The sequence below is a fragment of the Micromonospora sp. CMU55-4 genome (genome assembly GCF_011602315.1).
GTDB classification, from domain to species: Bacteria; Actinomycetota; Actinomycetes; order Mycobacteriales; family Micromonosporaceae; genus Micromonospora; species Micromonospora chalcea.
This window is the reverse complement of the sequence record NZ_JAAOLH010000016.1, coordinates 112,128-163,168: the sequence shown is the minus strand read 5'-3', so window position 1 is coordinate 163,168 and position 51,041 is coordinate 112,128. Positions and strand designations below refer to the sequence as shown.

Annotated in this window: 53 protein-coding genes (1 of these 53 only partly in view); 32 read left to right on the top strand and 21 right to left on the bottom strand. The window is 72.8% G+C overall.

Going from position 1 to position 51,041, the window contains the following annotated elements; translation table 11 throughout:
* Nucleotides 1-576 precede the first annotated feature (576 nt).
* Complete coding sequence (locus tag HA073_RS24860; RefSeq protein WP_166457392.1) at nucleotides 577-1,425, top strand: helix-turn-helix domain-containing protein; 849 nt, start codon at nucleotides 577-579, stop codon at nucleotides 1,423-1,425.
* Nucleotides 1,426-1,568: 143 nt separating this feature from the next.
* A complete protein-coding gene (locus tag HA073_RS24855) occupies nucleotides 1,569-2,465 on the top strand; it encodes an alpha/beta hydrolase (protein ID WP_205798520.1) in 897 nt (298 codons plus the stop codon).
* 17 nt (nucleotides 2,466-2,482) lie between these two features.
* On the opposite strand, the gene HA073_RS24850 is transcribed toward HA073_RS24855, so the two are convergent.
* Nucleotides 2,483-2,857, bottom strand: a complete 375-nt coding sequence (locus HA073_RS24850) for a hypothetical protein (protein ID WP_205798524.1) — start codon at nucleotides 2,855-2,857, stop codon at nucleotides 2,483-2,485.
* Nucleotides 2,858-2,968: 111 nt separating this feature from the next.
* On the opposite strand from HA073_RS24850, the gene HA073_RS24845 reads away from it, so the two are divergent.
* Entirely contained in the window at nucleotides 2,969-3,580 is a 612-nt protein-coding gene (locus HA073_RS24845; protein WP_166457390.1) for a dihydrofolate reductase family protein, read from the top strand.
* On the opposite strand, the gene HA073_RS24840 is transcribed toward HA073_RS24845, so the two are convergent.
* Both HA073_RS24840 and HA073_RS24835 read right to left on the bottom strand, forming a co-directional pair.
* Nucleotides 3,559-4,065 carry a GNAT family N-acetyltransferase gene (locus HA073_RS24840; protein ID WP_166457389.1) on the bottom strand — a complete coding sequence of 169 codons (507 nt, stop codon included), beginning with the start codon at nucleotides 4,063-4,065 and terminating at the stop codon, nucleotides 3,559-3,561. The two genes, HA073_RS24845 and HA073_RS24840, sit on opposite strands and share 22 nt — an antisense overlap.
* Nucleotides 4,066-4,074: 9 nt before the next feature.
* Nucleotides 4,075-4,470 (bottom strand): VOC family protein, encoded by a 396-nt coding sequence (locus tag HA073_RS24835; RefSeq protein WP_166457388.1) that lies wholly within the window; start codon nucleotides 4,468-4,470, stop codon nucleotides 4,075-4,077.
* 87 nt (nucleotides 4,471-4,557) lie between these two features.
* Between HA073_RS24835 and HA073_RS24830 the strand changes: the two genes are divergently transcribed.
* The 3 genes from HA073_RS24830 (at nucleotide 4,558) to HA073_RS24820 (ending at nucleotide 7,514) form a co-directional block, all read left to right on the top strand.
* Complete coding sequence (locus HA073_RS24830) at nucleotides 4,558-5,454, top strand: LysR family transcriptional regulator (RefSeq protein ID WP_166457387.1); 897 nt, start codon at nucleotides 4,558-4,560, stop codon at nucleotides 5,452-5,454.
* 76 nt (nucleotides 5,455-5,530) lie between these two features.
* A complete protein-coding gene (locus HA073_RS24825) occupies nucleotides 5,531-6,583 on the top strand; it encodes a MerR family transcriptional regulator (protein ID WP_166457386.1) in 1,053 nt (350 codons plus the stop codon).
* Nucleotides 6,584-6,632: 49 nt separating this feature from the next.
* Nucleotides 6,633-7,514, top strand: coding sequence for an LLM class flavin-dependent oxidoreductase (locus HA073_RS24820; protein WP_166457385.1), 882 nt, complete (start codon nucleotides 6,633-6,635; stop codon nucleotides 7,512-7,514).
* Here the strand turns inward: HA073_RS24820 and HA073_RS24815 are convergent.
* Nucleotides 7,511-7,924 (bottom strand): ASCH domain-containing protein, encoded by a 414-nt coding sequence (locus HA073_RS24815; protein ID WP_069089157.1) that lies wholly within the window; start codon nucleotides 7,922-7,924, stop codon nucleotides 7,511-7,513. The genes HA073_RS24820 and HA073_RS24815 overlap by 4 nt on opposite strands.
* A 39-nt stretch (nucleotides 7,925-7,963) precedes the next feature.
* A complete protein-coding gene (locus HA073_RS24810; protein WP_176722851.1) occupies nucleotides 7,964-8,512 on the bottom strand; it encodes a phosphoribosyltransferase family protein in 549 nt (182 codons plus the stop codon).
* A 160-nt stretch (nucleotides 8,513-8,672) separates the two neighbouring features.
* Between HA073_RS24810 and HA073_RS31210 the strand changes: the two genes are divergently transcribed.
* The 4 genes from HA073_RS31210 to HA073_RS24790 all read left to right on the top strand — a co-directional run bounded on the left by HA073_RS31210 (nucleotide 8,673) and on the right by HA073_RS24790 (nucleotide 12,929).
* Nucleotides 8,673-9,305 (top strand): septal ring lytic transglycosylase RlpA family protein, encoded by a 633-nt coding sequence (locus tag HA073_RS31210; RefSeq protein ID WP_069089158.1) that lies wholly within the window; start codon nucleotides 8,673-8,675, stop codon nucleotides 9,303-9,305.
* A gap of 68 nt (nucleotides 9,306-9,373) precedes the next feature.
* Nucleotides 9,374-10,501, top strand: coding sequence for a PP2C family protein-serine/threonine phosphatase (locus tag HA073_RS24800; protein ID WP_043327596.1), 1,128 nt, complete (start codon nucleotides 9,374-9,376; stop codon nucleotides 10,499-10,501).
* 116 nt (nucleotides 10,502-10,617) lie between these two features.
* Nucleotides 10,618-12,474 (top strand): acyl-CoA dehydrogenase, encoded by a 1,857-nt coding sequence (locus tag HA073_RS24795; protein WP_043327595.1) that lies wholly within the window; start codon nucleotides 10,618-10,620, stop codon nucleotides 12,472-12,474.
* A 185-nt stretch (nucleotides 12,475-12,659) separates the two neighbouring features.
* Entirely contained in the window at nucleotides 12,660-12,929 is a 270-nt protein-coding gene (locus HA073_RS24790) for a DUF6458 family protein (protein ID WP_013283345.1), read from the top strand.
* A gap of 9 nt (nucleotides 12,930-12,938) precedes the next feature.
* On the opposite strand, the gene HA073_RS24785 is transcribed toward HA073_RS24790, so the two are convergent.
* On the bottom strand, nucleotides 12,939-13,805 hold the full coding sequence (locus HA073_RS24785; RefSeq protein WP_166457384.1) for an aldo/keto reductase family oxidoreductase: 867 nt from the start codon (nucleotides 13,803-13,805) through the stop codon (nucleotides 12,939-12,941).
* Nucleotides 13,806-13,933: 128 nt separating this feature from the next.
* Here HA073_RS24785 and HA073_RS24780 point away from each other — a divergent pair, with 128 nt between their 5' ends.
* Nucleotides 13,934-14,344 carry a helix-turn-helix domain-containing protein gene (locus HA073_RS24780; protein WP_043327593.1) on the top strand — a complete coding sequence of 137 codons (411 nt, stop codon included), beginning with the start codon at nucleotides 13,934-13,936 and terminating at the stop codon, nucleotides 14,342-14,344.
* Between the two features lie 10 nt (nucleotides 14,345-14,354).
* On the opposite strand, the gene HA073_RS24775 is transcribed toward HA073_RS24780, so the two are convergent.
* On the bottom strand, nucleotides 14,355-14,891 hold the full coding sequence (locus tag HA073_RS24775) for a histidine phosphatase family protein (protein ID WP_043327592.1): 537 nt from the start codon (nucleotides 14,889-14,891) through the stop codon (nucleotides 14,355-14,357).
* 117 nt (nucleotides 14,892-15,008) lie between these two features.
* Between HA073_RS24775 and HA073_RS24770 the strand changes: the two genes are divergently transcribed.
* Nucleotides 15,009-15,299, top strand: coding sequence for a DUF6458 family protein (locus tag HA073_RS24770; protein WP_030500523.1), 291 nt, complete (start codon nucleotides 15,009-15,011; stop codon nucleotides 15,297-15,299).
* Between the two features lie 70 nt (nucleotides 15,300-15,369).
* Here HA073_RS24770 and HA073_RS24765 read toward each other — a convergent pair whose 3' ends face one another.
* A complete protein-coding gene (locus tag HA073_RS24765) occupies nucleotides 15,370-16,047 on the bottom strand; it encodes a hemolysin III family protein (RefSeq protein ID WP_030500524.1) in 678 nt (225 codons plus the stop codon).
* A 75-nt stretch (nucleotides 16,048-16,122) separates the two neighbouring features.
* Between HA073_RS24765 and HA073_RS24760 the strand changes: the two genes are divergently transcribed.
* Genes HA073_RS24760 through HA073_RS24750 form a run of 3 tightly spaced genes read left to right on the top strand, consistent with a single transcriptional unit; the run spans nucleotide 16,123 to nucleotide 18,330 of the window.
* Nucleotides 16,123-16,737 carry an allophanate hydrolase subunit 1 gene (locus HA073_RS24760; RefSeq protein WP_166457383.1) on the top strand — a complete coding sequence of 205 codons (615 nt, stop codon included), beginning with the start codon at nucleotides 16,123-16,125 and terminating at the stop codon, nucleotides 16,735-16,737.
* Nucleotides 16,734-17,597 (top strand): biotin-dependent carboxyltransferase family protein, encoded by an 864-nt coding sequence (locus HA073_RS24755; protein ID WP_166457382.1) that lies wholly within the window; start codon nucleotides 16,734-16,736, stop codon nucleotides 17,595-17,597. The genes HA073_RS24760 and HA073_RS24755 overlap by 4 nt, the downstream gene beginning before the upstream one ends.
* Nucleotides 17,581-18,330, top strand: coding sequence for a LamB/YcsF family protein (locus HA073_RS24750; protein WP_043327589.1), 750 nt, complete (start codon nucleotides 17,581-17,583; stop codon nucleotides 18,328-18,330). Before HA073_RS24755 ends, HA073_RS24750 begins: the two co-directional genes overlap by 17 nt.
* A gap of 60 nt (nucleotides 18,331-18,390) precedes the next feature.
* Here the strand turns inward: HA073_RS24750 and HA073_RS24745 are convergent, their stop codons facing one another.
* The 6 genes from HA073_RS24745 to pdhA all read right to left on the bottom strand — a co-directional run bounded on the left by HA073_RS24745 (nucleotide 18,391) and on the right by pdhA (nucleotide 27,456).
* Complete coding sequence (locus HA073_RS24745; RefSeq protein ID WP_166457381.1) at nucleotides 18,391-20,223, bottom strand: NHL domain-containing thioredoxin family protein; 1,833 nt, start codon at nucleotides 20,221-20,223, stop codon at nucleotides 18,391-18,393.
* Between the two features lie 118 nt (nucleotides 20,224-20,341).
* On the bottom strand, nucleotides 20,342-23,116 hold the full coding sequence (locus HA073_RS24740; protein ID WP_166457380.1) for a hypothetical protein: 2,775 nt from the start codon (nucleotides 23,114-23,116) through the stop codon (nucleotides 20,342-20,344).
* A 347-nt stretch (nucleotides 23,117-23,463) separates the two neighbouring features.
* On the bottom strand, nucleotides 23,464-23,601 hold the full coding sequence (locus HA073_RS24735) for a hypothetical protein (RefSeq protein ID WP_013283356.1): 138 nt from the start codon (nucleotides 23,599-23,601) through the stop codon (nucleotides 23,464-23,466).
* Between the two features lie 224 nt (nucleotides 23,602-23,825).
* Nucleotides 23,826-25,283 carry a dihydrolipoamide acetyltransferase family protein gene (locus tag HA073_RS24730; protein WP_043330772.1) on the bottom strand — a complete coding sequence of 486 codons (1,458 nt, stop codon included), beginning with the start codon at nucleotides 25,281-25,283 and terminating at the stop codon, nucleotides 23,826-23,828.
* Between the two features lie 5 nt (nucleotides 25,284-25,288).
* Nucleotides 25,289-26,278, bottom strand: a complete 990-nt coding sequence (locus HA073_RS24725; protein ID WP_030269708.1) for an alpha-ketoacid dehydrogenase subunit beta — start codon at nucleotides 26,276-26,278, stop codon at nucleotides 25,289-25,291.
* Nucleotides 26,278-27,456 carry a pyruvate dehydrogenase (acetyl-transferring) E1 component subunit alpha gene (gene pdhA, locus HA073_RS24720; protein ID WP_030500531.1) on the bottom strand — a complete coding sequence of 393 codons (1,179 nt, stop codon included), beginning with the start codon at nucleotides 27,454-27,456 and terminating at the stop codon, nucleotides 26,278-26,280. Before pdhA ends, HA073_RS24725 begins: the two co-directional genes overlap by 1 nt.
* 488 nt (nucleotides 27,457-27,944) lie before the next feature.
* Between pdhA and HA073_RS24715 the strand changes: the two genes are divergently transcribed.
* Complete coding sequence (locus tag HA073_RS24715) at nucleotides 27,945-28,742, top strand: hypothetical protein (RefSeq protein ID WP_166457379.1); 798 nt, start codon at nucleotides 27,945-27,947, stop codon at nucleotides 28,740-28,742.
* Nucleotides 28,743-29,412: 670 nt separating this feature from the next.
* Here HA073_RS24715 and HA073_RS24710 read toward each other — a convergent pair.
* From HA073_RS24710 to HA073_RS24700, 3 genes are read right to left on the bottom strand one after another with little or no spacing between them, the layout of a single operon-like run.
* Nucleotides 29,413-30,639, bottom strand: coding sequence for a hypothetical protein (locus HA073_RS24710; protein ID WP_064447966.1), 1,227 nt, complete (start codon nucleotides 30,637-30,639; stop codon nucleotides 29,413-29,415).
* Between the two features lie 52 nt (nucleotides 30,640-30,691).
* Entirely contained in the window at nucleotides 30,692-32,350 is a 1,659-nt protein-coding gene (locus HA073_RS24705; protein WP_166457394.1) for a GTPase, read from the bottom strand.
* A gap of 17 nt (nucleotides 32,351-32,367) precedes the next feature.
* On the bottom strand, nucleotides 32,368-34,185 hold the full coding sequence (locus tag HA073_RS24700) for an ABC transporter (protein WP_064447964.1): 1,818 nt from the start codon (nucleotides 34,183-34,185) through the stop codon (nucleotides 32,368-32,370).
* Nucleotides 34,186-34,396: 211 nt separating this feature from the next.
* Between HA073_RS24700 and dnaK the strand changes: the two genes are divergently transcribed.
* The 5 genes from dnaK (at nucleotide 34,397) to HA073_RS24675 (ending at nucleotide 39,170) form a co-directional block, all read left to right on the top strand.
* Nucleotides 34,397-36,268: a molecular chaperone DnaK gene (gene dnaK, locus HA073_RS24695; RefSeq protein ID WP_043327583.1), complete on the top strand. Its 1,872-nt coding sequence runs from the start codon at nucleotides 34,397-34,399 to the stop codon at nucleotides 36,266-36,268.
* 48 nt (nucleotides 36,269-36,316) lie between these two features.
* Nucleotides 36,317-37,051 (top strand): nucleotide exchange factor GrpE, encoded by a 735-nt coding sequence (gene grpE / locus HA073_RS24690; protein ID WP_043327582.1) that lies wholly within the window; start codon nucleotides 36,317-36,319, stop codon nucleotides 37,049-37,051.
* 79 nt (nucleotides 37,052-37,130) lie between these two features.
* A complete protein-coding gene (dnaJ, locus tag HA073_RS24685) occupies nucleotides 37,131-38,312 on the top strand; it encodes a molecular chaperone DnaJ (RefSeq protein WP_064447963.1) in 1,182 nt (393 codons plus the stop codon).
* Nucleotides 38,313-38,336: 24 nt separating this feature from the next.
* Nucleotides 38,337-38,777 carry a heat shock protein transcriptional repressor HspR gene (locus HA073_RS24680; protein ID WP_030500539.1) on the top strand — a complete coding sequence of 147 codons (441 nt, stop codon included), beginning with the start codon at nucleotides 38,337-38,339 and terminating at the stop codon, nucleotides 38,775-38,777.
* 186 nt (nucleotides 38,778-38,963) lie between these two features.
* Nucleotides 38,964-39,170 carry a hypothetical protein gene (locus HA073_RS24675; RefSeq protein ID WP_043327580.1) on the top strand — a complete coding sequence of 69 codons (207 nt, stop codon included), beginning with the start codon at nucleotides 38,964-38,966 and terminating at the stop codon, nucleotides 39,168-39,170.
* Nucleotides 39,171-39,240: 70 nt separating this feature from the next.
* Here HA073_RS24675 and HA073_RS24670 read toward each other — a convergent pair whose 3' ends face one another.
* The 4 genes from HA073_RS24670 to HA073_RS24655 form a co-directional block, all read right to left on the bottom strand.
* The gene (locus HA073_RS24670) at nucleotides 39,241-39,669 is read right to left on the bottom strand and encodes a hypothetical protein (protein WP_030500541.1); all 429 of its coding nucleotides are present in this window, start codon (nucleotides 39,667-39,669) and stop codon (nucleotides 39,241-39,243) included.
* Nucleotides 39,670-39,833: 164 nt separating this feature from the next.
* Entirely contained in the window at nucleotides 39,834-41,051 is a 1,218-nt protein-coding gene (locus HA073_RS24665) for a cation:proton antiporter (protein WP_043327579.1), read from the bottom strand.
* A gap of 5 nt (nucleotides 41,052-41,056) precedes the next feature.
* Nucleotides 41,057-41,557, bottom strand: coding sequence for a cation:proton antiporter regulatory subunit (locus tag HA073_RS24660; RefSeq protein ID WP_064447962.1), 501 nt, complete (start codon nucleotides 41,555-41,557; stop codon nucleotides 41,057-41,059).
* Between the two features lie 72 nt (nucleotides 41,558-41,629).
* Nucleotides 41,630-41,848, bottom strand: a complete 219-nt coding sequence (locus HA073_RS24655; protein WP_030500544.1) for a winged helix-turn-helix domain-containing protein — start codon at nucleotides 41,846-41,848, stop codon at nucleotides 41,630-41,632.
* A 205-nt stretch (nucleotides 41,849-42,053) separates the two neighbouring features.
* Between HA073_RS24655 and HA073_RS24650 the strand changes: the two genes are divergently transcribed.
* From HA073_RS24650 to HA073_RS24600, 11 genes are all read left to right on the top strand, one after another.
* Nucleotides 42,054-42,371 (top strand): DivIVA domain-containing protein, encoded by a 318-nt coding sequence (locus tag HA073_RS24650; RefSeq protein ID WP_082931099.1) that lies wholly within the window; start codon nucleotides 42,054-42,056, stop codon nucleotides 42,369-42,371.
* The gene (locus tag HA073_RS24645) at nucleotides 42,368-42,622 is read left to right on the top strand and encodes a hypothetical protein (protein ID WP_166457378.1); all 255 of its coding nucleotides are present in this window, start codon (nucleotides 42,368-42,370) and stop codon (nucleotides 42,620-42,622) included. The genes HA073_RS24650 and HA073_RS24645 overlap by 4 nt, the downstream gene beginning before the upstream one ends.
* A gap of 159 nt (nucleotides 42,623-42,781) precedes the next feature.
* Nucleotides 42,782-45,373, top strand: a complete 2,592-nt coding sequence (gene clpB / locus HA073_RS24640) for an ATP-dependent chaperone ClpB (RefSeq protein ID WP_043327575.1) — start codon at nucleotides 42,782-42,784, stop codon at nucleotides 45,371-45,373.
* Nucleotides 45,374-45,537: 164 nt separating this feature from the next.
* On the top strand, nucleotides 45,538-45,912 hold the full coding sequence (locus HA073_RS24635) for a hypothetical protein (protein ID WP_166457377.1): 375 nt from the start codon (nucleotides 45,538-45,540) through the stop codon (nucleotides 45,910-45,912).
* Nucleotides 45,913-45,997: 85 nt separating this feature from the next.
* Nucleotides 45,998-46,636, top strand: coding sequence for a DUF4178 domain-containing protein (locus HA073_RS24630; RefSeq protein ID WP_064447959.1), 639 nt, complete (start codon nucleotides 45,998-46,000; stop codon nucleotides 46,634-46,636).
* A 1-nt stretch (nucleotide 46,637) separates the two neighbouring features.
* Nucleotides 46,638-47,132, top strand: coding sequence for a DUF2617 family protein (locus tag HA073_RS24625; RefSeq protein ID WP_166457376.1), 495 nt, complete (start codon nucleotides 46,638-46,640; stop codon nucleotides 47,130-47,132).
* Nucleotides 47,129-47,554, top strand: coding sequence for a DUF4247 domain-containing protein (locus tag HA073_RS24620; protein ID WP_043327572.1), 426 nt, complete (start codon nucleotides 47,129-47,131; stop codon nucleotides 47,552-47,554). The genes HA073_RS24625 and HA073_RS24620 overlap by 4 nt, the downstream gene beginning before the upstream one ends.
* Before the next feature lie 31 nt (nucleotides 47,555-47,585).
* Nucleotides 47,586-48,008: a DUF350 domain-containing protein gene (locus HA073_RS24615; protein ID WP_043327571.1), complete on the top strand. Its 423-nt coding sequence runs from the start codon at nucleotides 47,586-47,588 to the stop codon at nucleotides 48,006-48,008.
* Entirely contained in the window at nucleotides 48,008-48,781 is a 774-nt protein-coding gene (locus HA073_RS24610; RefSeq protein WP_166457375.1) for a hypothetical protein, read from the top strand. The genes HA073_RS24615 and HA073_RS24610 overlap by 1 nt, the downstream gene beginning before the upstream one ends.
* Nucleotides 48,778-50,346, top strand: a complete 1,569-nt coding sequence (locus HA073_RS24605) for a polyamine aminopropyltransferase (RefSeq protein ID WP_166457374.1) — start codon at nucleotides 48,778-48,780, stop codon at nucleotides 50,344-50,346. The genes HA073_RS24610 and HA073_RS24605 overlap by 4 nt, the downstream gene beginning before the upstream one ends.
* A gap of 64 nt (nucleotides 50,347-50,410) precedes the next feature.
* A protein-coding gene (locus HA073_RS24600) for a hypothetical protein (protein ID WP_043330768.1) crosses the window boundary here: on the top strand, nucleotides 50,411-51,041 show its 5' portion. 368 nt of this gene lie beyond the right edge of the window; only the first 631 of its 999 coding nucleotides appear in the window; it begins with the start codon at nucleotides 50,411-50,413; its stop codon lies off the right edge, out of view.

Below are 51,041 nucleotides of genomic sequence, written 5' to 3'. Positions count from 1 at the left end.
AGTGCGGGTTCGATTCCCGTCACCCGCTCCAGCGTGAGGCCCCAGCTCAGGACAGGTTTCCTGGCTGGGGCTTCCTTGTCGGACGTTCACAACCGCTGTTCCCACCAAGGCGCGCGCGGGTCGGCCCACGGATTCGCCAGGGTTCGACCGAGGAATCGATCATCAGCCTCGTCGATGACGCGGCGCAGCTCCCGCGCCGCTCGCCCGGGTAGCGACCGCAGAGCGATGTCCAGCACTTCCCGATAGTCGAGGGTGCAGCCGCAGGGGCACCCGCCGAAGTCATCGAGCAGCTGACGCGCTGGACCTCGCGCTATGCCGATCCAACCTCGGAGGGCGTAGCCGATGTCACCCGGGCGCAGCCGATTGTCCCGGCGCTCGAGCCGGACGATGTCAGCGACGACCCTGCCGGAGACCCGCTGAATGTGCCTACGGGATCCGTGCACCTGTCGACGGCTGGGTTCAGCGGCGCGTAACGCCACAGGCCGCCTACGCGGCACGGTCCTTTCGACGTGAAGCCATGTGGGCAAGCATGACAGAGGGACCGGCGCCGTTCGAGGTGAGACGTACCATCGGCATGTGCGACCCACCGAACCGGTGCGTTCCGGTCCGCCCGCGTGGGACATCGCGGTCCCGGCGGTTCCCGGCCGATTGGCGGGGGTCACCATGGCGGGGTTCAGCGATCGGGCTGACGCCGCGGTCGAGGTTGAAGTCGTGCCGCATCCCGCTCTCATGGTGCTCTTCGACCTCGGTGACCAGCCGCTCGTCGTCGACGACGGCAGTGGGCAGCAACGGCGAGGCTCCGTCACCGCCGGGCTCGCGCCTCCCCATGGCGCTCGCGGACGAGGCCAGGCCGGAAGCTTCGAGTGCCTTCAGGTGCGGCTGTCGCCCGTGGTCGCGTACGCGGTCCTGAGCGGCGCGCCGGAGTTGAGCGGGGCCGTGACGACCCTCGACGACCTGTGGGGGCGTGACGCCGCGCGAGTCCAGGAGCAGCTGCGCGCCGCCCGGTCCTGGGACGACCGGTTCGCGATCGTCGAGGTGGCGCTGGTCCGACGTCACGACGCGGGCCGCGTGGTCGATGCGGAAGTGGCCTTCTGCTGGAGGCGGATGGTGGCGAGCCGGGGGCAGGTGCAGGTCGAGCGGCTGGCGGCTGAGGTCGGGTGGAGCCGCAAACGGCTGTGGGCCCGGTTCCGGTCCCAGATCGGTCTCACCCCTAAGCGGGCCGCGCAGCTCATCCGGTTCGATCGTGCGGCTCATCGCCTCGCCGCGGGTCACAGCGCCGCTGCGACGGCGGCGGACAGCGGCTACGCCGATCAGTCCCACCTTCATCGCGAGGTGATGACCTTCACCGGGGCGACGCCGGCGACAGTGGCGAGCGCACCGTTTCTGGCCGTCGACGAGGTCGCGTGGCCCGCCCGGGCCGGCTGACGTCCGTCCTGACATTCGTTCAATCCATCGGGACGCAACGGCTGTGACAGTGAGTGCACAGCGTCTGCATCCCGGAGGACACCATGAGAGGCAAGGCTCCACTGGGCACTCGGCTCCTGAGGGACAGCCTTGACTGGGAGGCTCTGACCGACGACCAGGTGATCGCCGCGCGCGAAAAGGCGAACCGCGTGGCGTCGTCGCGTGCCGCCCGGATCGTCACCGGCCGGCCGGACCGCGGCGCGCGCATCGAGGAGACCTCGATCGACCTTCCCGGTCGCCGCCTGACGCTGCGGGTACATCGCCCGAAGGGCGCCGGCCGGTGCCTGCCGCTGGTCGTCTCGTTCCACGGCGGAGGGTTCTTCGCGGGCACCGCTGCGCAGAACGACTGGCTGAACAGCCACCTCGCGGCCCGGTGCCCCGCGGTGGTCGTCTCGGTCGAATACCGCCTCGCTCCGGAGCATCCGTTGCCCCACCCGATCGACGACGGCTATGACAGCGTGGTCCGGCTCGTCGACGACGCGGCCCGGTGGGGCGTCGATCCCGCAGCCGTCGCGGTCATGGGCGAGAGCGCGGGCGGCACGATCGCCGGGCTCGTCGCCCTGCGTGCCCGTACGGACGGCCCACCGCTGCGCGCCCAGGCGCTGCTCTACCCCGGCACGGACTGGACGGAGGGCATGACCGACTACCCCTCGGTCAGGGAGAACGCCGACAACCCCACCCTGTCGTTGTCCCGGCTGCGCGCCGCCCGCAAGCTGAGCCTGCCGCCCACCCTCGACCCGCGCAGCGTGTCGCCCCTCAAGTTCGACAGGCTCGCCGGACTACCGCCGACGCTGGTTGTCACCGCCGCGCTGGATCCGCTGGCCGATCATGGCCGTCGCTACGTCCAACGGCTTCGCGAGGACGGCGCCGACGCCCGCCTGACCTGCTATCCGAGGGCCACCCACACGTTCCTGAGCACTCCTGGTCTGGTGCCGGCCGCCCGGCCGGCGCGCCGCGAGATCGTCGCCTTCCTGCGCGGCCACCTTCATCCGGCGTCGTGACGCCGACGCCCGGCGAGTCAGGGGTTCAGGCTCGCCCACTGCGCCTGGGTGGACAGCTCCCCGTGGTTGAGGCGGTCGACTATCGCCTGCTTCGCGGCCCGGTCCAGCGTCTCGGGCAGCCGGTCGAACGAAGCGGGCCAGACGTCGAGCAACGAGAAGATCTCCTGGCCGTCGCGCACTGTCAGCAGCAGCATGCACCGCCAGTGCGGATCGAGCTCCGGCCGCCGGCCCGCCCTGTGCAGCAGAAACGGGTGCAGGTAGTGCAGGGCGAGCGGGGCGGCGTGCTTGGCCAGCCAGCCCCGACCGTGATTGCGGCTGAACCCGTACTCGATCGCCTGGGTGTCGAGTTGGATGAGCGTGGCGGTGTCGACCGCCTTGACGGTCCGGGGCACGGGAGACGGCACCCCTGAAGCATTCCATCGATCGGGCGGGCGGAGCGATGAGTCGCGGGCCGCAGCCGGGTCTGACGGGGGGAAGGCAGCGAAAACCGGAGGAGCAGACCCATGGGTACGTTGATCGTGACCGAGTTCCTGACCCTCGACGGCGTGGCGCAGGCGCCCGGCGAGCCTGACGAGGACCGCGACGGCGGCTTCAGCCACGGCGGATGGCAGATGCCGCTGCTGGACGACGAGTCCGGCACGGTGATGTTCCAGCAGGCCAGCAGCATGGACGCGCTGCTGCTGGGCCGCAAGACGTACGACATCTTCGCCGGCTACTGGCCGAAGGCGCCGGAGGAGACCCCCTTCACCGGCCTGCTCAACGGCGTGCCCAAGTACGTGGCCAGCCGTACCCTCACCGAGCCGCTGACCTGGGCGAACTCGACGCTGGTCAACGGTGACCTCGCCGAGCGCGTCACCGAGATCAAGGCCCGCCACGACGAGGTGCACGTGATCGGCAGCCTCGACCTGGCGCAGTCGCTGCTGCGCGCCGGTCTCGTGAACCGGCTCAACCTGTGGGTGTACCCGGTGCTGCTCGGCACCGGCAAGCGGCTGTTCGGCGACGGCACGGTGCCGACCGCGCTGCGGCTCACCGAGTCGGTCACCCACGCCCACGGCACGCTCCAGCTCACGTACGAGCCGGCCGGCGCGCCCGCCTACGGCGACGCGGCCGCGTAGGGCACGTCGAGGTCGAGCGTGTGCCGCAGGCCGGGCTCCCCGTCCAGTTCCACCGGACCGTCCGGTACGAAGCCGGCACGCGTGAGCACCGCCAGTGAGGCCGGGTTCGCCAGCGTCGCCGAGGCGACGAGCCGGTGCAGCCCGTACTCGCCGCGGGCCAGCTCGCAGACGCGCCGTACGCCTTCGCCGGCGAGCCCGCGCCCGGCGGCGCGCTCGGCCACGCGGTAGCCCAGCTCGGCGCTGCCGCCTGCGACGTCGACCAGGTTGAAGCGCCCGAGTACGGCGCCGTAGTCGCCGACCAGCACGTGGAAGTGGCAGGTGCCGCGGTCCTGCTCGGCCAGCAGGGCCGCGTGCCGGGCGGCGTAGCCGGTGAAGAAGTCGTCGCCCCGGTCGGGGACGTACCGGGCGAAGTAGGCCCGGTTCTCCCGCTCGAACCGCAGCACGGCGGGCGCGTGGCGGGCGGCGAGTCGTTCCAGCTCCGGCATCGGGCCAGGTTAGGCGTCGGCCGGGTAGGAACGCAGTTCGATTGTGTTGCCGTCCGGGTCGCTGACGTAGATCGAGGTGCCGGTGCCCCGTGCGCCGAAGCGCTGGACCGGGCCGGTCAGCACGGTGAACACCCCGGAGTCGACCACCCGCTGCCAGTCGACCGGCTCCACGACGAGGCAGAAGTGGTCCACGTTGGACCCGGTCGGGTCGCCCGCGATCAGGTCGATGATGGTGCCGGCGTCGACCCGTACGGACGGGAACGGCACCTCGCCGGCCCGCCACCTGTCGACCCGCACCGGGGCCAGCCCGAGCGTGCCGCAGTAGAAGTCGAGGGAACGCTCGACGTCGCTCACCGAGAGCACGAGATGGTCGAACCCGGTCACCGTCACGAGATCGTTCAGCATGCGTCAACCCTGGCCCCGGCGCAGCGGCGGGACCAACCCCCGATCGCACTACGATCGTTGACTCACGGGCAACGACGGAGGCGCCTTGTGCTGGAGCGGTACGAGATCGAGACGTTTCTGACCCTGGCCGAGGAGCTGCACTTCGGGCGGACCGCCGAGCGGCTGCGGGTGAGCACCGGCCGGGTCAGTCACGTGGTGCGCAAGCTGGAACGCCGCATCGGCGCGCCGCTGTTCGAGCGCACCAGCCGGGTGGTCCGCCTCACCCCGATCGGTGCCCGCCTGGCCGAGGAGATGCGCCCGCTGGTGGCCGGCATCGAGGCGGCGGTGCAGCGGGCCGTGGACGCCGGCCGCGGGCTCACCGGCGAGCTGCGGGTGGCGTACGTCGGCGAGTCGACAGCGCCGGTGCTGCTGCGCGCGGTCGCGCTGTTCACCGAGCGCCACCCGGACTGCGAGGTGCACGTGCACGAGGCGCCGCTGGCCAGCACCCGGTCGAGCCTGCTGGACGGCACGATCGACGTCCTGATCGCCTCGTACCCCTTCGACGGCATGGCGAACGGCCCGGTGCTGCTGCGCGAGCGCCGGGTGCTCGCGGTGGCCGCGGGCCATCCGCTGGCGGCCGAGGAGTCGGTGTCGCTGGAGGTGCTCGGCGACCATCCGGTGGTGCAGTACCCGGCGGTGACGTCGACCGCGTTCAAGCAGGACCGCACGCCGGACCGCACCCCGTCCGGCCGTCCGGTGCCGAAGGGCCCGGTGGGTGGCAGCTTCTCCGAGATGCTGGCGCTCGTCGCGCTCGGGCGCGGGGTGCTGCCGGTGGGTGAGCAGGCCCGGCAGTTCTACGCCCGTCCGGACGTGGCCTACGTGCCGATCCACGACGCGCCGCCGATCTGTCGCGGTCCGGTGTGGCCGGCCGGGAACACCACATCCCGGGTACGCGAGTTCGTCCGCGCAGCGGCCGACGCCAACCCGCTCCCTGACGCGGCTTGACCCGTCCCCTGCGGCAAGGCCCAGCGTGATCGGTGCCGGTCGCGGTGACCGGCACGAGGAGCGCGAGGGAGGCACGGTGCGACTGCTGACCATCGGGGCGTTCGCCCGCGCGACCGGCCTGAGCGCCAAGGCGCTGCGCATCTACGACGACTGCGGGCTGCTGCCCCCGGCCGCGGTGGACCCGCACTCGGGCTACCGCTACTACGCGCCGGAGCAGGCGGACCGGGCGCGGCTGATCGCCGGGCTGCGCCGGGCGGGGATGCCGCTGGCCGAGATCCGTACCGTCTGCGGCCTGCCGCCCGCGGCCGCCGCGGAGGCGCTCGACGCCTGGTGGCGGCGGGTCAGCGCGGACACCGCGGCGCGCGGCCGGGCCGTCGCGCTCCTCGTCGACACGCTCAGCGAGAGGGGCACCACCATGTCCGAGACGATCTTCCGGTACGCGACGCGCTGCGAAACGGGAACGGTCCGCGACTCCAACGAGGACACCGCGTACGCGAGCGCGGCGCTGCTCGCTGTCGCCGACGGCGTACGCGGCCCGGCCGGGTCCACCGCGAGCGCGGAGGCGGTGGACGCGCTGCGGCCGCTGGAGCAGACGGACGAGTCGCAGGCCGATCTGCTCGCCGCGCTTGCCGACGCGGTGAGCCGGGCCGACCGGGCGGTACGCGGGCACGCCACCGACACCGATCAGCCTGCCACCACGCTCACCGCGCTCGTGCGACGTGGCACCCGGCTCGCGCTGGTGCACGTCGGGGACAGCCGGGCGTACCTGCTGCGCGGCGGTGAGTTGTCCCGGCTCACCCAGGACCACACGTACGTGCAGACGCTCGTCGACCAGGGCCGGCTCACCCCGGCCGAGGCGGGATCGCATCCGCAGCGGGCGCTGCTGGCCCGGGCGCTCGGCGCGGGCGCGGAGGTCGAGGCGGACCTGGCGCTGCGGACCGCGCTGCCCGGCGATCGCTACCTGCTCTGCTCCGACGGCCTCTCCGCCGTGGTGGAGCCGGGCGCGCTGCACGCCGCGCTGACGGAGGCGGACGATCCGGAGAGCGCCGTCGAGCGCCTGGTGGAGCTGGCGTACGCGGCCGGCGCACCGGACAACATCGCCTGCGTGGTCGCCGATCTGGCGGCGTGATCACCCGACCCGGGTCGGAGTGTCCGACCCGGGTCGTACCCTGGCGGGCATGCGAATCGGCATCGTGATCCTGCCTGACCAGCGTTGGTCGGAAGCACGCCGGCGGTGGGCCCAGGTGGACGAGTGGGGCTTCGACCACGCCTGGACCTACGACCACCTGGGCTGGCGTGACCTGGTCGACGGGCCGTGGTTCGACTCGTGGACGACGCTGACCGCGGCGGCCGGCGTGACGTCCCGGGTCAAGCTGGGGACGCTCGTGGCCTCGCCGAACTTCCGGCACCCGGTGGCGTTCGCCCGGCAGGTGACGGCGCTCGACGACGTGTCCGACGGCCGCGTGCTGCTCGGCCTGGGCGCGGGGGGCATCGGCTTCGACTCGGCGGTGCTCGGCGGCGAGACGCTGCCGCCCCGGCAGCGCGTGGACCGGTTCGCCGAGTTCATCGAGCTGCTCGACGCGATCCTGCGGGAGGACGGCACGACCTGGCGCGGGGACTGGTTCACCGCAGTCGACGCGCGCAACAACCCGGGGTGTGTCCAGCAGCCCCGGGTGCCGTTCGTGGTGGCCGCGAACGGTCCCCGCTCGATGCGGCTGGCCGCCCGGTTCGGGCAGGGCTGGGTGACCCTCGGGCAGGGCAGCGACGACGTGGAGAGCTGGTGGCGGACGGTCACGGAGCTGTCCGAGCGGATGGACCGCACGCTGGAGCAGGCCGGCCGTGACCCGGCGACGCTGGACCGCTACCTCTCGCTCGACTCCGCTCCGATGTTCTCGCTGACCAGCGCCGACTTCTTCGCCGAGCAGGTGGCCCGGGCGGCCCGGCTGGGCTTCACCGACGTGGTGACGCACTGGCCCCGGGCCAGCAGTTGGTACGCGGGCGACGAGGCGGTGCTGGTGGAGGCGGCGGCGCTGCTGCCGGAGCTGCGCCGGGCCGGTTAGGTGCCGACGCTGCCCTCGGTGGAGACCACCCGGAACCGGAGGCAGACGATCCGGGTGTCGTCGGTGACCGGCGTGCCCTGCCGGGCCCAGTAGGCGCCGTGGCCCTCGCGCCACTCCTCGATCGACCTGTCGCCCTCGCCCTCGGCGCGGGCGAAGTCCCACGGCACGTCGGCGAAGCGCACCACCTCGACGCCTGTGACCTCCACGACGGCGACGAACCGGTCGTTGTCGTCGACCAGGACCAGTCGCTCGCCGACGTGCTCCAGTTCCTCGTTCTCGTCGTCGTACTCCTGCATCAGGCCGGCGGTGGCGGTCTTCACGCCGGAGAGCACGAGGGTGTTGAGCCGGGTGCGCAGCTCACCGGGCGTGCCGAGGGCGAGTGCGCGCAATCCACCGATGCGGGGCCACATGCCGCCGACGCTACGGCACGCTCCGCCACCGCCGGCGGCTCACGGCAGGTCGGCGCCGGTGATCAGGGCGCGCAGCCTGAGCCGCGCGGCGACCTCGGGCGGGCAGGTCGCGACGAGCGCGGCGGCGCCGACCAGGTCGGCCCCGGCGTCCCGGACGACCCGGCACAGCGCGTCGAGTTGCGCGCCGGTGTCGACCCAGTCGTCGACGAGCAGCACCCGGTCGCCGGTGCCGAGCCGCCTGCTGTCCACGCCGACCCGCAGCCGCCGGCCCCGGTAGTCGGGGGGTGTCTGCGCCCAGCGCGTCGGCCCGGCCCGGCGTCGCTCGCCGCCGTCCTTGTACGCGGGCAGGAAACCGGCTCCGGCGGCGACCGCGACGAGCGGGCCGAGCAGCAGCCCGGTCACCTCGGGCGCGATCACGACGGTCGGGCGGGCGTCCGGAAAGAGCCCGGCCAGCGCCGGGCCGACCTGGGCGAGCACCTCGGGGTCACGCCACCAGCCGGAGGTGTCGCTGACCAGGTGGGTGCTGCCGGGGCCGGGGTCGATCCACCGGAACAGCTCGACCAGGCGACGGTTCAGCACGGTTTCCATCCTCGGGGATCGGTGGGCCGTTCGGCCGATCGAGCGTGGCGTGATCGGCTACACGTACCGGGGTAAATACGGGCATAGCACCATGATCACGTTGACTTCGGAAGTGCTTCTCTCGTTACGGTCCGGGCCGGTTTGTTCAGTTGACGAAAGGACCGGGCCGGTGGCTGCTAGGCACCTTCGTACCCGCAAGTTCTCCTCGCCCGCCGCCATCGCCGCGACCGCGGCGGTCGGCGTGGCGCTCGCGGTCGGCGGTACCGTCGGCGCCGTGCGGCTCACCTCCGCCGAGCCGCCCGCCGAGCCGGTCGCGGTCGCGACGCTGCCCAGCACGCCCGCCCCCACCTCGGCGGCCCCCTCGCCGAGCGCGTCGGCCTCGCCGAGCGCGAGCCTCAGCCCGTCGCCGAAGGCCACCGCGAGCCCGAAGTCGAGCCGGACCCAGGCGGCCTCCCGGAGCAAGGCCCGGACCGCCTCCCCGTCGCCGACGGCGAAGAAGACCAGCAGCCCGAAGGTCGTGGACAGCGGCTCCTGCGGCGCGTCCTTCTACGCCGAGGGTCAGATGACCGCGAACGGCGAGTCGTTCAACCCGAACGCGCTGACCGCCGCGCACAAGACACTGCCGTTCAACACGAAGGTCCGGGTCACCAACCCGGACAACGGCAAGTCGGTGGTGGTGCGGATCAACGACCGGGGCCCGTTCATCGAGGGCCGGTGCCTGGACCTGTCCCGCGCCGCGTTCGCGTCCATCGCCGCCACCGGTCTCGGGCACATCCAGGTCCGGTACGAGGTCCTCGGCTGACCGTCCACTCGGCCAGAACTTCCACGGCCGACGGGCCAGGTTCATTCTCCCGTTCACGTCCATCAGGCATGCTGTCCGATGTACGCACGCAACCCTTCCAGCCGGGCCGTCGCCCGCTGAGCCCCGGATCCCGCGCCGGCCTCGGCGCGGCCCTCGGGCTGCTCGCGATCGTCGCCGCGGCGGAACTGGCCGACGGCCGTCCGGCGCACTACCTCGCGCTGATGGTCATCGCGCCGTTCCTGGCGGCGGCGCTGGCCTCCTGGCGGGTGGTGCTCGCGATGGGCGGGCTGGCCACCGCCGTCGGTGTCGCCTTCGCCCTCGCCGAGCGGGGCACCACGCTGGTGACCGCCGTGAACGTGACAGCCATCGCGGTGGGGACTGTCGTCGCCGCGGCCACGGCGGCGGTACGCCAGCGGCAGGTGGACCGCATCGCGGAGCTGTCCCGGCTCGCCTCGGTGGCCCAGCAGGCGGTGCTGCGCCCGCTCGGACCGCAGGTCGGCACGCTCGCGGTGGCCGCCCGGTACATCTCCTCCACCGCGACCGCCGAGATCGGCGGCGACCTGTACGAGGCGATGGACACCCCGTACGGCGTCCGCATGATCATCGGTGACGTCCGGGGCAAGGGGCTGGACGCGGTCCGCCTGGCCAGCATCGTGCTCGGTTCCTACCGGCACGTCGCCTACGAGCGGGCCGACCTGCGCGCGGTGGTGACCGACCTGGACCGGGCGGTGGCCCGCAACGTCGGCGACGAGGACTTCGTCACCGCGGCGCTGGTCGAGGAGCGCGGCGGCACCCTCACGATCGTCAACTGCGGGCACCCGCCGCCGTTGCTGCTGCGCCGGGGCGCGGTGATCCCGCTGGAGCCGCCCGCGCCCGCGCCGCCGCTCGGCTTCATGCCGGTGGTCCGGCCGCGTGTGGAGCGGCTGGAGCCGGGCGACCGGCTGCTGCTGTTCACCGACGGGCTTGGCGAGGCGCGCCGGGACGGCGAGTTCTTCCCCACCGCCGACCGGGCCTGGCGGCTGCTCGGCCACGGCACCGTCGCCGACGGGCTGGCCTCGCTGGAGACCGCCCTGGTCGAGTGGGTGCACGGCCGGCTCGACGACGACATCGCGCTGGTCCTGATGGAGTACGCGGGCCCGTACAGCGCCACCGCGACGCCGGTGCCGAGCTGGGAGGTCGGCGCCGCCGACGGATGAACGGGAAGTGTGTAATCGCTGTCACTTCCGAGATCCGCTTGTCGTTGCCTACCGGTGAGTAATACAGTCTGGAGTTACTGATCGGTAACACCTGTCCGGAAGCGGGGCCAGCGAGCATGACCCACTACAAGAGCAACGTGCGGGACCTCGAGTTCAACCTGTTCGAGGTATTCGGGGCGGACCGGACGCTCGGCCAGGCCCCGTTCACGGACCTGGACGTCGACACCGCCCGCAGCTTCCTCGGCGAGGTCGACCGCCTCGCCCGCGAGGACCTGGCTGCCAGCTACACGGACAGCGACCGCAACCCGCCGGTCTTCGACCCGGCGACGTTCACCGCGCCGCTGCCGGAGTCGTTCAAGAAGTCGTACAAGGCGTTCATGGACTCCGAGTTCTGGCGCCTCGACCTGCCGGAGTCCCTGGGCGGCACCAACGCCCCGCGTGCCCTCTGGTGGTCGCTCGCCGAGCTGGTGCTCGGCGCCAACGCCCCGATCTGGATGTACGCCTCCGGCCCGTCCTTCGCCCACGTGCTGCACGTCGAGGGCACCGAGGAGCAGAAGAAGTGGGCCCGGCTGTTCATCGACAAGCAGTGGGGTTCGACCATGGTCCTCACCGAGCCGGACGCCGGCTCGGACGTGGGCGCCGGCCGTACCCGCGCGATCCAGCAGCCGGACGGCTCGTGGCACATCGAGGGCGTGAAGCGCTTCATCACCTCCGGTGAGCACGACCTGAGCGACAACATCGTCCACTACGTGCTGGCCCGCCCGGTCGGCGTCGAGGGCGTCGGTGGCCCGGGCACCAAGGGCCTGTCGCTGTTCGTCGTGCCGAAGTACCACTTCGACGCCGAGACCGGCGAGCTGGGCGAGCGCAACGGCGTCTACGCCACCAACGTCGAGCACAAGATGGGCCTGAAGGTCTCGAACACCTGCGAGGTGACCTTCGGCGAGCACGGCGTACCGGCCAAGGGCTGGCTGCTGGGTGAGAAGCACGACGGCATCCGCCAGATGTTCATGATCATCGAGTACGCCCGGATGCTGGTCGGCACCAAGGCGATCGCCACGCTCTCCACCGGCTACCTGAACGCGCTGGAGTACGCCAAGAACCGGGTGCAGGGCGCCGACCTCACCCAGATGGCCGACAAGACCGCGCCGCGGGTGACCATCACCAACCACCCGGACGTGCGCCGCTCGCTGCTGCTGCAGAAGTCGTACGCCGAGGGCCTGCGCGCGCTCGTCTGCTACACGGCGACCTGGCAGGACAAGGTCACGATCGCCGAGGCGGCCGGTGACGAGAAGGCCACCAAGCTGGCGAAGCGCGTCAACGACCTGCTCCTGCCGCTGGTCAAGGGCGTCGGTTCGGAGCGGGCGTACGAGCTGCTCGGGCACGAGGCGCTGCAGACCTTCGGCGGCTCCGGCTTCCTCCAGGACTACCCGCTGGAGCAGTACGTCCGGGACGCCAAGATCGACACCCTGTACGAGGGCACCACGGCGATCCAGAGCCTGGACCTGATCTTCCGTAAGATCGTCCGGGACAACGGCAAGGCCCTGATGGCTGTCGCCGCCGAGATCCAGGAGCACATCACCTCCGAGGCCGGCAACGGCCAGCTCAAGGAGGAGCGGCAGGCGCTCGGCAAGGCGCTCGCCGAGATCCAGAACATCCTCGGCGTGATGACCGGCTGGCTGGGCGAGGCCCAGGGTGGCGACACCCGCGCCCTCTACAAGGTCGGCCTGAGCAGCCGCCGGTTCCTGCTCGCGATCGGCGACCTGGTGGTCGGCTGGCTGCTGCAGAAGCAGGCGGACGTGGCGCTGAAGGCGCTGGCCGGCGAGGTCTCCGCGGCCGACAAGTCCTTCTACACCGGCAAGGTCGCCGCCGCCCGGTTCTTCGCCCGCGAGGTGCTGCCCCGCATCGGCGCGGACCGGCGGATCATCGAGGGCACCGACCTGGAGATCATGGACCTCCCGGAGGAGGCTTTCTGAGCCCTTCCGGGGGCTTTCACCCCTGAAGCGTCACTCTCCCCCTCATGACGACGGCCGGCGGGCCCCAGCCCGCCGGCCGTCGTCGTGCGTGCGCCCCGGGCGGATAGGCGGCCCGGTGGCGGGTAACCGTCGCGGACCACGACCGGAGTACGCCCAAGGCCATCGCACGGGGGAGTGCAGCGCACATGGGCATTGGTAGCGCCATCTTTCTCATCGCGCTCGGCGCGATCATGACCTTCGCCATCCGGGCCAACGTCTGGTGGATCGACCTGCGCGCGGTCGGCTGGGTCTTCATCCTGGCCGGGCTGGGCGTCCTGCTGACCACGCTGTGGTTCTGGCAGGACCGCCGCAAGCGGGCCCGCACGCTCATCGTGGAGGAGAACCGGCTCTCGCATCCGACCGCGATGATGCCGCCGCCGCCCGACCCGCCGCCGCCGACGGCGCCGCCGTCCTGACGCCGCGTCTCAGCGGCCGATCCGGTCCAGCTCGGCGAGATCCTCGCCGGAGAGGGCCAGCCCGGCGCCGGCGACGTTCTCGCGCAGGTGCGCGACGGACTTGGTGCCGGGGATCAGCAGGATGTTCGGGGAACGGCGCAGCAGCCAGGCCAGGGCGACACCCATCGGTGTCGCCCCGAGGCGCGCGGCCACTGCCGACAGCGCCGAGGACTGCAGCGGGGTGAAGCCGCCGAGCGGGAAGTACGGCACGTAGGCGACGCCCTGCCGGGCCAGCTCGTCGATCAGGTCGTCGTCTGCGCGGTGCGCCAGGTTGTAGTGGTTCTGCACGCAGACGATGGGTGTGATGGCCTGTGCCTCGGTGACCTGTGCCGGCGTCACGTTGCTCAGGCCGAGGTGGCGGATCAGGCCCTCCCGCTGGAGCGCGACGAGCGTCTCCAGCGGCTCGGCGAGCGAGCCGGGCTGCGGGCCCGTGGCGTCGCCGAGCCGCAGGTTGACCAGGTCGAGCCTCTCCAGGCCGAGCGTCTTCAGGTTCTCCCGGACCTGCCGGCGCAGGCTGCGCGGGTCGCGCGCGGTGGGCCAGCCGCCCTGCTCGTCCCGGTCCGCGCCGACCTTGGTGACGACGTGCAGCGACTCCGGGTACGGGTGCAGCGCCTCCCGGATCAGCCGGTTGGTGACGTACGGCCCGTACGCCGCGCTGGTGTCGATGTGGGTGATGCCGAGCGCGACCGCCTCGCGCAGCACCGCGAGGGCGCCCTCGTGGTCCGCCGGTGGTCCCATGACCCACTGGCCGGCGAGCTGCATCGCGCCGTAGCCGAACCGGGTCACGGTCAGGTCGCCCAGCGTCCAGGTGCCGCCGGGAAGGGTGGTGGGGGCCATGCGTGTACCTCTCGTCGTTACGCGACGCCGCCGGGTCGCGGCGGCCGCCCTCCACTATCGGGGTGTTACTTTCTCGTGGGAAGTAGGCACCTGAAAGTGCGTAGCTCACCGGGCGGCAGGAGCAGAAGATGAGCAAGGCCGAGTACGACGCGTTCCTGGCCGGGTGCCCCAGCCGGCAACTGCTCGACCGGATCACCGACAAGTGGGTCGCACTCGTGCTGGCCGCGCTGCGCAGCGACGGCTCGCACCGGTTCGGGGCGGACTGCGCGGGCGACCCACGACCGAGGCGATACTCCGAGCTGTTCCGCACGCTGCCCGGGGTCAGCCAGAAGATGCTCACCCAGACGCTGCGCGCCCTGGAGCGCGACGGTCTGATCACCCGCACCGTCGAGCCGACAGTGCCGGTGACGGTCACCTACGAGATGACCGACCTCGGGTTCTCGCTGCACGAGATGATCCGCGGCCTGAAGTCCTGGGCGGAGGCGCACATGGACGACGTGCTCGCCAACCGGGCCGCGTACGACACCCGCGTCGGCTGAGCGCTGTGGCTCAGGCGCGGGCGGTGTGGCGGCCGGTGATCGGCGCGGTTCCCGGCCCGAGGTCGGCCCAGCGGGTCGTCGGCCGGTGCACCACAAGGTCACTGGTCCGCAGCCCGTCCGGGTCGGCCCGCTGCGGGTCGAGCAGCGCCGACAACAGTGAGATCCCCGGATTGTGGGCGACCAGGAGCACGGTGCCGGCGGTCGGCTCGACGGTCCACAGCAGCTCCAGCAGCTGATCCGGAAGCGCGTCGTACGCGCTCGCCTCGTACCGCACCGCGGGCGCCGAGCCCGCCGGACCGCTCTCCGTCGGCGAACCGCTCATGCCCATCGCCGCGTCGTGCCAGGTCTGCCGGGTACGCCGGGCGGGCGAGCAGAGCACCACGTCGGGGAGCAGCCCGTGCCGGGCCAGCCAGGCCCCGGCGGTGGCCGCGTCGGCGTGCCCCCGCGCGGTGAGTGACCGCTCCACGTCCGGGAGGTCCCCGGACGGCTCGGCCTTGGCGTGCCGCAGCAGCACCAGCGTCCGCTGCCCGTTCCTGCCGTCCGTCATACCGCCCAGCTTGCCTGATTGACGATCAAAGCGCCTGGGTATGTCGATGTGTGCCGCTACCTCATCCATGGCCGCGGCGGGCAGGAAACGCCAGCAGGACGCCAAGGAGGCGACGTCATGGGCATCGGTGCCAGCATCTTTCTCATCGCGCTCGGCGCGATCTTCGCGTTCGCCGTCGACGCCAATCTGGGATGGCTGAACCTCAACGTGGTGGGCTGGGTGCTCATGCTCGCCGGCGTCGCCGGCCTGCTCACCACGCTCTACTTCTGGAACAGCCGCCGCCGGGTCGTGGCGGCGCCGGTGCGTGAGCGGGTCGTCGCCGAGCCGGTCGCACCGGTGCGGGAGGACCGCGTCGTACGCGAGGAGTACCGCGAGGTGCGTGGTCCGGGCTCGGGTTACCCGGCCTGATCCCGTACCCCCGAACCCGAGGGCCCCGCAACGGCGCGGGGCCCTCGCGCGTGTCCGGGGCCGGCTCGGCTCAGGCGAACAGGGCGAAGTAGATCGCGATGTGGTGGCAGATCGCCGCGACGAGCGTGCAGGCGTGGAAGAACTCGTGGTGCCCGAAGACCGTGGGCCACGGGTTCGGGCGGCGCAGCGCGTAGAACACCGCGCCCACGCTGTAGATCGCGCCGCCCACGGCCAGCAGCACCAGCGCGGTGACGCCGCCGGAGTGCAGGATCTGCGGCAGCATGGCCACCGCTACCCAGCCGAGCGCGAGATAGAGCGGGGCGGAGACCCAGCGCGGCGCGTGCGGCCAGATCAGCTTCACCGCCACGCCCGCGATCGCGCCGCCCCAGACCAGGCTCAGCATGATCGTGGCCTGCCGGGTGTCCAGCAGCAGCGCGCAGAACGGCGTGTAGGTGCCGGCGATGAACACGAAGATCATCGAGTGGTCCATCCGGCGCATGATCTGGTAGCCGCGTTCGGACCAGACCCGCCGGTGGTAGAGCGCGCTGGTGCCGAACAGCCCGCACACGGTGAAGCTGTAGATCAGGCAGCTCACCAGCGGCGCCCAGCCGGGACGGCCGGCGGCGATCGAACAGAGCACGATGCCGCAGACGAGAGCGGCGAAGAACGCGTATGCGTGCAGCCAGCCGCGCATGCGCGGCTTCCCGATGTCGGCCGGCCGGAGCCGGAACGGTGCGGATGTGGTCACGTCAACAGGTTACGACAGCGTAGGTTACTTGCAAGTAGTGTGGACCGTCACGTCAGCCGACGGGAGGATGACCGGATGCGGATCCGGCCGGTCGGGACCCACGCCCTGCTGCTCGACTGCGACGACCCCGAGCAGGTCGAGGCATGGCGGGCCGAACTGTGGCACCGGCGCGCGAGCGGCGAGCTGACCGCCACCGAAATCGTCCCGGGCGCGGTCACCGTGCTGCTCGACGGCGTACCGGACCCGTCGGCCGCCGCCGACCGGATCGCCGGTTGGCGGCCACGGACCGGCGGCCCCGGCGCGACCACCGCCGAGGTCCGGGTGCCAGTCGTGTACGACGGCGAGGACCTGCCGCGCGTCGCCGCCCACTGGGACACCGACGTGCCCGCCGTGATCGACCGGCTGCGGCGTACCGAGTTCCGGGTCGCGTTCTGCGGATTCGCGCCCGGGTTCGCGTACCTGACCGGGCTGCCGCCCGAGCTGGCAGTGCCCCGGCTCGCCACACCGCGTACCCGGGTGCCGGCCGGCTCGGTCGCGCTCGCCGGCCCGTACGCGGGCATCTACCCCGCCGCGTCACCCGGCGGCTGGCTGCTGGTCGGCCGGACCGACCTGCCGCTGTTCGACGTGCGCGCCGACCCGCCGGCCCGGCTCACCCCCGGCACCCGGGTCCGGCTGGTCGACACGCCGTGATCGAGGTACTGCGGGCCGGGGCGCTCACCACCGTCCAGGACCAGGGCCGACCGGGGTGGGCGCACCTCGGCGTACCCCGCTCCGGCGCGCTCGACCCGGCCGCCCTGCGCCTGGCCAACCGCCTCGTCGGCAACGACGAGCACGCCGCCGGGCTGGAGATCACCATGACCGGCTGCGTGCTGCGCTTCACCCGGGCCGTCGCGCTCGCGCTCACCGGCGCCCCGGCCGACGTGGCCGTCGAGTGGCCGGTCGGGGACACCCGGCCGGGGGACGTGGGACTGCCGCTCGCACTACCGGCGGGCGCGGTGCTGCGCGTCGGACCGGCCCGGGCCGGCGTACGCACCTGGCTGGCGGTCAGCGGCGGAATCACCGTCGAACCGGTGCTCGGCAGCCGATCCACCGACACGCTCTCCGGGCTCGGGCCGCCTCCGCTGCGCGACGGGGACCGGCTGCCACTCGGCACCGCGGACCGGCCGCCGCCCCCGGTCGACCTCGCCGTCACCCGGCCGGTCCCGGACGAACTGCGGCTGACCGTGCGCCCCGGCCCCCGGCAGGACTGGTTCACGCCCGAGGCGCTGGACCTGCTGTGCGGCACCGCGTACACGGTGAGCCCGGACAGCAACCGGATCGGCGCGCGGCTGGCCGGCGCGGCGCTGCCCCGCGCGGTCGCCGGCGAACTGCCCAGCGAGGGCCTGGTGCTCGGCGCGGTGCAGGTCCCGCCGGACGGCCAGCCGCTGGTCTTCCTGGCCGACCACCCCACCACCGGCGGCTACCCGGTCGTCGGAGTGGTGGACGACGTGACAGCGTTCGCCCAGGCCCGGCCAGGCACTACGGTGACGTTCCATGGACCTCAACGCTGACCTGGGCGAGGGATTCGGAAGCTGGCGGCTCGGCGACGACCACGCGCTGCTCGACCTGATCAGCTCCGCGAACGTCGCCTGCGGCTTCCACGCCGGCGACGCGGCCACCATGCACCAGGTCTGCGCCGCCGCCGCCGAACGCGGCGTAGCGGTCGGCGCGCAGGTCGGCTACCGGGACCTCGCCGGCTTCGGTCGGCGGCACATCGCGTACGACTTCGCCGAGCTGCGCGACGAGACGATCTACCAGCTCGGCGCGCTCGACGCCTTCTGCCGGCTGTACCGCACCCGGGTCCGCTACCTCAAACCGCACGGCGCGCTCTACCACGCGGCGGCCCGCGACGAGGCCCAGGCCGCCGCGCTGGTGGCCGCGATCAGCGGGTACGACCACGAGCTACCGGTGCTCTGCCAGCCCGGCAGCGTGCTCGCGCAGCTCGCCACCGGCGCCGGCCTGCGGGTGGTGGCCGAGGGGTTCGCCGACCGCAACTACCTCCCGAACGGCACGCTGGTGCCGCGCAGCTCCCCCGACGCGCTGGTGACCGACCCGGAGCAGGTGGCCGTCCGGGCGGTACGGATGGCCGTCGAGCAGACGCTCGTCGCCGTCGACGGGACGGTGATCGCCTGCCCGGTCGAGTCGATCTGCCTGCACGGGGACACGCCCGGCGCGGTGCGGTGCGCGGAGCTGGTCCGCGCCGCGCTCATCGACGCGGGGGTCACGCTCACTCCGTTCGCGTGAAAGGAAGGGCCCCTTCTTAACGCCTCCGGTAGAGAAAGGGGCCCTTCTTAACACGCGCTGTCAGGCGTCCATGCCACGCAGGACCAGCGGCACGCGGGTCGCGCCGCCGGTGACCACCCGGACCGGCACGCCCCAGTCCTGCCGCGTCAGGTGACAGGCCGCGTGCTCCACATCGGCGTCGCAGGTCGCCGCCTGGGCGGTCACCTGCAGCACCCCCTGCGCCACGTCGCCGCTGACCACCAGCTTGCGGGACAGGTCGGTGGTCGTGCCCGCGCCCTCGACCAGCAGCTCCGGCGGGGACGCCGAGACCACCAGCCGGGTCGACGGCCCGTACGTCTCGTCGAGCTTCTGCCCCGGCGCCGGCGTGAAGATCACGTCCAGGGTCAGCTCCCCGGCTGCCACGTCGGTCGGCTTGCGCTCCAGCCGGTGTCGGGGGCCGTCCACCGTGTTCGCCCCGGCCGACGTCAGCGCGCCCGGCGCCAGCCGGGTCAGCCGGTGCGCGGCCGACTCGACCACGAGCACGTCGCCCTCGCCGGTCAGCACCAGGTCGCTCGGCTCGGCCAGCCCGTCCGCCACGGTGCCCACCTGGCCGGTCTCCGGGTCGAAGCGGCGCACCGCCCCGTTGTACGTGTCGGCGATCAGCACCGAACCGTCGGGCAGCGCGCACACGCCCAGCGGGTGCTGGAGCAACGCCTGGTCGGCCGGGCCGTCGACGTGCCCGAAGTCGAACAGGCCCTGACCGACTGCGGTGTGCATCACGCCGCCTTCGACCCACCGGATCGCGCTGGTCTCGCTGTCGGCCACCCAGAGCCGTGTCCCGTCGACCGAGACGGACAACCCGGACGGCTGGGCCATCCACACGTCCGGCAGCGGGCCGTCGCGCAGCGCCTCGACTGTGGTCCCGGCGTACATGCCGGCGGTCCGCTTGATCGGGTCGAACCACCAGAGCTGGTGGATGCCGGCCATGGCGACGATCACCCGATCGCCGTACCAGGCCACGTCCCACGGGGACGACAGGTCGACGGCGCGGGCGTCGTGCGCGTGGTCGTCGACGGTCGAGCGCCACTGCCGCCCGGTGCCCGCGATCGTGACCACCTCGCCGGACGACAGCCGTACGCCGCGCAGCAGGTGGTTGACGGTGTCCGCGACGACCACGTCGTAACCGGCGACCTCGGCCACGTGCGGCGGCAGCAGGCAGAGCCCCTGCGGCTCGGCGAAGGTGGCGGCGGAGGCCGGGCCGTCCGTACGGCCCCGGGAACCGGCGCCGATGCGGCGCACCACCGTCTCGCCGTCGGCGGCCAGCTCCACCAGCGAGTGCCGGGCCGAGTCGCTGACCAGCAGGTTCCCGCCGTCGAGCGGCAGCGCCTTGCCGGGGAACCGCAGCACGGTGTCCGGCTCGGCCGGCGGCACGTACGGGCCCTCGCCCCGGTGCAGCGTGCCCTTCGCCTCATGGGTGGCGATCAACTCGTCGATCAGCCGCGCCAGCCCTTCGGCGTGCCCCTCGCCGGCCATGGTGGCGACCACGTACCCCTCGGGGTCGACCACGGCCAGAGTCGGCCATGCCTTGGCCGCGTACTGCTGCCACATGTCCATGTCGGCGTCGTCGAGCACCGGGTGGTGCACGCCGTACCGCTCGACGGCCGCCGCCAGCGCCGCCGGGTCCTTCTCGTGCTCGAACTTCGGCGAGTGCACCCCGATCACGACCAGGACGTCGCCGTACTTCTCTTCGAGCGGGCGCAACTCGTCCAGCACGTGCAGGCAGTTGATGCAGCAGAAGGTCCAAAAGTCCAACAAGACGATCTTGCCGCGCAGGTCGGCCAGCGTGACGGCCTTGCCGCCGGTGTTCAGCCAGGCCCGACCCCGCAGTTCCGGTGCCCGTACGCGCGCGCTCATGCCCCCATCGTGCCGCACCGGCCGGGTGCGCTCGCGGCGAACCCGGGGTGAACAGAGGCACACCGGAACGGCGCGGAGCGCCCACCCGGTGAGGGGTGGACGCTCCGCGTACGTGTGGTTACTGGCCGGCCGGCTTCAGGCAGAGCACTCGGGTGGTCCCGCCGTTCTCGACGGAGACGGTGGGCTGCGTCAGATCGGCGCACTTGTCCTTGTTGTCCACCTTCGACACCACGCTGAACGCGCCCTGCTCACCGCAGTCGGCGGGAACGGCGGTCTCGCCGGACTGCTTGACGCAGGAACCGACCGCCGGGTCGAAGCCCGCCGGCTTGTCGTCGCCGACCTTGCCGAGCAGCGTGAGCAGACCGAGCGGTACGGCGAGGATGAGCACCGCCGCGATCAGTACGGCGGCCAGCACCCGTCCGTTGCGTACCTTCGGCGGGGGCGCCTCGGTCTGCGGCTCGGCGGCGTCCGGCTTGAACGCGTCGAACCGGCCCTGCTCCGGCTCACCGGACGGCGCGTCCTGCGACCAGGCCGGCGGGGCCTGCTGTGCCGGGAAGGGGCTCGTCTCGCCCGGCCGGCCCTGGCCGGGCACCGCGACGGAGGCGCGCCCACCGGCCGGCGGGCCGAACTGGTCCGGCTGGCCGCCGAACGGCTCGGGCCGGCCGGCCGGGCTGCCGAACGCATCCTGGCGACCGCCCTGAGGGCCACCGAACGGGTCCTGATGGCCGCCGGGCGGGCCGAACGGGTCCTGGCTGCCACCCGGGGTGCCGTAGGGGCTCTGCGGGCCGTCGAACGGGTCCCGGACCGCGCCGGGCTGCTCGCCGCCCGGGTGCACCCCGTTGGCGGGGCGGGTGTTGGCGGGCGGGTCCATGAAGGACGGCACACCGGCCGGGAACGGCGGCGGCGCGGCCGGCGAGGACGGCGGTACGACGGCGTACCCGTGCGGCCCGTCGGCGTCCTCGGTCCGGGACTGCGGGCCGGGGAAGCCGTTGTCCGGGCCGAATCCGGACGGCCCGTCCTGCTCGGGGAAGCCGTGACCGTCCTGCTCGGGCGTGTCCTCGGGCTCCGGGCGGGCGGGCCGGCCGTACACCCGGGGCTGCGGCGCCGGGGTGCCGGTCGGCAGGGGCTGGTCGGACGGCGGGGTGACCCGGCTGGTCACCGGGACCGACGCGCTGGCCGAGACCGGGCCGCCCTCCGGAGAGGTACGCGGGCCGGGCACGGAGGCCGACTGCGACTCGCCCCACGCGCCGTCACCGCGCTCCGGCTCGTACCCCTGGGGTTCGGCCGGCGCGGGCGGCTGGTCGGCGGGCGGCGACGCGGCGAGCGCGGCTCCGGGCACGCGCTGCTGCTGCGCCGGCAGCGGCACCGCGTTGCCGGGCGAGATGCCCGGCGCGGGAGCGGGCTGGTACGCCGGGGCGGAGTCCTCGGAACGGCCCCACGCCTCGGCGGGCGACCACGGCTCGGCGGCCGGTACGGCCGGGCGGTCGTTCTGGTTGCCGCCCCAGCCGGCGTCGGGCGCCGGTACGGAGACGCTCGCGCGGGCCGCCGGAGTATCGACCGGTGCGGCGGCACCCCAACTGGGCTGTGCCGGCTCCTCGGCCGACCGGCCGCTCTCCTGCTGCGGCACGGACGCGGCGCCGCTCCAGGCGCCGGCCTGCTCCTCGGAGTCACGCTGCTGCGGTACGGCGGGGGCGCCCCAGCCACCGGGCTGCCGGCCCTGGTCCGGCTCACCCCAGCCGCCCGGCTGTGCCGCCTCGGCGGGGCCGGCGGCGCGGCCCGCGGCCCAGCCGCCGGAGCGGTCCGGGTCGTCGGGGCGGGCGGGCTCGTCCCAGCCACCCGGCCGGTTCTCGGCCTGCGGGGCGGGCCATCCGCCGTCGTGCTGTCCACCGGTCGGACGCCAGCCGCCGGAGCGGTGCGAGTCGTCCTCGCCAGCGGCGGAGCGGTTGTCCTGATCGGACTGCTCCGGAGTGGACCACGCGTTGTCCGGCCGGGTGACGCCGGGCACCGAGACCGCGGCGGCGGCACGGGCGGGCGGGTCGGCCGGCGGCCAGGTGGCGCCGGTCTGCTGACCCGGAGGTGCCCAGGCCGGCTGGCTCTCACGCGGCGTCCAGCCGCCGGAGCGGCCGGGGTCGTCGGCCGCGGCGGGCTGCTCGTCGCGCGGGTTCCAGCCGCCGGAGCGGTTCGGATCGTCCGGCGGCGCGGCGGTGGACCAGCCACCGGCGTGTCCCGGGGCGTCGTCGTGCTGCCCACCGGTGGGCGCGAAGCCGCCGGAGCGGTGCGGGTCGTCCGGCGGGGCGGGCGTGACCCAGGTCTCGTTCGGCACGGTGGCCGGGGCGGGGACGTAACCGGTGCTGCGGGCGGCCGGGTCGCCGGACGGCGACCGGGCCGGCTGCTCACCGGAGCCCCACCCCTGGCGGTTCTGCTCGGCGGCCCAGGCCGGCGCCGTCGGCTCGACCGGGCTGCCCGGCGGCGTGGCGGCCCACGCGGGCGGCGCCGGGTCGGCGGCGCGGTCCGGGCCGGGCTGCTCCTGAGCGCCCCACACGGGACTGCCCTGGGCGGGACCGGCCCAGGCGGGGGCGCCCTGGTCGGTGCCGCCCCAGGCGGGCTGCTGCCCACGGTCGGCGGGCGGTGGGACCTGGGCGGTGGCCCGGCCGGTCACCGGCTGGCCCGCGGGCGGGGCCCAGGCGGGGGGCTGTTCGTCGTTAGCGGCCCAGGCCGGGGCCGGCTGCGCGGGCCGACCGGCCGGCGGGGGCGGCGCCCAGCCGAGGTCGGGCGCTCCGTTGTACCCGTTGTCCTGCTGCGCCGGCTGATCGCCGTACGGCACCGGTCCGCCGGTGCCCGGCGACACCTCGCCCGGCTCCTGGCCGGGGCGGTGCGGAGCCTCGGACGTCATGGGTGCGCCTCCTCCATCACAGGTCGGCCGCCGATGCCGGTCCGGGGAACCGTCGGCATGGCTGCCGGCGTCGCCGGCGGGTACCGGCCGTGCGGGCTCCCCGCACCGTATCCGGTGGTTGCCCGGAGCCGCCCGGGGGAGCATCGGCCGTCACCGAAAGTCACCGGACGACGTCGATGGGTTTCACTTGCCCGCGTCGGCCCGGAACCACCGGTTGGCGACCGTGCCAACCGTACCGGGCGGTGCGGCGAGGTGGAATCCCGGTGCCGACCGATGCCGATACGCCGAAGACCCGCCCGGTGTCGGGCGGGTCTTCGGACTGGAGGAGGTGAGAAAGGTCTGTGGCGTCAGCTCATGTGACGCTGGGCGATGGCGAGAAGCTCCTCGCGGACCGCGGGCGAGTTCGCGGAACGCAGCGCGTGCTCGATGGCGCGGGCGCGGCGGTTGGCGTCGCGGCGGGTGCGGATTCGCTCGATCATGCTCATCTTGGGTCTCTCCTCCTGGCTATTCGGTTGTCAGCCCCTTGATGTCTCTATTTAAGCGCACCAGGCCGCCCATCGCCATCGATTATTAGGTGAGCTGAACCACGTACCTAAGGATCGTAGGTCAGCCTGCCCTCAGATCCTATGATTCCGTTCCCGAAACGGTTACGGCCGGTGTGCCGGGCGTTCACCCGTGGCACACCGGCCGTGACCGGAGCGGTGGTGCGTCAGGTCCAGGCGAGCAGCGCCGCCTCCGGGTCGGCCAGGAAGTCCCCGATGTCGCGGAGGAACTTCGAGCCCAGCTCACCGTCGATGATGCGGTGGTCGAAGGAGAGGCCGAGCGTGGTCACCAGGCGCGGCTTCACCTTGCCCTTGTGCACCCACGGCTGCTCCCGTACCGCGCCGAAGGCGAGGATCGCCGACTCGCCCGGGGGCAGGATCGGCGTACCGGTGTCGACGCCGAAGACGCCGACGTTGGTGATGGTGAACGTGCCGCCGGACATGTCCGCCGGGGACGTCCTCCCCGACTTCGCGGTCTGCACCAGGTCCGTCATCGCGTCCGCCAGCTCGCGCAGCGAGAGCCGCCCGGCGTCCTTGATGTTCGGCACGATCAGGCCGCGCTCGGTGGCCGCCGCGATGCCGAGGTTGACGTACTCCTTCACCACGATCTCGTCGCCGGCCCAGGTCGAGTTGACCATCGGGTGCCGCTTGACCGCCAGCAGCACCGCCTTGGCGACCAGCAGCAGCGGCGAGACCCGCACGTCGCGCCACTCCCGCCGGTCACGCAGCCGGTCCAGCGCCTTCATCGCCCGGGTCACGTCGACGGTCAGGAACTCCGTCACGTGCGGGGCGGTGAACGCCGAGCGGGCCATGTTCTCCGCGGTGAGCTTGCGTACCCCCTTGACCGGGATGCGCTGCTCGCGGTCCGCGCCGAAGCTCGCGGCCGACGCGGCCGGCGTCGTGACCGTCAGCGGCTCGGCCGCCGCCGGGGTCGCGGTCGCCGCCCGCTGTACGTCCTCACGGGTGATCGAGCCGAGCGGACCCGAGCCGGTCAGCGTGGCCAGGTCGATGCCGAGGTCCTTCGCCAGCTTGCGGACCGGCGGCTTGGCCAGCACCGGACCGGAGACCCGGCCGTTGCCGTTGACCGCCGGGGCGGGAGCGGGCGGGGCGGGCGCGACAGGCGCGGGCGCCACCGGGGCGGCGGCCTGAGCCGGTGCCGGCGCGTCACCCTTGCGCGGGCGGCGCTTGGCCGGGGCGTTGCGCGGGCCGTAGCCGACCAGCACGGCGGTACGCCCACCCGGGGCCACACCACCGATCAGGCCCGGCTCGACCATGCCCTCGGCGGGCGCGACCTGGACCGCGGCGAGCGACGCGGCCGACGGAGCGGGCAGGTCCGACGCCGGGGTCGCGGTCGTCGACTCCTCGATCGGCCCGGCGCCCGGGTCGGTGTCGATCGCGATGATCGGCACGCCGACCTCGACAGTGGACCCCTCCGGGTGGAAGATCGCCTGCACCCGGCCGGCCCACTTCGCCGGGATCTCGACCGCCGCCTTCGCGGTCTCCACCTCGACGATCGGCTGGTTCAGCTCGATGTCGTCGCCGACCTTGACCAGCCAGGCGAGGATCTCGCCCTCGGTCAGGCCCTCGCCCAGGTCGGGAAGGTTGAACTCCTTGATCCGGGACATGCCGCTCACCAGCCGAACGTGCGGTCGACGGCGTCGAGCACCCGGTCCAGGTCGGGCAGGTACTCCTCCTCCACCCGGGCGGCCGGGTAGGGGGTGTCGAAGCCGGTCACCCGCAGCACCGGGGACTCCAGGGAGTAGAAGCACTCCTCGGTGATCCGGGCCGCGATCTCCGACCCGAGACCCAGGTTGCCCGGGGCCTCGTGCACGACCACGCAGCGGCCGGTGCGCCGCACCGACTCGTACGCGGCGGTCAGGTCCAGCGGCGAGATCGTGCGCAGATCGATGACCTCCAGCTCGCGGCCGTCCTCGGCGGCGGCGGTGGCCGCGTCGAGCGCGGTGCGGACCATCGGGCCGTACGCCAGGACCGTCGCGTCCGTGCCGGGCCGCGCGACCCGGGCCGAGTGCAGGGGGTACGCGTCGGCGATCGGCGCGTCCAGGTCCACCGGACCCTTCTCCCAGTAGCGCCGCTTCGGCTCCAGGAACACGATCGGGTCGTCCGACGCGATCGCCTGCTGAATCATCACGTACGCGTCCTGCGGGTTCGCGCAGCTCACCACCTTGAGACCGGCGGTGTGCGCGAAGTACGCCTCGGGCGACTCGGAGTGGTGCTCGACCGCGCCGATGCCGCCGCCGAACGGGATGCGGATGACCATCGGGATCCGCACCTTGCCCTGCGAGCGGTAGTGCATCTTCGCCACCTGCGACACGATCTGGTCGTACGCGGGGTAGACGAAGCCGTCGAACTGGATCTCGCAGACCGGACGGAAACCGCGGATGGCCAGGCCGACAGCGGTGCCGATGATGCCGGACTCGGCCAGCGGGGTGTCGATGACGCGCTGGTCGCCGAAGTCCTTCTGGAGGCCGTCGGTGATCCGGAACACGCCGCCGAGCTTGCCGACGTCCTCGCCCATGATGACGACCTTCGGGTCGTTCTCCAGGGCCCGCCGCAGGCCGGTGTTCAGTGCCTTGCCGAGGGTGAGCGTCTCCGTGGCCATCAGTGCGCGCTCCCCTCGAAGGACTCCATGTACTGCGTGAACCGGGCCCGCTGCTCGTCCAGCTCGGGAGAGCCGTTGGGGTAGACGTGGTCGAACATGCTCACCGGCTGCGGGTCGGGCATGGCGAGCACACGCTCGCGCAGGTGCACCGACTCGGTGCGGGCCTGCTCGTCGACCTCGGTGAAGAACGACTCGTCGGCGATCTTCTGCTTGGTCAGGAACGCCTTCATCCGGGCGATCGGGTCCTTCGCCTGCCACGCCTCGACCTCGCTGGCGATGCGGTAGCGGGTCGGGTCGTCGGAGGTGGTGTGCGCGCCCATCCGGTAGGTGTACGCCTCGATCAGGCTCGGGCCCTGGCCGTTGCGCGCGTTGTCCAGCGCGTGCCGGGTCACCGCGTACGACGCGAGCACGTCGTTGCCGTCCACCCGGACGCCGGGGAAGCCGAACCCGCCGGCCCGCCGGTACAGCGGCACGCGGGTCTGCCGCTCCAGCGGCTCGGAGATGGCGTACTGGTTGTTCTGGCAGAAGAACACCAGCGGGGCGTTGAAGACGCTGGCCCAGACGAACGACTCGTTGACGTCGCCCTGGCTGGTGGCGCCGTCGCCGAAGTAGGCGATGACCGCCTCGCCGTCCTCGCCGCCGGTCTTGCCGTCCATGGCGACACCCATGGCGTACCCGGTCGCGTGCAGGGTCTGCGCCCCGATCACGATCGTGTACATGTTGAACTTGAACTCGTTCGGGTCCCAGCCGCCCTGGTCGACGCCGCGGAACAGGCCCAGCGGCATGATCGGGTCGATGCCGCGGCAGTAGAGCACGCCGTGCTCGCGGTAGGTCGGGAACGCCATGTCCTGCGTACGCAGCGCCCGGCCGGAGCCGACCTGCGCCGCCTCCTGGCCCAGCAGGCTGGCCCACAGTCCCAGCTCGCCCTGGCGCTGCAGCGCGGTGGCCTCGGCGTCCAGCTTGCGGACCAGCACGAGGTCGCGGTAGAGCCCGCGGTACTCCTCGTCGGTGAAGTCGACGCGGTACTCGGTCCCGTCCGGGCCGAGCGCGGTCTCGATGCGCTCACCTTCCGGCGTGAGCAGCTGTACGAGTTCCGGTTCACCGGCCGCGGCGGCGCGCCTGGTGCGGGGTGCGGCCCGCTTGCTGCGGGTGGCGGCCCCGGGGTCGCCCTTTGCCATCCGTCTCTCCCTGTCTGTCTGCGCCGGCGCCGGGGGTTACCCGAGCCGAGCACCTCGTGCGCCCGCCCGGCTGATGCCGGGTCGGTCCCTGGCGACCGCGCCTGACCCCGGTAGGGGTTGCCGCGCGGCGTGAGCCGGAGTCGGTCGGGGACAGACCCAGGCCCGGGAGCGCCGGCGCCGTTCCGCACCAGCCGCGGGGTACGCGGAGGTGGCGGCTGCGTTGCCGTCGTGTCTGAATGATTGCAGAGGAGGTGAGCGGGCCCACAGTATGGCCTCCTTGGTGGGTGAGGTTCCATCGTCTTCATGACGGATAGCCGTCTTTGTCCCCAGTGGCGGGATCGGCTGACGTACAAAATGTGTGTCGACACGCGGTTGCGACTGGTGAACTGAGCGTCACTGGGTCAAGCTTGCGGTGAGCTGTTGCGCGGCATTTGTCCGAATATCCGCGCGTGCTCTCCCGTCCCCGTTCGCGCGTGAGGAGTGTGCCGGTGTCCGAACCAGAGGGTCCCCCCGGCTCACCCTTCCTCGGCCGGCACCGCGCGCTGCCCGCCTCCCCGTACCGCCGGGTCGTCGGCGCGCACCGCGCCCCCGGCGCCGGCGCCCCCAGCCGGGGCTACCTGCTCACAGTGGCGCTGCTCGCCGGCACCGCGTCGATGCCGATCCTCGCCGCCATCAGCACCGGATCGGCGACGGTGGGCAACAGCGCGCTCCCCGACACCAGCACCCCGTTCCTGCCGACACCCTCGATCGGGCCGGTGGTGATCCCGCCGCCCCAGGCGACCCAGCCCGCAGTGCCGTCCACGCCCACCCCCGACGTCACCTCCGTACCCCCGGCGCGGCCCGTCCTCCCCGCCGCGCCGAGCCTGCCCGACGACAGCGACCTCGCCGCCCGCCACCGGTCCCGCCCGGTGGCCGCGCCGCCGCCACCGTCCACGCCGGTCCGGCCCACCCCGGTCCGCCCGCCGCACCCCTCGCCGGTGCCCTCACCGTCGCCGTCGCACCCGCCGTCCGACCCGGGTACGCCGACGCCCGAGCCGAGCCCCAGCCCCGAGCCGTCCGCCACGTCCGTCGAGCCGACGCCCTCGGCAGGTTCGTCCGACCCGTCCGGCCCATCGGGTACGTCCGGTCCCGCTGATCCGTCGGGTCCTGCCGAGCCGACCGGTTCCGCTGGGCCGTCGGGTTCCGCCGAGCCGTCCGGTTCTGCCGAGCCGTCGGGTCCTGCCGGGTCGTCCGCCGCGTCCGCTCCTTCCGGCCTGGTCCGCCCATCGGTGTCCCGCGCCTCATGATCGACACCACTTCGGCGTAGTGGTGTGGTCCCGGCCGGTCCGATGCAGCCACCTCGCCGAGGTGGTGTCGATCAACAGGGGTCTGGGGGGTGTGCCCTCGTTCCGGGGTGGGGTGGTCGGGGGACGGCAGGCCTCATGATCGACACCGTTACGGGGTGGTGGTGTGGTCCCGGCCGGTCTGATGCGGCCACCTCGCCGAGGTGGTGTGGATCAACAGGGGTCCGGGGGCCTGGCCCTCGTGTGGGGTGGGGTGGTCTGGAGGGCGCAGGCTGCATGATCAACACCATTACGGGGTGGTGGTGTGGTTCCGGCCGGTCCGATGCAGCCACCTCGCCGAGGTGGTGTGGATCAACCGAGGTCCGGCTGGTCAGGGCATCGGCAGGCGCATGATCGACACCACTTCGCCGTGCTGGTGTCGATCAAGGAGGTTCGGGGAGGCCCCTCGCGCGGGGCACCCAGGGCCGCATGATCGACACCGTTACGCCGTGCTGGTGTGGTTCCGGCCGGCTCGATGCAGCCACCTCGGCGAGGTGGCGTGGATCAACGAGGGGCGGGGCCACCGAGGGCCGGCGCCCGCATGATCGACACCAGTACGGCGTAGTGGTGTGGTTCCGGCCGGGGTGATGCCGCCACCTCGCCGAGGTGGTGCCGATCATGCGTGTGCGACTGCCTAGGCCGGGTCGTCGGTCAGGCGGTGGCGGTTCGCCTCGATCCAGGCGTTGAGCGCCTCCGGGTCGTCCGGGTCCACGCCGTCCGCCATCAGCTGGGCGACCGCCGCGGTGGCCGGGCTGCGCCGCTCACCGGTGCTGTAGAGCCGCGCGAACTCCGGGACCATCTCGGTGATCGCCTCGTCCGTCCGGGCGGCCGCCGACTGCGACAGTCCGCGCTGCCGGGCCGCGTACGCCGCCCAGGCGCGCAGCACCCGGGGCAGCATCGCCGCGTCGTCCATGTCCAGCACGGCCCGGCGGTGCACCCAGTCGAGCAGGAACAGCTCGGCGACCATCGGGCTCCACCGCATCGGGTCGGCGTCCGGGAAGCTGGCCGCGTGGTCGAGCAGCAGGCCGAGGCAGAAGTGCAGCGAGGCCAGCTCGCCGTCGGCGACCTCGGGCAGGCCGAACCGGGACGCCTCGGGCGAGTCGAGGAATGCGCGTATCAGGCGGGTGCGCTCCTCGTCGGTGGGCGGCGGCACGACCGCCGGACCGGCCGGCGGGGTCGGCCCGGGCAGCGCGGCCAGCCGTGCGCCCACGAGCGCCCGGTCGGTGGCGAGCGAGCCCTGTGCGGGCAGCTCGGCGAGGTCGTCGGTGACCGCCAGGTGGCGGCTCACCTCGGCGTGCATCCGGGCCGGGTCCTCGGTACGGAACCAGGTGAACTCGTCCTCGGTGCAGATCTCCCGGGCCTGCTCCACGATCCGGGCCGCCGGGCCGCCGACGAAGACGTCCTTGGTGATGCCGATGTTGTGGTCGACCAGCGCCACCAGCGCGTGCTCCGGCCCGCCCTGTTCCTCGTCGTCGTACGCGAACGTGGCGAGGTAGGACGTCTGGTCGCCGTACACGTCGCCGTACGCCCAGGCGCCTGTGACGTGCACCCGGCCGAGCTGGCCGGCCCACGTCGGGGCGTACGCGCCGGGCCGGACCCGGGCGGCGCCCTCGGCGTCGGGCACCAGGGCGGCGAAGACGGCGCGCAGTGTGGTCGCGGCGGCGCTGCGCCGCCGGGACGTGGCGGCGAGGAAGCCGGTGACGAACTCGCGGACGGCCTGTTCCCGGTCGTGCTCCGCGACGGCGTAGACGCTGCCCAGCAACGCGGCGCCGAGCATCTCCGCGTCCAGGGCCGAGTCGAGCCTCGTCACGTCGCGCGCGGCGTGCAGAACCGCGTCGTAGGGGGTCTGTGGCGTGGCCATGCATCGACCCTACGCCGCGCGGGCCGCCCCCACACCGGTCAGCGCGCCGGGTTCAGCGCCGCACGGCTTCGCGCAGCGCCTCCCGGGCCGTGCCGTAGCGGGTCAGCACCGCCCACACCGGGTCCAGCACGTACTTCTCGCCGACGCTGCCCACCGACGTGAGCAGGCGTCGCTCGGCCCGCGCCCGGGCCCGGCGGGCCGCCCACCCGACCACCGGCCGGGTCAGCGCCGCGATCAGTAGCCCGGCCAGCAGGCCACCGAGCAGCAGGACCGTCGGCCACGGCACCACGCCGAGCGTGGGGTGTTCCAGCGGGGGCAGGCCGAGCAGGCGCACCGCGTACCCGAGGAGCAGCCAGACCAGGCCGGCCAGCGCGGCCAGGGTGACCACCCACTGGAGCACGCCGACCACCCGCCACCAGGCCGGCCGGCGGTCCATGCCCAGGTCGGTCGCGGCGACCGCGTGGTCGAGCGCGCCCGGCAGGTCGGCCTGCCGGGACCGGGCCGCCGCGGTCACCGCGGCCGGCCACGGCGCCGGCAGACCGGCGCCGTTCCGGTCGGCCACCGCGCGGATCGCCAGCGTGAGGGCCGAGCGCTGCGCGGCCGTCGGATCGGGTACGGAGGTGGCCGCGACCAGGCTGTCCGCCGGCGCGTCCGGGTCCCGCCCGGGCAGGTGCAGCCGGCGCAGCGGATCGGGTCGTAGCTTGCGCCAGCTCCGCAGCAGCGGCCAGCCGGTGTTGCTGACGGCCCGGTGCCGGTACGCCCCCTCGACCGCCGCCGCCACAGTCGGCACCCCGGCCGCCCCGGCCAGCGCCCGGTTCAGCTCCTGCGCCGAGGCGTCGCCGGGTTTGCTGCTCGGCGGTTCCGGCCCGACGAGCGGTTCGAGATCGGCCACCACGGCGTCCACGTCGCCGGAGAGCCGGCGCAGGGCGGCCTGCCGTTCGGCGACCGTACGCTCCAGCTCGGCCCGCAGGCCGCTCAGCCCGTTCGGGTCGACCGCTACCGTGGGCAGCAGCGGCACCCCGCCCAGCCCGTCCTCGTCGAGCAGCCGGCGCAGATCCTCGAGGACCTTGGGCAGCTCGGTCGGGTGCAGCCGGTCGGCCTGGTTGAGCACCACGACCGTGACGTCCTTGTGCCTGTGGAACTCGCGCAGATAGCTGGTGTGGATCACGCGGTCGGCGTACTTCTGCGGGTCGACCACCCAGACCACCAGGTCGACCAGGCCCAGCAGGCGGTCGACCTCCAGCCGGTGACCGTGCTGCACCGAGTCGAAGTCGGGCAGGTCGAGCAGGACGAGGCCGTGCAGCGTCGACTCGTCGTCGGCGTCCAGCGGGCTCTCCCGGACGAACCGGTGCCGGGGCAGCACGCCGATCCAGTCGAGCAGCCGGACCGCGCCGTCCAGCGGACCCCACACGCAGGCGTGCGCGACGCCGGTGGTCGGCCGGCGCACCCCGACCGGGGAGAGGTCGAGCCGGGCCAGCGAGTTGAACAGGCTCGACTTGCCGCTGCCGGTCGCGCCGGCCAGCGCGACCACCGTGTGCCGACCGGAGAGGGCGAGCCGGTCACCGGCCCGCTCGACCACCGTGTGCGCGGCGACCAGTTGAGCGTCGGGCACGTCGCCGTCCACCGCGGAAAGGAACCGCTGGATCGCCTGGAGGCGCTCGATGAGCACGTCCGGGTCGACCCGCTGCTCGCCGCGCAGCGCGTCCCGCATCCGTCCGACGACGTTACTCACTGGCGTCCGTCCTGCTCGGGGCTCGGAAACAGACCACTCCGGTGCCGGGCCCGCTCGACCTCCAGGGCGGCCCAGCGCAGCGCCGCGCCGGCGTTGTCGGCCGGGCGTTCGGCCTCGGTGCGGGCCAGGAAGCGCTCGGCTTCCTCGGCCAGCAGCTTGCCGGTCCGGTCGAGCAGGTCGATCCGGGCCTTGCGGGCCAGGTTCCGCACCGCCTGGTCGCCGAAGATCGCCTGGAGCACGGTCTGCCCGGCGACCGCCGTGCCGGTGCCGGCGGCGACCTCCAGCCCGGTGGGGATGAACGCGGTGGAGGCGAACACGCCGATCATGACGGCGAGGCCGGTGGCGTTCACCGCGTACGCCGCGGTGCGGGCCACGAACCGCCGGTCGCCGCCCTCGACCCGGACCAGTTCCAGCACGCCGCGCTGCCAGTCGCGGACCAGCTGCTCGGCCCGCTCCGGCAGGTCGGCCGAGGCGTGGGCCAGGTCCGGCTCAAGCAGCGCCGCGCCGGCCGGGTGCGCCTTCCAACCGGTGTACGCGTTCTCCGCCGCCTCGGCGGCCACGCCGCGCAGCAGCGTGACGAGCTGCGACTCGATCGCGGTACGCAGTTCCGCGGCGGGCGCGGGCCGCCCGGTGACCGCCGCGACGACCCGGTCCCGCAGCCGGCCGATGCGTGCCTCCAGGCCCCGGAAGAACTCGCCGGTGCCGATGAACTCCTGCCAGCGGGCCAGCACCTCGCCGCGCAGCAGCCGGCCGTCCCGGAGCCCCTGGTCGACGCTCCGCTCGGCGCCCCGGTACGCGGCCCGTACCCGTTCGTCCAGCGCGTCGGCCGCGGTGCACTGCTCGTCGGCGGCCTCGGCGAGCGCCTCCACCACCGGGTGCAGCGCGGCCAGCGCGCCGTCGAGCGTCTGCCGGACCACCGCGGCGCGGGCGTCGGCGTCGGCGGCGAGCCGGGCGAACCAGTCACTGAGCGGGGCGGTGATCCGGTCCGGCAGCAGCCCCTGCCCGTCCACCCAGGTCTCCGGCAGCACGAACAGCGGCGCGGCGCCCAGCTCCTGCTCGGCCAGCATCTCGGACAGGTGGGCGGCGACCTCGTCGGCGGCCTCCGGGGGGACCCGGTCCAGCACCATCGCCACTGCGGTGCCCCGGGCGCGGGCGCTGCGCAGCAGCTCCCAGGGGACGGCGTCGGCGTACCGGGCGGCGGTGGTGACGAACAGCCAGAGGTCGGCGGCGGCGAGCAGTTGCCCGGCGAGCGCCCGGTTGGCGTCGACCACCGAGTCGATGTCGGGCGCGTCGAGGAAGGCCAGGCCGGGCGGCAGCGCCGGTGCGGTGACCAGGTGCAGGGTGCCCGGCTGCTCGCTCGGCTCGGTGGTCCGGGTCAGGCCGGGCAGCAGCTCGCCCTGCCGGAACCAGGCCGCGTCGGTCGGGCTGCACACCAGCACCGGGGAGCGGGTGGTGGGGCGGAGCACCCCGGCCGCGCTGACCCGTGCCTGGACCAGGCTGTTGACGAGCGTCGACTTGCCCGCGCCGGTGGAGCCGCCGACCACCACCAGCAGCGGGGCGTCGAGCCGGGCCAGCCGGGGAAGCAGGTAGTCGTCGAGCTGGTCGGTGAGGCTCGTGGCGGCGTGCCGGGCCGGCTCGGCCGACGGGAGGGCGAGCGGGAAGCGGGCCGCGCCGATCGCCGACCGCAGGCCGGTGAGCGCGGCGGGCAGGCCCTCCGCGGCGTGCGCAGGCTGGTCGGCGCCGGTGGTGGCTCCGGTGCGGGCTGCGACGGCGGGCGCGCCGGCACGGGTGGCGGAATCGCCATGCGTCGTCACCGCTAAAGCGTGCCCGACCGACGCAAGGTAAGACAACCGGACAGTAGTAACGGTCGGGTTGCGCCGGGTCGGCTCAACCTCGACTTGCGGATTGGCGATGGCGTGGCACTATTGAGTCAAGTTCACTCAACTTGTGGTGCGGTCGCTTCCGGGCGGCCCTCCCGGGCAGGCCGTCTGACCTGCTCACCCGTTACGAAGCGAGGAAGCGAACATGGCACGTGCGGTCGGCATCGACCTCGGCACGACGAACTCCTGCGTCAGCGTTCTCGAGGGCGGTGAGCCCACCGTCATCGCCAACGCAGAGGGCTCGCGTACGACTCCCTCGATCGTCGCGTTCGCCCGCAACGGCGAGGTGCTCGTCGGTGAGGTCGCCAAGCGCCAGGCGGTGACCAACCCCGACCGGACCATCCGCTCGGTCAAGCGGGAGATCGGCACCAACTGGACCGTCGACATCGACGGCAAGAAGTACACCCCGCAGGAGATCTCGGCCCGCACGCTGATGAAGCTCAAGCGGGACGCCGAGGCGTACCTGGGCGAGCAGATCACCGACGCGGTGATCACCGTCCCCGCCTACTTCAACGACGGGCAGCGCCAGGCCACCAAGGAGGCCGGTGAGATCGCCGGCTTCAACGTGCTGCGGATCGTGAACGAGCCGACCGCGGCCGCCCTGGCGTACGGCCTGGACAAGGGTTCCAAGGAGCAGACCGTCCTGGTCTTCGACCTCGGTGGCGGCACCTTCGACGTGTCGCTGCTGGAGCTGGCCGAGGGCGTGGTGGAGGTCAAGTCCACCAGCGGTGACAACCAGCTCGGCGGTGACGACTGGGACCAGCGCATCATCGACCACCTGGTGAAGACGTTCCGCGGTGAGCACGGCATCGACCTCTCGCAGGACAAGATGGCCATGCAGCGGCTCAAGGAGGCGGCCGAGAAGGCCAAGATCGAGCTGTCCGCCGCCACCACCAGCAACATCAACCTGCCGTACATCACCGCCGGCTCGGCCGGCCCGCTGCACCTCGACGTGACGCTCAGCCGCGCCGAGTTCCAGCGCATGACGCAGGACCTGCTGGACCGCTGCAAGGGCCCGTTCGAGCAGGCCGTCAAGGACGCCGGCATCAAGATCTCCGACGTCGACCACGTCATCCTGGTCGGCGGCTCGACCCGGATGCCGGCCGTCACCGACCTGGTCAAGCAGCTCACCGGCCGGGACCCGAACAAGGGCGTCAACCCGGACGAGGTCGTCGCCGTCGGCGCCGCGCTCCAGGCCGGTGTGCTCAAGGGCGAGGTCAAGGACGTCCTGCTGCTCGACGTGACCCCGCTGAGCCTGGGCATCGAGACCAAGGGCGGCATCTTCACCAAGCTCATCGAGCGCAACACCACCATCCCGACCAAGCGCTCCGAGGTCTTCACCACGGCCGACGACAACCAGCCGTCGGTGCTGATCCAGGTGTTCCAGGGCGAGCGGGAGATCGCGGCCTACAACAAGAAGCTCGGCACCTTCGAGCTGACCGGCCTCCCGCCGGCCCCGCGCGGCGTGCCGCAGATCGAGGTCACGTTCGACATCGACGCCAACGGCATCGTGAACGTGCACGCCAAGGACCTGGGCACCGGCAAGGAGCAGAAGATGACGATCACCGGCGGCTCCTCGCTGCCGAAGGACGACATCGAGCGGATGCGCCGGGACGCCGAGGAGCACGCCGACGAGGACAAGCGCCGCCGCGAGGAGGCCGAGACCCGCAACGTGGCCGAGGCGCTCCAGTGGCAGACCGAGAAGTTCCTCGCCGAGAGCGGCGACAAGCTGCCCAGCGAGAACCGTGACCAGCTCAACGAGGCGCTCGGCGAGCTGCGCAGCGCGCTCGGCGGCCAGGACATCGAGAAGATCAAGTCCGCGCACGAGAAGCTGGCGCAGGTCTCCCAGCAGGCCGGCTCGCTGCTCTACGCCCAGCAGCAGGAGGGCGAGCAGGCGGCGCCGGGTGGCGCGGCCGGGCCGGGCGCCGGCGCGGGCGCGGGCGCGACCGGTGGCCCGAAGGCCGGCGGCGACGACGACGTGGTCGACGCGGAGATCGTGGACGAGGACAAGAAGTGACATCCGGTCCCGGACACGATTCGCACGGCAGAGGGATGAGGTAACCGCATGACGGACAAGCCACGCGCGGCCGACCCGGGTGCCACCGGGTCGGCGGGCGCCGGCAAGGACGCCGGCGACGAACCCCGGGTCGTCATCCGCGACAAGCGCAAGCTCGGCAAGGTGACCGAGCAGCCGGCGAACGACGCCTCGGCGGCGGACGCCGCTGCCGACGCGCCCGCCGAAGGGCTGGTCGAGGAGGCCGAGGTCGTGGTCGACGAGATCGGCGGCGAGGCCGAGGTCACCGGGCCGACGGTGGTCGACTCCCCGGCCGAGCCGAGCGGGGAGACGGAGGCGACCGCGCCGCTCGGCGCCGAGCTGGAGTCGCTCCGCACCGACCTGGAGGAGCGCACCCGCGACCTCCAGCGGGTCACGGCGGAGTACGCCAACTACCGCAAGCGGGTCGACCGGGACCGCAACCTGGTCCAGGAGCAGGCCACCGGCACTGTGCTCAGCGCGCTGCTGCCGATCCTGGACGACCTGGACCGGGCCCGTGAGCACGGCGATCTGGTGGGCCCGTTCGGCAGCGTGGCCGAGCAGCTCACCGCCGCGCTGGGCAAGTTCGGCCTGACCGCGTTCGGCGAGAAGGGCGACCCGTTCGACCCGACCCGGCACGAGGCGGTGGCGCACCAGACCTCCGCCGACGTGACCGAGTCGACCTGCGTACAGGTCATGCGCCGCGGTTACCAGCTCGGCGAGCGGCTGCTGCGGCCCGCCATGGTCGCGGTCGCGGACCCGGAGTAGTGCCGACCCGTGACGTCCCGCCCGCCCCCACCGGGCGGGCGGGACGGCCGGGCTTCGACCCGTGGAAGGGGGTGGACCGGTGAGTTCCAAGGACTGGATCGAGAAGGACTACTACGCCGCGTTGGGCGTGGAGAAGTCCGCCTCCTCGGACGAGATCAAGAAGGCGTACCGCAAGCTGGCCCGGGAGTCGCACCCGGACCACAACCCCGGCGACACCGGGGCCGAGGAGCGGTTCAAGACCGTCTCCGAGGCGTACGCGGTGCTGGGCGACGAGAAGAAGCGACGCGAGTACGACGAGATGCGCTCGCTGTTCGGCTCGGGCGCCTTCCGCCGCAGCGCCCGCGGCGCGGGCCAGCCGGGCGGCGTGCCGTTCGACGTCTCCGACCTGTTCGGCGGCGGCGCGGGCGGCGGGGACACCCGGTTCGGCGGCGGCGGTTTCACCGACCTGTTCAGCTCGATCTTCTCCGGCGGCGGGGGCGGCGCGGCGCGTCCGCGCGGTCCGGCGCGGGGCCGGGACGTCGAGACCGAGGTGGCGCTCGATTTCGAGGATGCGGTACGCGGCGTCACGCTGCCGCTGACGCTGCGCGCGCCCGGCGTCTGCGACACCTGCCACGGCAACGGCGCGAAGCCGGGTACCCAGCCGGTGGCCTGCCCGGTCTGCCACGGCGCCGGCGTGACCACCCGCAACCAGGGGTCGTTCAGCTTCTCCGAGCCGTGCCGCAACTGCCAGGGCGTCGGCACGATCGTCGAGGAGAAGTGCCCGGAGTGCCACGGCACCGGCGGTGTCACCAAGACCCGCACGCTGAACGTGCGCTTCCCGGCCGGGGTGGCCGACGGGCAGCGGATCCGCCTGGCCGGCCGGGGTGAGCCCGGTGAGCGGGGCGGCTCGGCGGGCGACCTGTTCGTGCAGGTGAAGGTCCGCCCGGACGAGCTGTTCGGGCGTACCGGGGACGATCTGACCCTGAACGTCCCGATCACGTACGCCGAGGCGGTCCTCGGCACCGACCTGCGCGTGCCGACCCTGGACGGGACGGTGACGCTGCGGGTGCCACCGGGTACGCCCAGCGGGCGGGTGCTGCGCGCCCGCGGCAAGGGCGTCGTACGCAAGGACGGCCGCGCCGGTGACCTGCTGGTCACGCTCGACGTGGTGGTCCCGGCGAAGGTCTCGGACGAGGCGCGGGCGGCGCTGGAGACCTTCGCGGAGCAGACTCCGCCCGCCGCGCGGGAACATCTCGACGCGCGGGTACGTCGATTCAGTTGACGGCGGCAGCGGAGGTGAGCGGGCATGTCGGAGGAGTACGTCGGCTCGGGTGACCCGGCCTACGAGGCCAAGGTGTTGATGATCTCGGTGGCTGCGCGGATGGCGGGAATGCACCCCCAGACGCTGCGCCAGTACGACCGGCTGGGCCTGGTGCAGGCGGGCCGGGCGTCCGGCGGTGGTCGCCGGTACAGCGTCCGGGACGTGGTGCTGCTGCGCGAGGTGCAGCGGCTCAGCCAGGACGACGGGATCAACCTGGCCGGGGTCAAGCGGATCATCGGGTTGGAGCGGCTGCTCGAAGAGGCACAGCAGCGGGTGGCCCGGCTGGAGGCGGAGCTGGACGCCGCGTACCGGCGGATCGCCGAGCTGGAGTCGCTCGGTGGCTTTGCCCGCGGCGACCTCGTGCCGACCAACCGCACGTCCACCGCGCTCGTCGTCTGGCGACCACGCCGCGCTCCCGACCGCTGACCTTTCACCGGAAGGCCGGCGCGCCCCGCTCCCCCGGGGCCGCGCCGGCCTTCGTACGTCCGGCCCTCGTGCGTCCCTGGTTCGGGGCGCTCGTCGGGGAATGCGGGATGCGGCAGGGCGCTGTCGACTAGGCTCGCCGGTAGGGCTAAAACCCCTAAATCGGACGCCGAGTTGGCAGGGGGAGCCATGGCGGAACCGGCTAAGAAGGTGGCGGAACGCGCCGAGGAACGGCTGGAGAAGGTGGCCGAGAACGTCCGCGAGCGGTTCGACCGGGTCACCGAGGGACGCTTCAGCGACAAGGTCAAGGAAGGGCGCTTCGCCGACCAGACGGACCACGGCGTGGACCGGGCCCGGGACGACGAGAGGCGCAAGAAGCAGGGCGGGTCGACCTGACGATCCGCCGACGTGCGGGCCGGGATCCACGGGGGATCCCGGCCCGTTCGCCGTTCAAGCCGGCGACGTGTCAGAGGCGGCGGTTCTCGCGGACCAGGCCGCCCTCGCACCAGTCCCGGTAGACGAACAGGTCGGGCCGGGCGAGCAGCACGCGGCTGTTGTGCGCCCAGTTGCGCATCAGGTCGTCACCGGCGCGTTCGGCCTGCTCGACAAGCTTGCGGAACCGGCGTTTGGGATGGGCGCGGAAGTTCGTCCGGATGCCGTCGGCGGCGTAGATGTAGAGGCAGTGCAGCGCGAACCGCCGGGCCGGGCAGCGCTCGTCCATCGCCAGGTCGAACAGCGTCTGCACCAGATGGTCACCGGCGACCAGCAGGTCCCAGTCGGGCGGCATCGAGGTCAGCGGCACCGAATCCGGTTGATAGGCCCACGCCCGGAGTTCGGCGGGCGAGGGATCGACCGGATTGGCGAAGCCGTGGAACGTATCTTCCTGCACGCTCACCGGCCGACCTTCCGCTTGCGCTGGCGGGGGCACCGGCCACCCGCGGACCCTGGCTGCTGGGCCGAAACGTTAACGCGGCTGAGCGGAGCAGTGGTAGACCTTCCGGGGATCAATTTGACAACGCCGGGCCGGATCTGCCTGTGGCAGGTCCGGCCCGGCGCGGGTCAGTCCCCGGTCGGCGCGGGCAACGCCGCTGCCGCACGGGCGGCGGCGGCGCGGGAGCGCAGCCACTGCTTGAACCACTGGGTGTCGGGCAGCCGGGCGAGCAGCGGCCCGGTCACCACCGTGATCAACACGTACGCGGTGGCGAGCGCCGCCAGCTTCGGGTTCACCGGGTAGGCGGCCGCGACGGCCAGTCCGGCGATGACGATGGAGAACTCGCCGCGCGGGGTCAGCGCCAGGCCGGCCCGCCAGCGACCGGGCTCGGCGATCCCCGCCCGGCGGGCGGCCAGGTAGCCGGTGGCCACCTTCGTCGCCATGGTGACCACTGCCAGCACCAGCGCCGGCAGCAGCACCGGCGGCATGTCCAGCGGGTTGGTGACCAGCCCGAAGAACACGAAGAAGACAGCGGCGAAGAGATCCCGCAGCGGGGAGAGCAGTTCGGTGGCGTGGTGCGCCACCGGCCCGGACAACGCGATGCCGACCAGGAACGCGCCGACAGCGGCGGAGACCTGGAGTTTGGCCGCGATACCGGCGACCAGCAGGGTCAGGCCGAGCACCCCGAGCAGGAGCGCCTCCGGGTCCTTGGCGGAGAGCGCGGCGGAGATCAGGTGGCCGTACCGGATCGCCACGGCCAGCACCACGACGACGGTGAACACCGCGATGGCGAGCGCGATGCCGCCCTTCATCAGGCCGACCCCGGCGAGCAGCGCGGTGACCAGCGGCAGGTAGAGGGCCATCGCCAGGTCCTCGATCACCAGGACGGAGAGGATCACCGGCGTCTCCCGGTTACCGACCCGGCCCAGGTCGCCGAGCACCTTGGCGATCACGCCCGACGACGACACCCAGGTGACGCCTCCGAGCACCACTGCGGCGACCCAGCCCCACCCGAGCAGCAGCGCGAACCCGAAGCCGGGCAGCGCGTTGAGCACCGCGTCGATCAGACCGGCCGGCGCGGCCGAGCGGAGGTTGCCCACCAGTTCGTTGGCGCTGTACTCCAGGCCGAGCATGACCAGCAGCAGGATCACGCCGATCTCGGCGCCGACGGCGAAGAACTCCTCGCTGGCGTTGAGCGGCAGCAGGCCACCGTGCCCGAACGCCAGGCCGGCGAGCAGGTAGAGCGGGATGGGCGAGACACCGACGCGACGGCTCAGCCGGCCGAGCAGGCCGAGCAGGAGCAGCAGCGCACCGACCTCGATGAGCAGGATTGTGGTTTCGTGCATACGCGTCAGACGTCCGGGTCGGTCTCGGCGAGGATCGCGGTCACGCCGTCGAGCCCCTGGCGGGTACCGACCACGACGACCACGTCGCCGGCTTCGAACCGGAAAGTGGGATCCGGCGAGACGTTCACCGTGCCCTGACGCAGCACGGCGACGATCGACGCGCTGGTCCGGGTCCGGGCCTTTGTGTCACCCAGCCGCTTGCCGACGTACTTCGAGCCGGCCGGAATGGCGATCTGCTCGGTCAGCAGCCCGGCGGCCTGCTCGCGCAGCCCGGAGAGCTGACCCAGCATCAGCGACGCGCCGAGGATGTCGGCGAGCGCCTCCGCCTCGTCGTCCGTCAGGGGGATGTCGTGCTGACAGGAGTCGGGATCTTCCGGGTCGTAGAGGACCAGGTCGCGACGGCCATTGCGGTGGGAGACCACGCCGAGCCGGCGGCCGGACTCCGTCATCAGGTCATGACGTACGCCGATACCCGGCAGGGCGGTCTGTTCGACACGTACTCGCACGCGGGTGAGGCTACTCCGGGCGCGCACCTGCTGCGTCCGGGGTCGAACTACAGGCTGGTCGATGCGACTCGTCTAGGCACGTTCGGCCACGAACACGCCGACACCTTCAAGGGTCTCGGTGAGGCCGGTTGCCCGCAGGATCATCATCGCCTTGCCGACGACGGTGTCGGAGACGCCGTATTCCTTGCAGAGTTGGGCACGGCTCGGCAGCTTGGTGCCGGGTGGCCACTCTCCCGAATCGATCTTGCTCTTCAGCTCGTCTGCGAGCACCTGGTACTGCTGCTTGGGCATACACACTCCCCGGATGGCACGCCCATTCGACCATGCACCCACCTCCAACCTCAAGCAATTGTGGGTCGGTCGTTGACCTACGACTGGTACCGATTGTAGGTTGCTGACGAACGCTCCCGGATGGCACCTGGAGCATTCCCGGGTCGGGGCGGGCATCCCCCGTGGCTCGTCCCGACCCCCGTCCTCTGCGAGAAGGGACAGTGTCGTGCGCAATCTCCTGCGAATACGTCCGAAGCGGCGGAACGCGCGCCCGCCCGACTCCGCGCCGGGCGCCGCGTACCGCTCCGCGTCGTACCTTCCGCTGCGGCCCTGGCAGGTGCGAGGTCGCAGCTTCGCGACGCGCCGCCGGGGGCTGGACCCCGCCGAGGTCGCCGCGTTCCTCGACCGCGTGGCCGGGGACCTCGCCGCCGCGTACGCCGAAGTCGCCCGGAGCCGTGAGGAGACGGCGCGGATCAAGGGCGCGTTGCGCGAGTGGCAGTCCCGTCAGGCTCCCTCGATGCGCGACCTGGCCGGGCGGCCGTGACCGGGCGGTACGTGATCCATCTGCCGGTGCGCGCGGCCGACCTGGCTCGGGCGAAGATGCTCGGTCGCACGGCCGGCCGGTCGTTGACGTTCCTCGCGGTGGTGGAGTTGGGCGGGATCACCGTGTCGACGGAGGACGACCAGGCCGTACGCCATTGGGTTTTCTGCGACCGCAAGCTGGACGGCGGCCGGCGTTGCGTGCTGCGCGCCGACCACGAGACCCCTTGCCTCACGCGCCTCCCGCGTCGCTGAGATCTTGGTACGAAACAGCCCTCGGAGGGGCCGTTTCGTACCAAGATCTACCCGGCCTCGCCGCCGGAGGGTGACTCAGGTCACAGGGGTGGAGTTGAGCGGAATAGACTCAACTCTGGTTGTGTCATGTCCAGTGGACACGCCGATCCGGGGGAGCCCATGAACACGGAACGTCTCACCACCAAGAGCCGCGAGGCCATCACCGGTGCCGTCGCGCTGGCGAACCAGCGCGGTCACGCCACCGTGGAGCCCTGGCACCTGCTGCTGTCACTGCTGGACACCGAGGGCTCGACCGCCGCGGGCCTGCTGCGCGCCGTCGGGGCCGACCCCGCCGAGCTGCGCCGCGTCGCCCAGCGCTCGGTCGACGCGCTGCCCGCCGCCCGTGGGTCGAGCATCGCCGAGCCGACGCTGGCCCGCGAGTTCGTCAACGCCATCGGCGCCGCCGAGCAGATCGCGCGGCCGCTGGGCGACGAGTACACCTCCACCGAGCACCTGCTGGCCGGGCTGGCCCGGGTCGGCGGCGCGGTCTCGGTCGCGCTGAAGAACTCCGGCGCCACCGAGGAGAACCTGGTCGCCGCGTTCCCGACCGTCCGGGGCGGAGACCGCCGGGTGACCACCGCCGACCCCGAGCAGACCTACCAGGCCCTGGCCAAGTACGGCGTGGACCTCACCGCCAGCGCCCGCGACGGCAAGATCGACCCGGTGATCGGCCGGGACTCGGAGATCCGCCGGGTGATCCAGGTGCTGTCCCGGCGTACCAAGAACAACCCGGTGCTGATCGGCGAGCCGGGCGTCGGCAAGACCGCGATCGTGGAGGGCCTGGCCCAGCGGATCGTGGCCGGCGACGTGCCGGAGTCGCTGCGGGACAAGAAGCTGGTCTCGCTCGACCTCGGCGCGATGGTCGCCGGCGCGTCGTACCGCGGCCAGTTCGAGGAGCGGCTGAAGTCCGTGCTGGAGGAGATCAAGAACTCCGACGGCCAGGTCATCACGTTCCTCGACGAGCTGCACACCGTGGTCGGCGCGGGCAAGGGCGAGGGCTCGATGGACGCCGGCAACATGCTCAAGCCGATGCTGGCGCGCGGTGAGCTGCGGATGGTCGGCGCGACGACGCTCGACGAGTACCGCGAGCACATCGAGAAGGACCCGGCGCTGGAGCGCCGCTTCCAGCCGGTGCTGGTCGGCGAGCCGACCATCGAGGACACCATCGGCATCCTGCGCGGGCTCAAGGAGCGCTACGAGGTGCACCACGGCGTACGCATCACCGACGCCGCCCTGGTCGCCGCCGCCGCGCTCTCCGACCGGTACATCACCGACCGCTTCCTGCCGGACAAGGCGATCGACCTGGTGGACGAGTCCGCGTCCCGGCTGCGCATGGAGATCGACTCGCGCCCGGTCGAGGTGGACGAGATCGAGCGGGCGGTACGCCGCCTGGAGATCGAGGAGATGGCGCTGGCCAAGGAGCCGGACGCCGCGTCCGCCGAGCGCCTGGAGCGGCTGCGCAAGGAACTGGCCGACAAGCGCGAGCAGCTCACCGCGCTGTCCGAACGCTGGCAGACCGAGAAGAGCCACATCACCAAGCTCTCCACCGCCAAGGAGGAGCTGGAGCGCCTCGGCGGCGAGGCCGAGCGGGCCGAGCGCGACGGCGAGCTGGAACGCGCCGCCGAGCTGCGGTACGGCCGGATCCCGGCGCTGCGGACCGAGCTGAAGCAGGCCGAGGAGGAACTGGCCCGGCTCCAGGCCGACGGCGCGATGCTCAAGGAGGAGGTCGGCGCGGACGACATCGCCGCGGTGGTCGCCTCCTGGACCGGCATCCCCGCCGGCCGGCTGCTCGAAGGCGAGACCGCCAAGCTGCTCCGGATGGAGGAGTCGCTGCGGGCCCGCGTCGTCGGCCAGGCCGAGGCGGTGGGCGCGGTCTCCGACGCGGTACGCCGCGCCCGGGCCGGCGTCGCCGACCCGGACCGCCCGACCGGCAGCTTCCTGTTCCTCGGACCGACCGGCGTCGGCAAGACCGAGCTGGCAAAGGCGCTCGCCGAGTTCCTCTTCGACGACGAGCGGGCCATGGTCCGCATCGACATGAGCGAGTACGGCGAGAAGCACTCGGTGGCCCGCCTGGTCGGCGCCCCGCCCGGATACGTCGGGTACGAGGAGGGCGGCCAGCTCACCGAGGCGGTACGCCGCCGGCCGTACTCGGTGATCCTGCTGGACGAGGTGGAGAAGGCCCACCCGGACGTCTTCGACGTACTGCTGCAGGTGCTCGACGACGGCCGGCTCACCGACGGTCAGGGTCGCACCGTGGACTTCCGCAACGCGATCCTGATCCTCACCTCGAACCTGGGCTCGTCGGTGATCAGCGACCTGACGCTCACCGAGAACGAGCGCCGGGAAGGTGTGCTCGCGGTGGTCCGGTCGCACTTCAAGCCGGAGTTCCTCAACCGGCTCGACGACATCGTGGTGTTCGCCGCGCTCCAGGGCGAGGACCTGCGTTCGATCGTGGACATTCAGCTCGACCGGATGCGCCGCCGACTGGCCGACCGTCGGCTGGGCCTGGAGATCACCGAAGCGGCCCGGACCTGGCTGGCCGAGCACGGGTACGACCCGATCTACGGCGCCCGCCCGCTGCGCCGGCTGGTGCAGTCGGCGATCGGCGACCAGCTCGCGAAGGCGCTGCTGGCCGGCGACATCCGCGACGGCGACACGGTCCGCGTCGACCTGTCCGACACCAAGGAGTCCCTGGCGGTCACCGCCGCCTGACCAGCTCCTGCGAAGGCCCGGCCCTCTTGGCCGGGCCTTCGCCGTTCCCGGCCGCGCCCTGCTCGTGGAGGTTGTTAACAAGGGGCCCTTCCTCTACCGGAGGCGTTAAAAGGGGGCCCTTCCTTGCGGTTGGAGGGGGTGGCGGGGTGGGCACATAGTGGGGCATGAGTGCGTGGGAGCGGGAACTGGACGAGGCGGCGCGGGAACTCGACGGCGCGGACACCCTCGCCTTCGGCGGGGTGGGACTGGCGGGGCAGGTGCTGCCCGCGACCGAGGCGTACCGACGGCTGGAACAGGGGTTGCGGGAGCACCCGGAGGCGGCCCGCAAGCGGGTCGACAAGCTGCTCCGCAAGGGTTCCCCGGCCGGCCGGGCATACGCGGCCACGTTGCTGGAGGCGGTCGACCCGGCCGCCGGGCGGGCGGCGTGGACCCGGCTGCGCGACGACAACGGCGAGTTCACCACGTTCTCCGGCTGCCTCATGGGCCGGGCCACGCTGGGTGAATACGCCGCCGACCGGCTCGCCGGCGGCGAGCAGTAGCTGACCGCACACTCAGCGAACGGGACTTCAGAAGGCGTGCATGCGGTTGTTACCGTTCCCGCCTAGCAGGTTGGGGGAGGCGGTCGTGAACGGTTCGTTGGCGTACGTGGTGACCACGCTGGGGTGCCTCGTCGGGGTGGCCGGTGTGGTGATCGCCGTGATCGCGGTACGGAAGTCCCGGTCGGAGTCCGGCCCGAAGACGAAGGCGGCGCCGGGTGACCCGTTCCGGGACCGGGACGCCGACGCGCTGCGGGGCGACCCGCGCGCGCTCAAGCCCGGCGACATCGTCGAGATCCGCTCGGTGCCGTACACCGTGCGGGGCTCGGTGCACCTGGTCGAGGGTGGCTGGAGCTGGGCGGAGCACCTGCTCGACGACGCGGGCGGCGTGAAGCGCTGGCTCTCCGTCGAGTCCGACCCGGACCTGGAGCTGGTGCTCTGGACCAGCGAGCCGTCAGCCACCGTCACGCCGGGCGCCCCGACGCTGGAGATCGCCGGCCGCCGCTACAACTGGGACGAGTCGGGCCAGGCCCGGTACACCGCGACCGAGGGCACCGGCCTCGATCCGCACGGCACCATGCGCTACTACGACTACCAGGCGCCGGGCGGCGCGCGGCTGTCGTTCGAGGCGTACGGGGAGGCCGGCTGGGAGGTCAACCTTGGTGAGGAGCTGCGCCGCGCCGAGGTGATGATCTACCCGCAGGGTGGCCCGGAGACGGTGCGCTGACGTGCTCGTCTGCCTGGACGCGCCCTACGTCGACACCAGCGCCGCCGATCTGAGCCTGGCCCTGGGCGGCCCGGAGCTGCCGGCGCTCGCCGTACGCGACATCGACCTGCCCGGGCTGCCCCGGCTGCGGCTGCGCCTGCTCGGTGCCTCCCACCAGGTGGTGCTCGGCGGGCTCACGGAGACGGTCGCCTGCCTGCCCGGCCGCCCGCCGCACCTGCCGGACGCGCTGCACGACGAGACGACCGGCTACCGGTTCATGGCCGCTGTGCTCCGGCCGGACGGCGACGGCCTGCGTACCCGGGTCGCGGCGCTGCGCGCCGAGCTGGCCGAGGACCCGTACGCGCTGATCGGGGTCTTCCCCGGTGACGAGGACGCGGTCACCGCGCTCTCCGTCCGGCCCCGGCCGCCGGACGGCGTGCTCGCCTGGCGTACCTGGCACGTCTACCCCCAGACGAACGAGCTGGTCCTGACCGAGACCGTGGTGGAGGAGCTGTGACGTACCGACGGTGGTTCGTGGTGGGCGTGGCGGTCGCCGTCATCGGCGCGCTCATCGCCACCTTCACGATCTTCTACGGCAACTTCTCGCCCCGGGGCTACGTGGAGGACAACTTCTCCCGCGCCTCCGGGCGGGACATCGGCTCGAACGCGATCGCGTACACCTCCCGGAAGACGCCGAGCGAGGTGTCCAAGCAGATCACCGACGCCTGGAAGCCGGCCGACCAGTACGTCGACGGCAGCGGGGTCTACCTGCGCTACGACGACGACTCGGTGGTGATCCTCCCGCTCGCCGTCGGCTCGGTGATCCTGCTGGAGAAGATGACCACCGCCTACCCCCGCTACCACACCGTCGTCGGCAACAGCTGGGGCTGGGGCCGAGGCAGCACGGTCCGGGGCGGCGGCCCCGGTTCCGGTAAGTAGCCCCCTTCGCCCCCTCACCCTGGAGTCTTCTGTGCAGCATCTCGTCACCGATCTGCTGGTCACCCTCGCGTACGGCGTGGTCGGCGTCGTACTGATGGCCATCGGTTACGTCCTGGTCGACGTGGCCACCCCGGGCAAGCTTCACGAGCTGATCTGGGTCGAGCGCAACCGCAACGCGGCGCTGTTGCTCTCGTCGAACCTGGTCGGGGTGGGCACCATCGTGGTGGCCGCGATCGTGGCCAGCGACAACGACTTCAGGCTGGGGCTGATCGGCGCGGGCGCGTACGGCATCCTCGGCCTGGTGATCATGGCGGTGGCGTTCATGCTGCTCGACGCCGCCACTCCGGGCAAGCTCGGTGAGCTGCTGGTCGACCCGGAGCCGCACCCGGCGGTGTGGGTCTCGGCCACCGTGCACCTCGCCACCGGCGCGATCATCGCAGCCGCAATCATCTGATGAGCGGAAAGCCCGCACAGCATTCGGCGGGGAAGGACAAACGCAGCCAGACGGTGATCTGGTCCGTGGTCGTGGGGGTCGTGGTCGTCGTCTGCGCCGTCGGCGCGTTCAGCGGCGACTCGGACACCTCCGTCCCCGCGCCGGCCGCCGACGAACGCTCCGGCACCGTGCCGATCCTCCGGGCCGCCGCCGACAGCCAAGGCATCTGCTACGGCTGGGAACTGCTCGACGTGTACGGCGAGGTGAGCGTCGGCTCCAACCTCGGCGACGGCACCACAGTCGTCGACGCGCCCGGCTGCGCGCGCTGGATCGCGGTCTCCGCGAACGTCAGGTACACCTCGTCCAGCAGCGAGTCGGAGGACTCCGCCACGATCCGGATCAAGGGGTCGGACGACATCGAGTTCGCCGACCTCGCCGCGATCGAGACCCGGCTGGGTCGCTTCGGGCTGGACGAGGACGCGTTCCTCGACGACCCGGGCTGGGCCGTCACCCGGGCCGCCACGATCCTGCCGCTGCTCGCCGCCGAACGCGGGCTGGCCGGACCGGCCACGCCGCCCACCGCCGCGCCGTCCACCGCTGCCGCGCCGCTGCCGGACGCTGGCAACGACTTCTGGCGGGACCGCTGGGCCTACCTCCTCAGCTCGGTCGGACTGTTCCTGCTCGCCGCGCTGTTCCTCGCCGTGGGCGTGCGGCAGCGCCGCAGCCACCGGGGACGGGTGCCCGCGCAGCGCCCCGGGGCGGGAGCCGCCGGACGTACCCGGAGCAGACGGTGACCGCCGACGTGGCCGCACGGCCGCGGTGGCGCCTGGCCCGCGCGGCGGTCCTGCTCGCGGTCTTCGTCTGCGCGGCCTGCGGCCTGGTGTACGAGCTGGCGCTGGTCGCGCTCGGCAGCTACCTGATCGGCGACACGGTCGGTCAGGCGTCGATCGTGCTCGGCGTGATGGTCTTCGCGATGGGCGTCGGCGCGCTGGTGGCGAAGCCGTTGCAGTCCCGGGCGGTGGTCTCGTTCGCGGTGATCGAGCTGACGCTGGCGCTGCTCGGCGGCCTGTCCGTGCTCGGCCTCTACGCCGCGTTCGCCTGGCTCGACCTGTACGGCCCGGCGCTCGTCGGCACCGCGTTCGTGCTCGGCCTGCTGATCGGCGCGGAGATCCCGCTGCTCATGGTGATGCTGCAACGCATCCGGGAACAGTCCGCGGGCAGCGCGGTGGCCGACCTGTTCGCCGCCGACTACGTGGGCGCGCTGCTCGGCGGGCTGGCCTTCCCGTTCCTGCTGATCCCGGTCTTCGGCCAGCTCAAGGGCGCGCTCGTGGTGGGCGCGGTGAACGCGGTCGCCGGGGTCGCGCTCGTCTTCACCGTGTTCCGCGCCGACCTCAGCCGCCGGGCGCGGGCCGCGCTGGGCGTGGCCACCGCCGTGGTCGGCCTGCTCCTCGGGTACGCCTGGGTGACCGCCCACGACTTCGAGGTGACCACCCGCCAGCAGCTCTACCGCGACCCGGTGGTGCACGCCGAGCGCAGCCGCTACCAGGAGATCGTGCTGACCTGCTCGGTGCCCGAGCCCGGCCGCTCCGCCACCGACCTGCGGCTGTTCCTCAACGGCGACCTGCAGTTCAGCTCGATCGACGAGTACCGCTACCACGAGGCGCTCGTGCACCCGGCGATGCGCGGGGCGCACGGCGACGTGCTGGTGCTCGGCGCCGGGGACGGGCTGGCCGCGCGGGAGATCCTCAAGTACCCGGACGTGCGTTCGGTGACGCTCGTCGACCTCGACCCGGCAGTGGTCGAGCTGGCCCGCCGCGAGCCGCAACTGCGCGAGCTGAACGGCGGCTCGCTCACCGACCCCCGGGTACGGGTGCTCAACCTGGACGCGTTCGCGTGGCTGCGTACCGCCACGGACCGCTTCGACGTGGTGATCGCCGACCTGCCCGACCCGGACGAGACGGCCACCGCGAAGCTCTACACGATCGAGTTCTACACGCTGATCCGGCCGGTGCTGGCCCCCGGCGGGCGGCTCGTGGTGCAGTCCGGGTCGCCCTACTTCGCACCCCGGTCGTACTGGTCGATCGAGCGGTCGATCCGCGAGGCCGGCTTCGCCACCGTGCCGTACCACGTCGACGTGCCGAGCTTCGGCGACTGGGGATTCGTGCTCGCCGCGCCGGGTGACGTGGCGCCGGAACTGGCGCTGCCGGACGACCGGCCGCCGCTGCGTTTCCTCACCCCGGAGGTGGTGGCCGCAGCCTCCACGTTCCCCGCCGACCGGGCCCGGCTGGACATGCCGGCCAACACGTTGTTGCGACCGAGGGTGCTGGACTACGCCCGCGAGGAGTGGCGCGGCTACTAGGTTTCGGGGCATGCCACCCGAATCGCCGCGCTACCGGCCGGGGATCGGCTGGCTGGTCCGCCGGCTGCCGACCCGGGCGATCCAGGCTGCGTCCTACCTCCAGGCGTTCGTGCTCTCCGGCGTGGTCACCGTGCTGGCCGTACGCGCGTACCTGAAGGCCGCCGACTATCCACAGCTCGGCGGCGGCGGGCTGCACATCGCGCACGTGCTCTGGGGCGGCCTGCTGCTCGCCGTGGGTCTGGGCATCCCGCTGGTCTTCCTCGGCGGCGGCGCCCGCAGCGGCGGAGCGGTGATCGGCGGCATCGGGTTCGGGCTGTTCATCGACGAGGTGGGCAAGTTCGTCACCACCGGCACCGACTACTTCTACGCCCCCGCCGCCGCCATCATCTACGTCGCGTTCGCGCTGCTGGTCCTGCTCACCCAGGCGGTACGCGGGCGCACCGGCCGCTCCCGGCTCACCCCCGCCGAACGCACCGCCAACGCGCTGGACGTGGTGCTCAGCGGCCTGCCCGGCGGATTGACCGACAGGCGGCGGATCGCCGTGCTGCGTCTCGTGCAGGGCACCGGACCGGCCACCGAGACGGCGGTGGCGCAACTGCTGGACGCCGTACCCCGCCGGGAGCCGCCGCCGGTGCGGTTCTGGCAGCGAGCGGCGGACCGGGCCCGGCGTCTCGCCGTCTGGGCGGCCGGACGCC

Excerpts from the sequence above, each read along its gene's own strand:
- HA073_RS24845 (WP_166457390.1), top strand. The coding sequence starts at position 2,969 with ATGGGTACGTTGATCGTGACCGAGTTCCTGACCCTCGACGGCGTGGCG.
- HA073_RS24840 (WP_166457389.1), bottom strand. The coding sequence starts at position 4,065 with ATGCCGGAGCTGGAACGACTCGCCGCCCGCCACGCGCCCGCCGTGCTG.
- HA073_RS24835 (WP_166457388.1), bottom strand. The coding sequence starts at position 4,470 with ATGCTGAACGATCTCGTGACGGTGACCGGGTTCGACCATCTCGTGCTC.
- HA073_RS24820 (WP_166457385.1), top strand. The coding sequence starts at position 6,633 with ATGCGAATCGGCATCGTGATCCTGCCTGACCAGCGTTGGTCGGAAGCA.
- HA073_RS24815 (WP_069089157.1), bottom strand. The coding sequence starts at position 7,924 with ATGTGGCCCCGCATCGGTGGATTGCGCGCACTCGCCCTCGGCACGCCC.
- HA073_RS24810 (WP_176722851.1), bottom strand. The coding sequence starts at position 8,512 with ATGGAAACCGTGCTGAACCGTCGCCTGGTCGAGCTGTTCCGGTGGATC.
- HA073_RS24800 (WP_043327596.1), top strand. The coding sequence starts at position 9,374 with ATGCTGTCCGATGTACGCACGCAACCCTTCCAGCCGGGCCGTCGCCCG.
- HA073_RS24795 (WP_043327595.1), top strand. The coding sequence starts at position 10,618 with ATGACCCACTACAAGAGCAACGTGCGGGACCTCGAGTTCAACCTGTTC.
- HA073_RS24790 (WP_013283345.1), top strand. The coding sequence starts at position 12,660 with ATGGGCATTGGTAGCGCCATCTTTCTCATCGCGCTCGGCGCGATCATG.
- HA073_RS24785 (WP_166457384.1), bottom strand. The coding sequence starts at position 13,805 with ATGGCCCCCACCACCCTTCCCGGCGGCACCTGGACGCTGGGCGACCTG.
- HA073_RS24780 (WP_043327593.1), top strand. The coding sequence starts at position 13,934 with ATGAGCAAGGCCGAGTACGACGCGTTCCTGGCCGGGTGCCCCAGCCGG.
- HA073_RS24775 (WP_043327592.1), bottom strand. The coding sequence starts at position 14,891 with ATGACGGACGGCAGGAACGGGCAGCGGACGCTGGTGCTGCTGCGGCAC.
- HA073_RS24770 (WP_030500523.1), top strand. The coding sequence starts at position 15,009 with ATGGGCATCGGTGCCAGCATCTTTCTCATCGCGCTCGGCGCGATCTTC.
- HA073_RS24760 (WP_166457383.1), top strand. The coding sequence starts at position 16,123 with ATGCGGATCCGGCCGGTCGGGACCCACGCCCTGCTGCTCGACTGCGAC.
- HA073_RS24750 (WP_043327589.1), top strand. The coding sequence starts at position 17,581 with ATGGACCTCAACGCTGACCTGGGCGAGGGATTCGGAAGCTGGCGGCTC.
- HA073_RS24745 (WP_166457381.1), bottom strand. The coding sequence starts at position 20,223 with ATGAGCGCGCGCGTACGGGCACCGGAACTGCGGGGTCGGGCCTGGCTG.
- HA073_RS24740 (WP_166457380.1), bottom strand. The coding sequence starts at position 23,116 with ATGACGTCCGAGGCTCCGCACCGCCCCGGCCAGGAGCCGGGCGAGGTG.
- HA073_RS24735 (WP_013283356.1), bottom strand. The coding sequence starts at position 23,601 with ATGAGCATGATCGAGCGAATCCGCACCCGCCGCGACGCCAACCGCCGC.
- HA073_RS24730 (WP_043330772.1), bottom strand. The coding sequence starts at position 25,283 with ATGTCCCGGATCAAGGAGTTCAACCTTCCCGACCTGGGCGAGGGCCTG.
- HA073_RS24725 (WP_030269708.1), bottom strand. The coding sequence starts at position 26,278 with ATGGCCACGGAGACGCTCACCCTCGGCAAGGCACTGAACACCGGCCTG.
- pdhA (WP_030500531.1), bottom strand. The coding sequence starts at position 27,456 with ATGGCAAAGGGCGACCCCGGGGCCGCCACCCGCAGCAAGCGGGCCGCA.
- HA073_RS24710 (WP_064447966.1), bottom strand. The coding sequence starts at position 30,639 with ATGGCCACGCCACAGACCCCCTACGACGCGGTTCTGCACGCCGCGCGC.
- HA073_RS24705 (WP_166457394.1), bottom strand. The coding sequence starts at position 32,350 with ATGCGGGACGCGCTGCGCGGCGAGCAGCGGGTCGACCCGGACGTGCTC.
- dnaK (WP_043327583.1), top strand. The coding sequence starts at position 34,397 with ATGGCACGTGCGGTCGGCATCGACCTCGGCACGACGAACTCCTGCGTC.
- grpE (WP_043327582.1), top strand. The coding sequence starts at position 36,317 with ATGACGGACAAGCCACGCGCGGCCGACCCGGGTGCCACCGGGTCGGCG.
- HA073_RS24680 (WP_030500539.1), top strand. The coding sequence starts at position 38,337 with ATGTCGGAGGAGTACGTCGGCTCGGGTGACCCGGCCTACGAGGCCAAG.
- HA073_RS24675 (WP_043327580.1), top strand. The coding sequence starts at position 38,964 with ATGGCGGAACCGGCTAAGAAGGTGGCGGAACGCGCCGAGGAACGGCTG.
- HA073_RS24665 (WP_043327579.1), bottom strand. The coding sequence starts at position 41,051 with ATGCACGAAACCACAATCCTGCTCATCGAGGTCGGTGCGCTGCTGCTC.
- HA073_RS24655 (WP_030500544.1), bottom strand. The coding sequence starts at position 41,848 with ATGCCCAAGCAGCAGTACCAGGTGCTCGCAGACGAGCTGAAGAGCAAG.
- clpB (WP_043327575.1), top strand. The coding sequence starts at position 42,782 with ATGAACACGGAACGTCTCACCACCAAGAGCCGCGAGGCCATCACCGGT.
- HA073_RS24635 (WP_166457377.1), top strand. The coding sequence starts at position 45,538 with ATGAGTGCGTGGGAGCGGGAACTGGACGAGGCGGCGCGGGAACTCGAC.
- HA073_RS24610 (WP_166457375.1), top strand. The coding sequence starts at position 48,008 with ATGAGCGGAAAGCCCGCACAGCATTCGGCGGGGAAGGACAAACGCAGC.